General features: G+C 43.8%; 56 protein-coding genes (2 of these 56 cut by a window edge). 32 read left to right on the top strand and 24 right to left on the bottom strand.

The genetic code is table 11. The annotated features are described in order from the left end of the window. The 3 genes from hemJ to ABDW02_RS12650 form a co-directional block, all read left to right on the top strand. Positions 1–205, top strand: the 3' portion of a protein-coding gene (gene hemJ, locus ABDW02_RS12660) for a protoporphyrinogen oxidase HemJ (protein WP_343634932.1). The gene continues 344 nt to the left of window position 1, outside the view; the window shows 205 of its 549 coding nt (coding positions 345–549); its start codon lies off the left edge, out of view; it ends in the stop codon at positions 203–205. Between the two features lie 68 nt (positions 206–273). Further along, positions 274–1,056, top strand: a complete 783-nt coding sequence (locus tag ABDW02_RS12655; RefSeq protein WP_343634930.1) for an enoyl-CoA hydratase-related protein — start codon at positions 274–276, stop codon at positions 1,054–1,056. After that, positions 1,057–2,520 carry an oligosaccharide flippase family protein gene (locus tag ABDW02_RS12650; protein ID WP_343634928.1) on the top strand — a complete coding sequence of 488 codons (1,464 nt, stop codon included), beginning with the start codon at positions 1,057–1,059 and terminating at the stop codon, positions 2,518–2,520. It begins immediately after the preceding gene. Positions 2,521–2,612: 92 nt separating this feature from the next. Here the strand turns inward: ABDW02_RS12650 and ABDW02_RS12645 are convergent, their stop codons facing one another. Then, positions 2,613–4,673, bottom strand: coding sequence for a T9SS type A sorting domain-containing protein (locus tag ABDW02_RS12645; protein ID WP_343634926.1), 2,061 nt, complete (start codon positions 4,671–4,673; stop codon positions 2,613–2,615). A gap of 97 nt (positions 4,674–4,770) precedes the next feature. Between ABDW02_RS12645 and ABDW02_RS12640 the strand changes: the two genes are divergently transcribed. After that, complete coding sequence (locus ABDW02_RS12640; RefSeq protein WP_343634924.1) at positions 4,771–5,982, top strand: SPOR domain-containing protein; 1,212 nt, start codon at positions 4,771–4,773, stop codon at positions 5,980–5,982. Between the two features lie 131 nt (positions 5,983–6,113). Here ABDW02_RS12640 and ABDW02_RS12635 read toward each other — a convergent pair whose 3' ends face one another. Continuing rightward, positions 6,114–6,485, bottom strand: a complete 372-nt coding sequence (locus ABDW02_RS12635) for a DoxX family protein (protein ID WP_343634922.1) — start codon at positions 6,483–6,485, stop codon at positions 6,114–6,116. A 133-nt stretch (positions 6,486–6,618) separates the two neighbouring features. Between ABDW02_RS12635 and ABDW02_RS12630 the strand changes: the two genes are divergently transcribed. Next, the gene (locus ABDW02_RS12630; protein WP_343634920.1) at positions 6,619–6,978 is read left to right on the top strand and encodes a helix-turn-helix domain-containing protein; all 360 of its coding nucleotides are present in this window, start codon (positions 6,619–6,621) and stop codon (positions 6,976–6,978) included. A 1-nt stretch (position 6,979) separates the two neighbouring features. Here the strand turns inward: ABDW02_RS12630 and ABDW02_RS12625 are convergent, their stop codons facing one another. The 3 genes from ABDW02_RS12625 to ABDW02_RS12615 form a co-directional block, all read right to left on the bottom strand. Further along, positions 6,980–7,393, bottom strand: coding sequence for a hypothetical protein (locus tag ABDW02_RS12625; protein ID WP_343634919.1), 414 nt, complete (start codon positions 7,391–7,393; stop codon positions 6,980–6,982). A gap of 124 nt (positions 7,394–7,517) precedes the next feature. Further along, on the bottom strand, positions 7,518–9,239 hold the full coding sequence (locus ABDW02_RS12620) for a hypothetical protein (RefSeq protein WP_343634918.1): 1,722 nt from the start codon (positions 9,237–9,239) through the stop codon (positions 7,518–7,520). Then, the gene (locus ABDW02_RS12615) at positions 9,239–12,325 is read right to left on the bottom strand and encodes a tetratricopeptide repeat protein (protein ID WP_343634917.1); all 3,087 of its coding nucleotides are present in this window, start codon (positions 12,323–12,325) and stop codon (positions 9,239–9,241) included. The genes ABDW02_RS12620 and ABDW02_RS12615 overlap by 1 nt, the downstream gene beginning before the upstream one ends. A 289-nt stretch (positions 12,326–12,614) precedes the next feature. On the opposite strand from ABDW02_RS12615, the gene ABDW02_RS12610 reads away from it, so the two are divergent. Beyond that, entirely contained in the window at positions 12,615–13,325 is a 711-nt protein-coding gene (locus ABDW02_RS12610) for an ATP-binding cassette domain-containing protein (protein WP_343634916.1), read from the top strand. Positions 13,326–13,562: 237 nt separating this feature from the next. On the opposite strand, the gene ABDW02_RS12605 is transcribed toward ABDW02_RS12610, so the two are convergent. Next, entirely contained in the window at positions 13,563–14,102 is a 540-nt protein-coding gene (locus ABDW02_RS12605; RefSeq protein WP_343634915.1) for a VOC family protein, read from the bottom strand. A 221-nt stretch (positions 14,103–14,323) separates the two neighbouring features. Beyond that, complete coding sequence (locus tag ABDW02_RS12600; RefSeq protein WP_343634914.1) at positions 14,324–15,292, bottom strand: LysR substrate-binding domain-containing protein; 969 nt, start codon at positions 15,290–15,292, stop codon at positions 14,324–14,326. Between the two features lie 159 nt (positions 15,293–15,451). Here ABDW02_RS12600 and ABDW02_RS12595 point away from each other — a divergent pair, with 159 nt between their 5' ends. The 11 genes from ABDW02_RS12595 to ABDW02_RS12545 all read left to right on the top strand — a co-directional run bounded on the left by ABDW02_RS12595 (position 15,452) and on the right by ABDW02_RS12545 (position 24,147). Continuing rightward, positions 15,452–15,874, top strand: coding sequence for an OsmC family protein (locus ABDW02_RS12595; RefSeq protein ID WP_343634913.1), 423 nt, complete (start codon positions 15,452–15,454; stop codon positions 15,872–15,874). 29 nt (positions 15,875–15,903) lie between these two features. After that, the gene (locus tag ABDW02_RS12590) at positions 15,904–16,689 is read left to right on the top strand and encodes an alpha/beta hydrolase (RefSeq protein ID WP_343634912.1); all 786 of its coding nucleotides are present in this window, start codon (positions 15,904–15,906) and stop codon (positions 16,687–16,689) included. A gap of 379 nt (positions 16,690–17,068) precedes the next feature. Then, the gene (locus tag ABDW02_RS12585) at positions 17,069–17,461 is read left to right on the top strand and encodes a heme-binding protein (protein WP_343634911.1); all 393 of its coding nucleotides are present in this window, start codon (positions 17,069–17,071) and stop codon (positions 17,459–17,461) included. A gap of 80 nt (positions 17,462–17,541) precedes the next feature. After that, complete coding sequence (locus ABDW02_RS12580) at positions 17,542–18,351, top strand: SDR family oxidoreductase (protein WP_343634910.1); 810 nt, start codon at positions 17,542–17,544, stop codon at positions 18,349–18,351. Between the two features lie 97 nt (positions 18,352–18,448). Further along, the gene (locus ABDW02_RS12575; protein WP_343634909.1) at positions 18,449–19,369 is read left to right on the top strand and encodes an AraC family transcriptional regulator; all 921 of its coding nucleotides are present in this window, start codon (positions 18,449–18,451) and stop codon (positions 19,367–19,369) included. Between the two features lie 397 nt (positions 19,370–19,766). Continuing rightward, complete coding sequence (locus ABDW02_RS12570; RefSeq protein WP_343634908.1) at positions 19,767–20,411, top strand: SDR family NAD(P)-dependent oxidoreductase; 645 nt, start codon at positions 19,767–19,769, stop codon at positions 20,409–20,411. 230 nt (positions 20,412–20,641) lie between these two features. Further along, complete coding sequence (locus tag ABDW02_RS12565; protein WP_343634907.1) at positions 20,642–21,481, top strand: oxidoreductase; 840 nt, start codon at positions 20,642–20,644, stop codon at positions 21,479–21,481. Between the two features lie 12 nt (positions 21,482–21,493). Then, a complete protein-coding gene (locus ABDW02_RS12560) occupies positions 21,494–21,964 on the top strand; it encodes a nuclear transport factor 2 family protein (protein ID WP_343634906.1) in 471 nt (156 codons plus the stop codon). Positions 21,965–22,054: 90 nt separating this feature from the next. Beyond that, positions 22,055–22,876 (top strand): SDR family oxidoreductase, encoded by an 822-nt coding sequence (locus tag ABDW02_RS12555; protein WP_343634905.1) that lies wholly within the window; start codon positions 22,055–22,057, stop codon positions 22,874–22,876. Positions 22,877–22,889: 13 nt separating this feature from the next. Beyond that, positions 22,890–23,807 carry a helix-turn-helix transcriptional regulator gene (locus ABDW02_RS12550; RefSeq protein WP_343634904.1) on the top strand — a complete coding sequence of 306 codons (918 nt, stop codon included), beginning with the start codon at positions 22,890–22,892 and terminating at the stop codon, positions 23,805–23,807. A 4-nt stretch (positions 23,808–23,811) separates the two neighbouring features. Next, positions 23,812–24,147 carry a nuclear transport factor 2 family protein gene (locus tag ABDW02_RS12545; protein ID WP_343634903.1) on the top strand — a complete coding sequence of 112 codons (336 nt, stop codon included), beginning with the start codon at positions 23,812–23,814 and terminating at the stop codon, positions 24,145–24,147. 66 nt (positions 24,148–24,213) lie between these two features. Here ABDW02_RS12545 and ABDW02_RS12540 read toward each other — a convergent pair whose 3' ends face one another. Both ABDW02_RS12540 and ABDW02_RS12535 read right to left on the bottom strand, forming a co-directional pair. Next, positions 24,214–25,017: an enoyl-CoA hydratase/isomerase family protein gene (locus ABDW02_RS12540; RefSeq protein WP_343634902.1), complete on the bottom strand. Its 804-nt coding sequence runs from the start codon at positions 25,015–25,017 to the stop codon at positions 24,214–24,216. A gap of 21 nt (positions 25,018–25,038) precedes the next feature. Further along, positions 25,039–25,875 (bottom strand): alpha/beta hydrolase, encoded by an 837-nt coding sequence (locus ABDW02_RS12535; RefSeq protein WP_343634901.1) that lies wholly within the window; start codon positions 25,873–25,875, stop codon positions 25,039–25,041. Between the two features lie 106 nt (positions 25,876–25,981). Between ABDW02_RS12535 and ABDW02_RS12530 the strand changes: the two genes are divergently transcribed. Further along, entirely contained in the window at positions 25,982–26,395 is a 414-nt protein-coding gene (locus tag ABDW02_RS12530) for a helix-turn-helix domain-containing protein (RefSeq protein WP_343634900.1), read from the top strand. Here ABDW02_RS12530 and ABDW02_RS12525 read toward each other — a convergent pair. From ABDW02_RS12525 to ABDW02_RS12515, 3 genes are read right to left on the bottom strand one after another with little or no spacing between them, the layout of a single operon-like run. Continuing rightward, positions 26,392–27,495, bottom strand: a complete 1,104-nt coding sequence (locus tag ABDW02_RS12525) for a hypothetical protein (RefSeq protein WP_343634899.1) — start codon at positions 27,493–27,495, stop codon at positions 26,392–26,394. The two genes, ABDW02_RS12530 and ABDW02_RS12525, sit on opposite strands and share 4 nt — an antisense overlap. Continuing rightward, positions 27,488–28,612 (bottom strand): glycosyltransferase family 4 protein, encoded by a 1,125-nt coding sequence (locus tag ABDW02_RS12520; protein ID WP_343634898.1) that lies wholly within the window; start codon positions 28,610–28,612, stop codon positions 27,488–27,490. The genes ABDW02_RS12525 and ABDW02_RS12520 overlap by 8 nt, the downstream gene beginning before the upstream one ends. 1 nt (position 28,613) lies before the next feature. Beyond that, positions 28,614–31,070 carry a GEVED domain-containing protein gene (locus ABDW02_RS12515; protein WP_343634897.1) on the bottom strand — a complete coding sequence of 819 codons (2,457 nt, stop codon included), beginning with the start codon at positions 31,068–31,070 and terminating at the stop codon, positions 28,614–28,616. A 109-nt stretch (positions 31,071–31,179) separates the two neighbouring features. On the opposite strand from ABDW02_RS12515, the gene ABDW02_RS12510 reads away from it, so the two are divergent. The 3 genes from ABDW02_RS12510 to ABDW02_RS12500 are packed head-to-tail and all read left to right on the top strand — an operon-like array spanning position 31,180 to position 33,907. Further along, positions 31,180–31,872 carry a response regulator transcription factor gene (locus tag ABDW02_RS12510; protein WP_343634896.1) on the top strand — a complete coding sequence of 231 codons (693 nt, stop codon included), beginning with the start codon at positions 31,180–31,182 and terminating at the stop codon, positions 31,870–31,872. Positions 31,873–31,887: 15 nt separating this feature from the next. Beyond that, positions 31,888–32,343, top strand: coding sequence for a dCMP deaminase family protein (locus ABDW02_RS12505; RefSeq protein ID WP_343634895.1), 456 nt, complete (start codon positions 31,888–31,890; stop codon positions 32,341–32,343). Continuing rightward, positions 32,336–33,907 carry a S41 family peptidase gene (locus ABDW02_RS12500; protein WP_343634894.1) on the top strand — a complete coding sequence of 524 codons (1,572 nt, stop codon included), beginning with the start codon at positions 32,336–32,338 and terminating at the stop codon, positions 33,905–33,907. The genes ABDW02_RS12505 and ABDW02_RS12500 overlap by 8 nt, the downstream gene beginning before the upstream one ends. A gap of 3 nt (positions 33,908–33,910) precedes the next feature. On the opposite strand, the gene ABDW02_RS12495 is transcribed toward ABDW02_RS12500, so the two are convergent. Next, entirely contained in the window at positions 33,911–35,467 is a 1,557-nt protein-coding gene (locus ABDW02_RS12495) for a FlgD immunoglobulin-like domain containing protein (RefSeq protein ID WP_343634893.1), read from the bottom strand. A gap of 28 nt (positions 35,468–35,495) precedes the next feature. On the opposite strand from ABDW02_RS12495, the gene ABDW02_RS12490 reads away from it, so the two are divergent. The 3 genes from ABDW02_RS12490 (at position 35,496) to ABDW02_RS12480 (ending at position 39,251) form a co-directional block, all read left to right on the top strand. Then, a complete protein-coding gene (locus ABDW02_RS12490) occupies positions 35,496–37,106 on the top strand; it encodes a hypothetical protein (protein ID WP_343634892.1) in 1,611 nt (536 codons plus the stop codon). A gap of 646 nt (positions 37,107–37,752) precedes the next feature. Then, positions 37,753–38,703: a methylenetetrahydrofolate reductase [NAD(P)H] gene (metF, locus tag ABDW02_RS12485; protein ID WP_343634891.1), complete on the top strand. Its 951-nt coding sequence runs from the start codon at positions 37,753–37,755 to the stop codon at positions 38,701–38,703. Positions 38,704–38,705: 2 nt separating this feature from the next. Next, positions 38,706–39,251: a hypothetical protein gene (locus ABDW02_RS12480; RefSeq protein ID WP_343634890.1), complete on the top strand. Its 546-nt coding sequence runs from the start codon at positions 38,706–38,708 to the stop codon at positions 39,249–39,251. A 26-nt stretch (positions 39,252–39,277) separates the two neighbouring features. Here ABDW02_RS12480 and ABDW02_RS12475 read toward each other — a convergent pair whose 3' ends face one another. The 3 genes from ABDW02_RS12475 to hemL are packed head-to-tail and all read right to left on the bottom strand — an operon-like array spanning position 39,278 to position 41,834. Beyond that, entirely contained in the window at positions 39,278–39,838 is a 561-nt protein-coding gene (locus ABDW02_RS12475) for a tetratricopeptide repeat protein (protein WP_343634889.1), read from the bottom strand. Between the two features lie 16 nt (positions 39,839–39,854). Further along, entirely contained in the window at positions 39,855–40,475 is a 621-nt protein-coding gene (locus ABDW02_RS12470; protein WP_343634888.1) for a hypothetical protein, read from the bottom strand. Between the two features lie 54 nt (positions 40,476–40,529). After that, entirely contained in the window at positions 40,530–41,834 is a 1,305-nt protein-coding gene (hemL, locus tag ABDW02_RS12465; protein WP_343634887.1) for a glutamate-1-semialdehyde 2,1-aminomutase, read from the bottom strand. 161 nt (positions 41,835–41,995) lie between these two features. On the opposite strand from hemL, the gene kynU reads away from it, so the two are divergent. From kynU to ABDW02_RS12440, 5 genes are all read left to right on the top strand, one after another. Then, positions 41,996–43,279: a kynureninase gene (kynU, locus tag ABDW02_RS12460; RefSeq protein ID WP_343634886.1), complete on the top strand. Its 1,284-nt coding sequence runs from the start codon at positions 41,996–41,998 to the stop codon at positions 43,277–43,279. A 71-nt stretch (positions 43,280–43,350) separates the two neighbouring features. Continuing rightward, positions 43,351–44,697: an NAD(P)/FAD-dependent oxidoreductase gene (locus ABDW02_RS12455; protein WP_343635951.1), complete on the top strand. Its 1,347-nt coding sequence runs from the start codon at positions 43,351–43,353 to the stop codon at positions 44,695–44,697. Between the two features lie 13 nt (positions 44,698–44,710). Further along, positions 44,711–45,289: a hypothetical protein gene (locus ABDW02_RS12450; protein ID WP_343634885.1), complete on the top strand. Its 579-nt coding sequence runs from the start codon at positions 44,711–44,713 to the stop codon at positions 45,287–45,289. Between the two features lie 80 nt (positions 45,290–45,369). Continuing rightward, on the top strand, positions 45,370–46,287 hold the full coding sequence (locus ABDW02_RS12445) for a hypothetical protein (RefSeq protein ID WP_343634884.1): 918 nt from the start codon (positions 45,370–45,372) through the stop codon (positions 46,285–46,287). An 11-nt stretch (positions 46,288–46,298) separates the two neighbouring features. Then, complete coding sequence (locus tag ABDW02_RS12440; protein WP_343634883.1) at positions 46,299–46,658, top strand: ArsC/Spx/MgsR family protein; 360 nt, start codon at positions 46,299–46,301, stop codon at positions 46,656–46,658. Here the strand turns inward: ABDW02_RS12440 and ABDW02_RS12435 are convergent, their stop codons facing one another. The 4 genes from ABDW02_RS12435 to ABDW02_RS12420 form a co-directional block, all read right to left on the bottom strand. After that, positions 46,659–47,273: a suppressor of fused domain protein gene (locus ABDW02_RS12435; protein WP_343634882.1), complete on the bottom strand. Its 615-nt coding sequence runs from the start codon at positions 47,271–47,273 to the stop codon at positions 46,659–46,661. It abuts the gene before it with no gap. A gap of 105 nt (positions 47,274–47,378) precedes the next feature. Beyond that, a complete protein-coding gene (locus tag ABDW02_RS12430; RefSeq protein WP_343634881.1) occupies positions 47,379–47,780 on the bottom strand; it encodes a hypothetical protein in 402 nt (133 codons plus the stop codon). 154 nt (positions 47,781–47,934) lie between these two features. Further along, on the bottom strand, positions 47,935–48,402 hold the full coding sequence (locus tag ABDW02_RS12425) for a DUF6495 family protein (RefSeq protein WP_343634880.1): 468 nt from the start codon (positions 48,400–48,402) through the stop codon (positions 47,935–47,937). A gap of 72 nt (positions 48,403–48,474) precedes the next feature. After that, positions 48,475–49,527 (bottom strand): hypothetical protein, encoded by a 1,053-nt coding sequence (locus ABDW02_RS12420; protein ID WP_343634879.1) that lies wholly within the window; start codon positions 49,525–49,527, stop codon positions 48,475–48,477. An 87-nt stretch (positions 49,528–49,614) separates the two neighbouring features. Between ABDW02_RS12420 and ABDW02_RS12415 the strand changes: the two genes are divergently transcribed. Further along, the gene (locus ABDW02_RS12415; RefSeq protein WP_343634878.1) at positions 49,615–50,766 is read left to right on the top strand and encodes a 1-deoxy-D-xylulose-5-phosphate reductoisomerase; all 1,152 of its coding nucleotides are present in this window, start codon (positions 49,615–49,617) and stop codon (positions 50,764–50,766) included. Here the strand turns inward: ABDW02_RS12415 and ABDW02_RS12410 are convergent. The 4 genes from ABDW02_RS12410 to ABDW02_RS12395 form a co-directional block, all read right to left on the bottom strand. Continuing rightward, complete coding sequence (locus ABDW02_RS12410; protein ID WP_343634877.1) at positions 50,753–51,166, bottom strand: YqaA family protein; 414 nt, start codon at positions 51,164–51,166, stop codon at positions 50,753–50,755. The genes ABDW02_RS12415 and ABDW02_RS12410 overlap by 14 nt on opposite strands. Before the next feature lie 71 nt (positions 51,167–51,237). After that, the gene (locus ABDW02_RS12405) at positions 51,238–53,088 is read right to left on the bottom strand and encodes a T9SS type A sorting domain-containing protein (protein ID WP_343634876.1); all 1,851 of its coding nucleotides are present in this window, start codon (positions 53,086–53,088) and stop codon (positions 51,238–51,240) included. 73 nt (positions 53,089–53,161) lie between these two features. Continuing rightward, complete coding sequence (locus tag ABDW02_RS12400; protein WP_343634875.1) at positions 53,162–53,953, bottom strand: nitrilase-related carbon-nitrogen hydrolase; 792 nt, start codon at positions 53,951–53,953, stop codon at positions 53,162–53,164. Further along, the gene (locus tag ABDW02_RS12395; RefSeq protein ID WP_343634874.1) at positions 53,941–55,071 is read right to left on the bottom strand and encodes a methionine aminotransferase; all 1,131 of its coding nucleotides are present in this window, start codon (positions 55,069–55,071) and stop codon (positions 53,941–53,943) included. The genes ABDW02_RS12400 and ABDW02_RS12395 overlap by 13 nt, the downstream gene beginning before the upstream one ends. A 96-nt stretch (positions 55,072–55,167) precedes the next feature. Between ABDW02_RS12395 and ABDW02_RS12390 the strand changes: the two genes are divergently transcribed. Further along, complete coding sequence (locus tag ABDW02_RS12390; protein WP_343634873.1) at positions 55,168–55,422, top strand: hypothetical protein; 255 nt, start codon at positions 55,168–55,170, stop codon at positions 55,420–55,422. A gap of 194 nt (positions 55,423–55,616) precedes the next feature. Beyond that, positions 55,617–56,930 carry the 5' portion of an aminomethyl-transferring glycine dehydrogenase gene (gcvP, locus tag ABDW02_RS12385; protein ID WP_343634872.1) on the top strand. 1,518 nt of this gene lie beyond the right edge of the window, so only the first 1,314 of its 2,832 coding nucleotides appear in the window; the start codon lies at positions 55,617–55,619; its stop codon lies beyond the right edge, outside the window.

The raw sequence follows: 56,930 nt of genomic DNA, 5'->3' as shown, positions 1-56,930 counted from the left end.
CCGCCTGAAGAATGGTTCTTCCAAATGGACTTCCGGGCATTTGCGTATGTGGAATGAAGTAGCAACCTTGCTTTTGGTGGCGATCGTTTTCCTCGTTATCCTGAAAACAAGCTTAGGCTGGCTCGGCGGAGTCATCGGATTCTTCGGAGTGGGAATTGCCCTGATGATGGGAATCAGGTTGTATAAGAAATTGCGGAAGAATTGAAGCGGTTTTTGAATTGCATACCGAAAATTTAAATCCAAAAAAGAATACCTTTACAAAAAGACTTGAAAATGACTTACGAAAATATCTTAGTGTCACAAAACGGACACGTCCAAACCATTACGATTAATCGTCCAAGCCAATTAAATGCGCTAAACAAACAAACCATTACCGAATTGAATTACGCCCTGAGTGCAGCAAACGAAGATGCAGGAACAGGAGTTGTCATTCTTACAGGATCGGGTGAAAAAGCATTTGTTGCAGGTGCGGATATCAAAGAATTTGCAGATTTTTCCATTGAAAAAGGCCGTGAACTGGCTGCTCAGGGACAACAGTTGTTATTCTCTTTTATTGAGAACATGACTACGCCGGTTATTGCTGCCGTAAACGGGTTTGCATTAGGTGGCGGATTGGAGTTGGCGATGGCTTCTCACATCCGCATTGCTTCGGCAAATGCAAAAATGGGACTACCTGAAGTTTCGTTGGGGGTAATTCCGGGATACGGTGGAACACAGCGTTTGGCACAATTGGTAGGTCGCGGAAAAGCAAACGAATTAATTTTTACTGCCGGAATGATCGGTGCGGATGAAGCAAAATCCTGGGGCCTGGTAAATCACGTTTGCGAGCCGGAAGAGTTGATGGACCTGGCAAATGAATTGGCCGGAAAAATCCTGAAAAACTCCGGAACTGCTATCGCTTCGGCTATCCGTGCGGTAAATGCTTTGTACAGTGAGGGCGGACAAAAAGGCTTTGATAAAGAAGTGGAGGAATTCGGCCTGTGTTTCGGAACAGCTGATTTCAAGGAAGGAACCACAGCATTCATCGAAAAAAGAAAACCAAACTTCAGAGGATAATTGAATCCGCTTAAAAAACTGCTAGGGCAAACGGCTGTTTACGGGTTGTCGAGTATACTCGGCAGAACCCTGAACTACTTATTGGTTCCGCTTTATACATTGGTTTTTAAAGAACCTTCGGATTATGGAGTGGTTTCCCAACTGTATGCCTTTGTAGCTTTTTTAATGGTCCTGCTGACTTTCGGAATGGAGACGACCTATTTCAGGTTCATCCAGGATCACGAAGACCGTCAGCGGATTTTTCGGAACAGCTTTCTCACAGTCATTTTGCTGAACGTCGCGTTTTTTTTCGGGATGTTCTTTTTCAACCGCGGGATTGCGGACCTGCTGCTTTTCAGCGACCATCCGGAATACATCATCCTGATGTGCGCCATTGTAGTGATTGATGCTTCATCCAGCTTGCCCCTGGCGAAATTGCGGGCAGAGGAAAATGCCCGGAAATTTGCCATCATTCAATTTTCGTCAATAGGAGTAAACATCCTGTTGAATGTAGTTTTGCTGCTGTTGTTTTTCGATAAGCAAGACCCTTCAAAAGGAGTGATGTATATCCTGGCCGCCAACCTGGTTTCAAGCCTGGTTAAACCGGTTATGCTTCGCAAGGATTTCACCCAAATTACCTTTAAGATTGATCCTGCGCTGCTAAAGCAAATGCTGGTTTACGCCATCCCGATTGTAATTGCAGGGTTTGCAGGAATTATCAACGAAACGATCGACCGGATCATGCTGAAGCAAATGCTGTACGATCCTGCCAACGGTTTTACGGCGAAAATGGCGGATGCGGAAATCGGTATTTACAGCGCCTGCTACAAACTAGCCATGTTGGTTACGATCCTTTTGCAGGCGTATCGTTATGCTGCCGAACCGTTTTTCTTTAACCAAATGAAGAACCAGGACCGCAATAAATTGTACGTCAAACTGATGAACTACTTTGTTGCAATGGTCTGCATTGTGTTTTTGGTGGTTTCCATGAACCTGGATATTTTCAAATTTTTCATTTCCACCAAAGCCTATTGGAAAGGGCTTTCCATTGTGCCGGTTCTGTTGCTGGCAAACGTTTTCCTCGGAATTTATTTCAACCAAAGCATCTGGTACAAGCTGACGAATCAAACCAAATTCGGGGCGTATATTTCCATCATGGGAGCCATGCTTACAATCACCATTAACTACCTGTTTATTCCCGAATACGGATACAAAGCCAGTGCGTGGGCAACATTGATTGTTTATGCATTCCAAATGGTGGTTTCGTATTTCTGGGGACAAAAACACTTCCCGATCAAGTACAACCTGCGCAAGTTTTTCCTGTACCTGGGATTGAGTATTCTGATCTATTTTATTTCCACCAAAATTCCTTACGGGGATCACGGAATCATCCGGTTTGTATTGAACAATCTGCTGATCATTTTCTTCATTTACATCGTAATGTCGGTAGAAGGAATCAAACTTTCGGCACTGCGCAGGAAATAAAAAAACCCGTCCATCTGCTGACGAACGGGACTTTAATAAGGGTTTCTCCCGTCTACAAACGGCGATCAAATCAATCCGCGGCGGCGGATCTCTTACTTGATTACTTGATACGTTTTAGAACCAGTCGATCCTGAAAGGATCAATAAATAAGTTCCGCTGGAAATTTTTTCCAATTGGTCCATTTCAACCAACCCGGAATTTACCTGCTTCATTTCGGAAAGAATGCGTCCGTTCAAATCCACCAATTTCAGGGATCGGACCACACCTTCTTTGTTATTTATGGAAATTGAATGGTTAAACGGATTCGGGTAAACAGATACCTGCTCCAAAAGATGTTCATCAACGCCAAGTGTCGAGAAGTAAACAGTTGTTCCGTCGAAATAGATTACCTGTTCAATTTTGAAGAAATCGTTTCCGGATTTATTCGGACAGTAAACGGAGATCGTCAGGTTATAATATCCCGGGTTTCCGATCAAAGCAAGTGTATCACTGATGTAAACCGTGTCTGTTGGGGAATAAACCGCCCAGGTTACATACAAACTTTGATTGCTGGAACTGTAAACGGCCTGGTACAAAGCAGCCGAATCGATCGCGTTGTAATCGATCACGCAGTTCGAAACCAAATCGGTATACAACGTATCATTGATAGCACCGTTCGGGTAAGGATTATTAGTGTAAGTGGAAGCAGAATCTGCAATGACAAAGTTTACGGTTGTAGAATCATTTCCCTGGTCCCAAACAGTTACTGAATAAATTCCCGCACACAGGTTTGAAACCGTATTTCCCATTACACCGTTACTCCATGCAATAGCATAAGGGGCAATTCCGCCGCTTGGTGAAACGGAAGCAGAACCGCTGCAGTTATTCGTCAGGTCATCCGTCGATGTGAGGTTTGCAGCAAGATTGATGGTTATCATGGAATCACCGACCGTAACCAGCTGGCTGAATGTACATCCGTTTGCATCCAGCGCAACTACCGTATAAGAACCAGGACAAAGTCCGCTAAAAGTATTAGCTGTACCAAAGGTGAGTCCGCCATCAACAGCATAAATATAAGAAGGAGTTCCTCCGGAAACAGTACCGCTTATTGTTCCGGTGCACGTTCCGTTAATAGCTGTTGAGGAAGTGAAGTTTCCTGTAAAACCGGAACAGGAATTCAATGAAGTATCTGCAACAGTAACGGTTAACGGAGCTGTTGAACAACCAACGGCATCCATGCAAATAATGGAATATGTTCCCGGGCACAAATTGGCTATAAATGATACCGGTGATTGAGGAGCACCTGATACGGAAAAGGTATAGGGAGCAGTTCCGCCGGTCGCATTCGCCTGAATGGCTCCGTCACAGTTTCCGGGAGTGCAGTTGGTAACAGAAGCAGTTAAAGCAATATTATTGCACGGACTATTGATGGTAAAAGACGAAACGGACGAATCTCCGTTCGAATCCCAAATTGCCACTGAATAATTTCCTGCACACAGATTATATACCGAATTTCCTATAGCACCGTTGCTCCAGGTAATAGTATATGGAGCCGTTCCACCGGTTGGCGAAACGGATGCGGATCCCGAACATGTTCCTGTGGAATCATTTGTAACAGTTAAACTGGGAACAATGGGATTCATGGAAGGGTCAACGACCACGGCTGTAGCGGTTGTTGAACAACCATTTACGTCCATCACGCTAAACATGTATGCTCCGGGACATAAACCGGAAAATAAGGCTTGCGGCTGAGTACCTGCTCCCGATGCGGAAAAGACATAAGGCCCGGATCCGCCTGTTACTGTAAGCTGTACTGCTCCGTCGCAATTTCCCGGAGTACAATTTGTTAACGTAGAAGCTGAAAGAACCAGGTTTGAACAAGGATCACCGATCGTAAAGATGGCAGTCATGGATACACCTGCGGAATCAATCACAAAAATGTAGTTTCCTGCACATAGATTTGAAACGGTTTGTACGTTTGTTCCAACAACGGTAGCGGTGTCCTGGTACCAGGTCCAGGTGCATGTGGAATAAGATGCAGCATCCGCGAAAGTTACCGATCCGTCACAAACTCCCGGGGCGGAAGCATTTGTAGGGATTATCGTTTGAGCCATACTTAGGCTTAAACTTGTCCATGTAACAAACACAAAAACAAGTGAGTAAAGGTGTTTCATAAGTTTAGTTTTGCCCAAAACTAATCCTTTACATATAAACGTGCAACTCTTTTTCGATTATTGCGTATAGATGGTGTGATTTTCATAACTTTGTGACATGTTGACAGTTGAACAGCTTATCGGTGATTTATTATTGCAGCACAATTGTGTGATCGTTCCTTCTTTCGGAGGTTTTGTGGCACAGCGTACGTCTGCAAAAATTGATTCGGCGAAAGGAGTGATTATTCCTCCGAAAAAATCCGTGTTATTCAATAAACAGCTGATCAATAATGACGGGTTGCTGATCGCGGCACTTTCCCAGGCTAATTCCATTCCTTATTCAGAAGCTGCAGAAGAAGTTCAGGCACATATCCATGAATGGGAAGCCAGATTGCAAATGGGTGGAAGAATCACCATTGACCGTGTGGGAAACCTGTTTTACGACCAGGAGCGCAATTTGTGTTTTGAACAAGACCGCTTCTACAATTTATTACTGGAGTCTTTCGGATTGAGTTCCGTTCATTTTGTTTCCGTTGCAGATGCCCAGGCACAGGAATCCCACCAGGCTATTTTGCATGTGGTAAAAGCGGTTGAAATAGAGCAAAAACAATTGACACCGACATCTGAGCCGTCTTTCGTTCTGAACGAAGAGCCGATTGTTCCGGTGCTGGAAGTAGTACATGAAGAGCATATTCAGCCAACGGCACTTCCTGTTAAGAAGAAATCAAATACCTGGAGATATGTAGCTGCTGCCTGCTTGCTTCCGGTTGCTTTTTATTCGTTCTGGATTCCTGTGAAAACAGATGTGCTGGAGTCCGGAGTGGTTTCATTTTCCGATTTTAACCCGTTCCATGCAACCAAAAAAGGAACGTACACCCTTCCGGAATCGAACTATAGTTTCCAAAAGAGAACGGTGAAGAAACAATTGGAAAATTTACCACGCAACGTAGAAACGTTTTCCTACGAAATGGATGAAGACACCTACGTTCCGGTTTCTTTGAAAAAGCAAAAAGCAGTTGTGAAAGCAGAAACTCCTGAAGCAGAAGGAAAGCAGCCTGAGGTTGTTGCTGAAATACCCAAAAAAGTGGTTGAACAGCCGAAAACCAATCCGGTACCTGCTGCGCCGAAAGGAGGGCAAATCATTGTCGGAAGTTATTCCGATAAGAAAAATGCCGAAGAACTGATCCAGTTATTGAAAACAAACGGAATGAGCGGGCAGATCATGGAAACGAATGGAAAAATTCGTGTGACTGCTGGAAATGCTTCCCAGTTTTCACAGCTTGAACCGAAGTTGAAAGCTTTGGGAATTGCTCCGTGGATCTTAAAATAATTGAAAAGGCATTTCGACTCCGCTCAATGACCTTTTCAATGAAATACCTAAGATCAATAGGAACTGAGCAAAGTCGAAAAGACAGGTTCATTTATCTGAAATCAATTAGGAGACTGAGCGGAGTCGAAGGATCAATTTACTGCCTGCAAACGCTTTTTCCAAAAAATATGCGAAACGGCTAATACTCCAAGAAAAATAAGCGGGGAAATGATTTTCGCTGCCGGATCACCGATAGAGGCATGAAGAATACTTGCTGAAATCAGGGTAATACCGAAACCTGCATAAGCCCATTCTTTGACAGATCCTTTAAAAAACGGAATCAGCAGAACCAGCGCTCCGATAATCTTCGCAATTCCCAATTCAATGCGGAATGCATCCTGGAAACCCATTTTGATAAAACCTGCCTGGACTTCCGGGGATGCGAAATACATGGATCCGGAGAATAGCATCATAAGTGAAAATAAGCCTGTTGTTGACCAATAAATAATGTTGTTCTTTTTCATGGAATTTATTTTTTTGGCAAAGCTATAGGATACCCGGTTTACTTTTTGCCTGTATTTCCTTTTGGAAACTAGTTTCCACCAAGAAACTAATTGTAAAATCGATCGTATAACGTCGTATTTTTGTGGTATGGTAATGAAAAAGAAAATGATACATGAGCCGGCAGCCTGCGCAGGAAGAATGCTGGCGATCCGTGACACGCTGGAATTGCTTTCCGGAAAGTGGAAAATTCAGATCATTGGAACCCTGATTTTCGAGAATTCCATGAAGTTTATGGAATTGAAACGGAATATTCCGGGAATCGGGGCCAAAATGCTTTCCAAGGAATTGCAGGAACTGGAAGTGAATCAATTGATCACGCGCACGGTTTGCGATACGAAACCCATTACGGTGGAATACAAGATCACCCCTTACGGATTAACGCTGGAACCCATCATTGCAGAATTAGCTGTTTGGGGATCCAATCACCGTAAGCACTTATTCAGTAAGAGCTGATTTACTGTAAATGAATGTTTTTGAAAACAACGCGGCATTCACAAGTACCACCGTTCTTTTTGTTTCGTTCCACTTCGTTGAACACGTAGTTGGTATCACTGTTCAGGTTCAGGCCCACAACCAGTGAAGTATCCGCAGCTCTTCCGGTAATGGAATCTACGTACATCCTGCAGGGTTTGAAGCTGTCCATGTTCTTATGCCCGTTTCTTTCCAGGATAATGGTTTCGCTTTTCTTGGCAACAAAGAAACTGTCTACCGTGAAGAATACCGTTGCAGCAGAATCCGTGCGTTCATACACGCGAATCCAAACATCGTAATCAGAATCGTTTTGAATAACCTGGTTGTATTTAACGCTGGGGTCCTTACAGGAAGCAAGAATGAGCAAAAGAGCAATAAAAGGCAGAAAGTTCTTCATGCGCCAAAGGTATGAAAATCAAATCGTAGAATGCAAAAAAATTGAAATAACGTAGGGACGCAAAGCATTGCGTGCCCACATATTTTCAATTTTTTAAAAAAAGTAAACTGAGCGGAGTCGAAGTTTAAAAACGGATCGTTACCCCGATCATCGCCTGGAATCCCTGAACCGGATAGTTGTACCATCTTTTATAACGCTGCGCAGCCACGTTATTCAAATTAATGAACCCGGAAACGCGCTTGTTATACCGGTATTCCAACCCAATATTTGCATCTGCCAGGAAACCTAATTTTAAAGCGTATTGCTGGTTTTCTTCCAGTACATCTTTCCCCGGAGCAAATACCTGTGCTCTTCTTCCGCCTTCCAGGTTCGCGTCAACCGTTAAGATAAACTTGTCATACAGGTTGTAAGTTCCTCTCAAAACAATCTGGAATTGAGGAAGGTTCCATGCAAAAATGTTGTTCCGTGCATTGTAGGAATAGTATCTTCCGATCACGTCGATCTTCACTTTTTCCTTCAGCTGATAATAGATCGATGCTTCCAGTTTGGTAATGTTTATCGTATCGTAGATGACGTTGAAGCGGTTTCTGCCCGAATAAACCGTGTCGGTTACGAAGAGCGCTTTGCCCTTTACATGCGAAAAACTTGCAAAGGCATTAAACCCGATACGTTTGGACAATGTTCCTTTGATCCCGATGTAGCCGTCTGCTGCTTTGTGCTCATTCTGCAGCGTAACATTCGATAAAGCGAATTCATTTTCATCCGTGATGCGCTTGAAGGACTGTTGTGTCAAACCTCCGGTTACACCCACGTAAGGAATCAGGATGTCATTGAACAATGAATATTTGACTTCGGCGATCGGGTAGAGGTAAACCTTGTCTTTTGTTCCCAAACTTGCAGTCAGGTCCACTCCGACCTTCGCTTTCAGTTTCCGGTTTTTGGAATAAGTACTGATGCTTGGTTTTAAACTGATAATCGTGTTCTTATTTTCCAGTCCGGTATTGAGGAATCCGGGCATGGTATCGTTCATGACCCCGTATTTGTAGGAATTGTGAAGGATATCCAGGTCGGCAGCAAAAATCTCTGTTCCCCATTTGTATTCGGCACCGGTGCGGATGGCGAAGAAATTCTCGCGGGCATTCCAGTCGTTCAAAGAATCTGCCTTTGGTTTTTTATCGTTGAAATGACGGTATTCCAGTCCGAGTTTCCAATTCAGGCCCAAGCTGTCTTTGGCATGGGAATGGAAGCCTCCTTTCAGTCCGAAGGTATTGAAACGCTGGGCAATGCTGTCTTTATCCGCATCTTCATTCGGGAAACCGTAGAAATGAAGTCCCTGGTTGCGGTAATAAGATTCGGCATCCCAGCTGTATTTCTTTTCGTTTACGCCTACAAATGCGCGTACATTCGTGCGGTCGAAATTGGCCGGTGCAACATTGCGCATCTTCCCGAAAGAACTCAAATGCTGAATGTTTCCGCCATAGTTCATTTTACGGCTGCGACCGTTGTTGTAGTAAACTTCAGCAAGCGGCATCAATAAAGAACCGATCCCGATTCGTGCATATCCATTGTACAATTGCGGCAATTTTTGCTGCAGGTTTACTTTCGCCGGTTCGATTTTCGGAATCTCAAAAGTGGGTTCGTAATTGATGGAAAGCAGCGGAAAAGAAGTCGTTGGAATAGGGAAAACCGTATCCAAAACCTTGGGCTGTGAATTCAGGCGGTGAGCTTCCTCAACCGTACGGTTTCCCGTAACATTGATCGTAATGTCATTTTGCCCGGACACATTCGAAAAAGATCCAATGAACAGCGCACTTAAAAGTGATAATATGTGTGTACTTCTCTTCATTATTTCCCTGTTTTTTCATCCACTTCAATCACCGTAGGCTCGCTTGGGTTCGTCAAAGTTTTTGGTTGTGTTTTCAATTGCATGATCTCGTTGTACAGTTCACCTGCTTCCTGCAGAATTCCGTCGTCTTTCACCGGGTAATGGTCAATAACGGACTTGATCGTGTTTTCTGCCTGGAACAAATCTTTTTTCTGAAGCAATACCTTCGTTTGAAGGATCAATCCTTTCGCGATCCAGTAATCGTAACCAGGTTTCATTTTCAGCAATTCCCGGATAATAGTTTCTGTTTTGGTATAATCTGCCTGCTCAAATGCATTCTGAGCCAGGGTAAACTTGGATTCTGCCGCCCACGCAGTTGTTGCGTTTTTGATGACGTAATCCAAAGACAGTTGCGCTTCGGCATAGCGTTTTTCCTTCGAAAGTGAAATTCCTTTGATGTATTCCGCTTCCAGTTTCACTTGCGTGGTTTGCTGAACACCCAGTACTTTTTGAGCGTATTCAACCGCATTGGCGTAGTTCTCCAACAAGAAGTGACAGCGCATCAATCCGATCCGGGCATTGTTCAGGTATTCGGGGTTGGAACTGATTTCTTCCGTGCGTTTATAGTATGGAAGTGCAGCTTCTTTCTGGTTTCCGTTAAACAAGAACTTGGCGGTTCGTACCGAAGCCAGTTCCGTGTAATCGTCATTTGGACCGGCAAGTGTAATCTGATAGATCGCAATAGCATCTGCTTCACGCTTCAGGCGATACAAAGCGTCCGCTTTCTGGTTCATGGCATCGCGGTAGAATTTACCGTTCGGGTATTTATTCAGGTATTTATCGAATTCCTTGATGGATGCTTCCCATTCCGACTTTTCGTACTGATCGAATGCCAACCGGTAATATTCATCTTCCACCTGGTTGGTCAGTGAATCCACACAACTGTATTTCCCCGCCAGCGTTTCAATTTTGTTCAATAAGCGCTGTGCACGGTATACGGAAACCAAGGAACTTACTTCGCGTTCACAGATCGTATCGTTGATCGTGAATTCATTCAGGACTTTCGTGTAATACGTTTCCGCCTGGTTGAAATTATTGCGCTTGAAAGCAATATCTCCGAGGTAGTGATAAGCATCTTTCACCGTGTTGCTGGACGGATAATCAGAAATGATCTGTTTGTAATAACGTTCCGATTTGTCCAGGTTTTCTTCCTCAAAATAGGCCCGGGCAATATCCAGAATAGCGCGTTGCATGTAACGGGATTTCGGATAATTGTTGATGAGGTCCGTTAAGCTTTGAATGCGCTCGTTCTGTTTGTCCATGAAATTATAGGTACGGGCCATGTAGTACAAAGCCTGATCGTCGTATCCCTGTTTCAGGTTGTAAGCAGCTTTGTAATTGTCTACCGCCAGTTTGTTGATGGTCTGGTCGGCCTGTGAATTCCGGTAGTACTCGTCAGCCAAACGCATGTGTGCATCCGCTTTCTTGTTGAGTTCCGTCAGATTCGGCTGGCTCAGGTATTCTCTGAAAGTTTGTTCGACCTGTTTGTATTCGCCCGTGGCCAGGTAAGCATATCCTTTGTTGTAAATAGCATCGTTTCGCAAGCCGCTCATCTGAGAACCGGCCATTCCCATGAATTGCGTGTATTTCTTGATTGCTTCCGGGTATTTTTTCAGATAGAATAGCGCGTCTGCAGTCCAGTAAACGGCTTTTGCACTGATTTCCGGGCTGATCGGGTATTTGTCTACCAATTCAAAAGCCTGGATGGCATTAGTGTATTCCGATTTCTGGAACAATTCCACACCCCGGTTGAAAGCGATCAACTGGTAAGCGGATTTCAGTTTGATGTCCTTGTTGGTCAACTGATCCAAAGACTCCAGTGCTTTCTGGTAATTCTTGGTAGAAGTATACACGTTCACCAAATATTGGTAAATCACCGGTTTGCGTTTGGAATCCGGGTATTTCTCCAGGTACAATTTGAAAGCTTCCACTGCTTCGTCATAAGCATTCATGTCCAGTTTGTAGGAAAGCAATGCGTAATTGTACAAAGCATCTTCCTGGATCATTTTGTCCATATCGAGTTGACTGGCTGCTTCGAAGGCTGTGCGGGCATAAACCAGTTCTCCCAGGTTGGTATAACACTCTCCGGCATGGTACAGGGCAATCTGGCCCAGAACGTCTTTTTCACGGGCAACGCGGTCAAAATACTTCACGGCTTTCGTACAGTTCGAAGTACGTGAATAAGCCAAAGCAAGTGCATAATCGTCGTCGCGGGTGGTATTCGATTTCGAATTGTATAATTCCAGGTAAGGAAGCGCTTCGTCGTACTTTTCCAGGTGGAAATAACTGTCCCCGATAATGTGACTGATCTCGACCTGCTCAGCCGGTTTCAAACTGTCGACTTTACCCGGCGCAAAATCTACTACCTCCTGGTATTTGTGCTGAATGTAATAAATCTGAGTGATGTAATAAGGAACAACGCGGTTGAAACGGTTGTCGGTCAATAATTTCTCAAATCCTTCCAAAGCCGTCTGGTAGGAACTGTCCAGGTAGCAGATGTGCGAGTAGTAATACAAACTCGGTGCTCCGTACTGACTGGTAGAATCTTTTACTTCATAGAAAGCCAGTTTGGATTCCGGGTATTGTTTTTCGTCAAAGTAGGCATATCCCAATTTGAAGTAATATTCTTCCTGGTTCTCTTTGTCTACCGATGACCGGCTTAGTTGCTTGAAGTATTCAATGGACTTTTTGTAATCCTTTTTCTGATAATAGTAACGGCCGATCTGGAAAAGGATATTGCTCCGGTAAATGCTTTCAGGATATTCCCGGTTGAAAGTTTCCAGCAGATCAATAGCGTCGTTGTTGAAGAGTTCCAATGCGGAAAGACCTTCATAATACAAGGCTTTGATGTAGTATGAATCGTTTTTGGAACCTTTGTAATCAGTAATAAACAGGCGGAATTCTTTGCGTGCGGCACTGTATTGTTCTTTCTCAAACAAATCTTCTGCTTTGTAGAACCCACTCAGCGGAGAATGATATTTCTCACTTGCCTGGGACCATGCCGAAGAGCTTGCAACAAGTAGAAAAAGGATAAAAAGAAAACGCATTACAACTATTTTAAGATCCTAAAATTAAGTAGTCCCTTAGGGAGAAAGGGCGCGCGCGTTCAAAAGTTTTAAACGTATAACTGTTAAGAGATAATCTCGTTACACGGGAATTTTACGAATTGGAATTCTGAATTTTACAAGTGAAAATGTTCAAATGTTCAAATGTTCAAATGTTCAAATGTTCAAATGTTCAAATGTTCAAATTGAACTGTTTAAACTCTTTTGAACCTTCGGAGCTCTAAGAGCGAAGAAGATTGAACCTGTTTGAACATTATTAAACTCAAAAGTGGTGGAGAAAGTTATTCGCATTCAAAACGGAAGAATTGACCAGTTGGGTCAAACAGTTCTTGACAACATCAATTTCGAGGTGGAATCGGATGAGTTGGTTTTCCTGATCGGGAAAACAGGTTCGGGGAAAAGCAGCTTGCTGAAAGTGCTTTACGGAGAATTGGAATTGAGTGACGGTTCGGGTTCGATGGTGGAATTCGACCTGAAACGGCTTTCGAAACGCCAAATCCCAAATTTGCGCCGTAAATTAGGAGTGGTATTCCAGGATTTCCAGTTACTTTCCGATCGGTCAATCACTGACAACCTGCGCTTTGTGATGAAGGCAACAGGCTGGAAAGACAAACGTGAAATGGACAACCGTATCCGCACCGTTTTGTCGATGGTCGGACTGGAAGGAAAAGAACACATTCAGCCGCATCGTCTTTCGGGAGGAGAACAGCAGCGTGTAGCCATTGCACGTGCGTTGATCAATCACCCGAAAGTAATCATTGCCGATGAGCCGACAGGGAATTTAGACCCGGAAACATCCACCGAAATTATGCACCTGATCGTTGCCGTGGCGAAAGAAGAAAAAGCGGCGGTAATCATGGCAACACACGACATGTCTTTGATCGAGAAATTCCCGGGAAGAGTTTACAAAGTGGAAAACCGCGAAATGAAGGCCCTGGACACGATGCATCGCTTTGATCCGTTCCAGCCGCTGTTTGATTGAAAACCACATAGATTAGTTCGATACACTGATTGGCAGCTTCGCTGCTTTTTCACCACAAAGGACACGAAGAGCACAAGGAATTTTACGTTGGTTGTTATCTAAAGACTGATTTGATGAGGTTAATGATATTTCAAGTTGATGATTTGTTGTTTCACTCCGCTCTCGTTTTTTAATACTTCGTTTAATGAAAAAAGGGAAACAAACTGTCTCCCTTGTGAATTTGTTGGTGAAAATAAATTACTTCTTTACCACTTCGGATAGTTCGATCATATTTCCCCATGGGTCCTGGAAAAATGCCAGCTTGCGGCCGATTGCTTCCAGGTAGAATGTTTCACCAACAATCGTTACTCCGCGCTTTTTCAATTCTGCAACGATTTGGTCTACGTTGGAAACATCCATACAAATGTGGTGGAAACCTGCTTCTTCCAGACTTTTACCCAAATCGGAATAAATAACCGGCTTGGATAATTTACCTCCGGCAAGAATTTCTACCCAAAAATCATTGGTATTCGGCGGAGCCAGGTAAGCCAGTTTTTCATCGGCATAAGGCCATTCGTGAATCACACGGAAATCCAGTTTTTCGGTATACCATTTAATAGCTGCGTCATAATCAGGAACGCGAATTCCAACATGGTTTCCTACCAATTCTGCCAAGGGGCTTTTCGGGTTCAAAGCAGGCATATCAAATCCTGTTTCGTGATTGTGTGTTTGTGCGTTTACTGCAGTTGCTGCGAATAAACCGATGACCATCAAGGTGTTTTTAATTGCTCTTTTCATGATTTCTAAATTTTTGTGTTGAATAATTTGATACCACAAAGTTGCGGGCAAACACCCCGGTTTCTTATAGTCATTGCACAGCGATCATTATGAAAATCAAAGATTGATCAACTATGCATTTTCGCACAATTTGCTCCGATCAAGCGAAGAGCAGAGGTTATACCTCAACCATATCTGCGTAAATCCGCGCGATCTGCGTGCAAATAAATCCTGAGAGTGACTCACAATTTACTCACGGCATCTATAAAGTATGGCGAATCGTTCCACCGGATCTTTTTATAACTGAAATCTGCCTTTAATTCTTCCGGCAAACACTGGTAGATGGCCTCGTTCATCTTCTCCAGCAATAATTTTTTGGAGAAGGTATCGGCTACTACAAAGCTTATTTCACGAACCGGCTTCGGATCTGCAAATGGCTTAAACAACGTCCGGTCTTTTTCATTGTTTACCGAAAGCATCGGAATGATTGCAAATCCCAACTGGGCACGTACCAAATTTTTAAGGGTCTCAATGGAAGTAATATCGTACTGAAACTGATCTTTGATTTTACCCGGTTCTTTCAGTTCGCAAATGTCCAGCAACTGTGCATTGTAACAATATTCGTGATGAAGCAGCAAGAGTTCGGGCCTGTCTTTCGGCTGTAGTTTATAAAACGGATCGCCGGCCATGGGATGATCCGGTGGCAGATATGCAATGAACGGTTCCATAAAAATCGGGTGTTCCACCAAATTCGGTCTGCCGGTCGGCGTGGCCATAATGGCGATATCCAGCGTACCGTTTTCCACCTCTGCCATTAATTGCCCGGTATATCCTTCCCGGATGATAAAGTTTACTTTCGGCGCAGCTTCGCGCATGGCTTTGATAAATTTCGGAATCAGATACGGAGACAAAGTTGAAATCACACCCACTCTTACTTCCCCTTCCAGCAGGTTCTTCTCGTTAATGACAAAATCGCGGATCTCATTCGTTTCACGCAGGATCTTTTTAGCACGGTGAATGATTTCCACACCCAATTTAGTCGGAGTAAGCGGCACTTTATTCCGGTCAAAAATTTTTATTCCGATTTCTTCTTCTAAATTTTTTAATTGGATGGTGAGCCCCGGCTGGGAGATCATGCATACTTCCGCAGCCCTTGCAAAATGGCGTTCTTCGTCCAAAGCCACGATATATTTTAATTGCTGAATCGTCATGATTATAATTTTTATTTATAAAGGTAAAAAATTATTGATTTGATTTATGAAAACACCCGCCCTAAATTTGTCTCATCAAACATCGGATAAGCCGGTTGAAGAAAACAAGTATTAACCCCGACGATGAATGTCGGGATGTAACAATTAAAAAAACAGATTATGAAATTCTCAAGAACAGCAAACGCAAATTGGAAAGGTACCGGAATGGAAGGAACAGGTACAATCAGTACTCAAAGCACGACTTTGAACAATGCACAATTATCGTTTAAGACCCGCTTCGCAGAAGGAGTAGGAACAAACCCGGAAGAATTATTGGCAGCAGCACATTCCGGATGTTTTACCATGCAGTTGAGCTTCTTATTAAATGAAGCAGGATTCACAGCCGAAGATTTGAACACATCCGCAAAAGTGACTTTTGAAGATGGGACCATTACAACGATTCACTTAAATACAACAGGAAACGTTCCGAACATTTCAGAAGCACAATTTATCGAACTGGCACAAAAAGCAAAAGAAGTTTGTCCGGTTTCCAAATTACTGAAAGCTGAAATCACGCTTTCTGTTGAACTGACTAATAACTAAAATTCATTCACCGAAAAACTAAAAAGAACATGAAAACTTTAAAGACACAATTAAATCGTTATTTCCTGTTGGCAATAGCATTCCTTTTCATCGGATTTACAAGCGCTAATGCACAAACAACACCCGCAGGTATCAAAAATGTGGTACTGGTTCACGGAGCTTTTGCTGACGGTTCAGGCTGGAAGAATCTCTACGAAGTATTAACCGCAAAAGGGTATCATGTCACAGTCGTTCAAAATCCCTTAACATCGCTTGAAGACGATGTGACTGCAACCCTGAATGCTTTGGATATGCAGGATGGCCCCGCGATTCTGGTTGGCCATTCCTGGGGAGGCGTGGTGATTACCGAAGCCGGAAATCATCCGAAAGCAGCCGGCCTGGTATATGTTGCCGCACTTCAGCCCGACAAAGGAGAAACCGCCCTTCAATGGTTGCAAACTGCTCCGCCGGCTCCTGAAAACGGTGTATTGCCTCCGAACGACAAAGGAATCGTTTATTACGACCAGGCAAAATACCACGCTGGGTTTTGTGCGGACCTGAGTAAGAAAGACGCCGATTTTATGTACGCATCCCAGGGTGCACTTCATGTAAGTACGCTCACTGCAACGGTAAGCAATGCTGCCTGGAAAACAAAACCTGCTTACGGGATTGTGGCTACAGAGGATAAATCGATCGCACCTGAAATTGAGCGAAACATGTACAAAAGATCCAATACAAAGATCACCGAAATAAAAGGAAGCCATGTCGTTTTCATTTCACAGCCAAAGGCGGTTGCCGATGTGATCATCAAAGCCGCTACAGAGATCAAGTTATAAGGATCTTATATAAAAACGAGTTACAGAAGGAACTCCGGCATCTGATGCCGGAGTTTTTTTGTGGAATAAACTTATATAAGTATGAAAAGCGCCTGCTAGCAGGCATCTTTTTGTCTTTCCCAAGATGCACAGATTTTAGCTCGGCTACCGCACTCACTCGAGTGGCGTCTGGTAAGCGCCACAAATAATCTGTGCATCTGTGGTAAATTGATCACCTGATTTTTGTACAAACTCATGAAATAAGCCTGAAAAGAGGGCAAAATCGAACTTTTCTGCCGGCATCTTTGATTTTCATAATAAAGCCTGTGTTATCCGTATAATGCCCCGCCTGCAAACGCTGCACCTTTGTGTCATAGAAATTCACAAAAAGAAAATGAACATGGAAACAACACAAAAACAAGCTTTTGCATCACTCGAGAAAGCGGTGAATAAAGCAAACGAATTGGGGGTCAATGCAAACATCGCCATTTTGGACACAACAGGTTACCTGAAAGCATTCGTAAGAATGGATGATGCCTACCTCGGATCAATCGATATCGCGATGGGAAAAGCAAAAACAGCGATGCTTTTTAGAATGAATTCCGAATCTGTAGGCGAATTCTTAAACCCGGCAAACGGCACTTATGGAATGGTGAACACGAATGGCGGACTCGTAGGATTTAAAGGCGGGGTTCCGGTCACGGAAGGAAATCAAATCGTAGCCTACATCGGAGTTTCAGGTGGAAGTCCGGACCAGGATTTTGAAATCGCAACGGCTGGAAGCCAGCTATAAAAAACAAGTAAACAATCAAAAAATGTCTGCTTCGGCAGATGACTAATAACAAATAAATAAACAATCAAAAATTAAGTATCATGAAAACAAAAACAATTTTAATCACCGGAGCAGCTTCCGGATTTGGAGAAGGAACAGCAATCGGTTTGGCTAAATTGGGCCACAAAGTAATCGCAGGAGTGCAAATCGCGCCGCAATTGACAAGTATGCGTCAAAAAGTAGCAGAACTCGGACTTCAGGACAACATCGAAGTGATCAAACTGGATATCCTGGATAAGTACGATGTAAGAAATGCCTTGAAACTGGATATCGATGTGTTCTTCAGCAACGCAGGAATCGGTGAAAGCGGACCGGCATTCGAAATTCCATTGGATTTGGTGCGCGGAAATTACGAAACCAATGTGTTTGCACCGCTTGAACTGGCTCAGGGCTTCAGTTCCAAATGGATCAAAGAAGGTAAAAAAGGAAAAATCGTTTTCACTTCTTCCATGGGTGGTTTGTTCACACCTTCCGGTTACGGGATTTACGTTTCAACCAAACACGCGCTGGAAGCAATCGCAGAAGCATTGGCAGATGAGTTGAAAGTATACGGAATCCAGATCCAGACAATCAATCCGGGAGCATACCTGACAGGTTTCAACGAAACAATGGCTGAGAACGCTTTCCGTTGGTTGGACGATGAGAAAAACTTCACCAAACGTGCCGATATGAAAGCCAATTTCGACTCCTTGTTAGGAACACCTGAAGGAAGATTGGATCCGCAGGAAATGATCGATGCCATGATCGAGATTGTACCTTCCGATACCGGTAAATTCAGAAACGTGGTTCCGCAATTCGTGGAAGACATGTTGAAAGAACACCAATTGAAAGCCTGGGAAAACCAAATCTAATTGGCAGGCAGTCAACTTTCTAAACGGACGGCAAATGGGTCGTCCGTTTGAATTTAATTCCGAAAAGTTTAATTTTATAATGCCAATCAGTATGCAGATGATCAGAGAAACTCTTGACAGCAAGGAAATCAACACCCTCCGGGATTTGCCGGATATGATCCCGGTTTTTCGCGAATTCTTTGAAGACTGGGCCATCCGGGTGTTTAACCGCGAGCAGCACGAATGCCGGAATTATTTGTCGCCAAACAGAAGGGAATTTTACAAAGCTTTGTTGATCACAAAAGGAACCGGTGTTTTCACTATGGGCCTGAACACCTATTACATCGATGAGCCGACACTGTTGTTCATTCATCCGAACGATATTATTTCCTGGAAAAACCTCTCGGAAGAGTCCGGAGGCTTTTACGTGCTCTTCAAAAAGTCTTTTATCAGCAAGCATTTACAGCTGAAAGCTATTATTGACAAGTATGGGTTATTTTCGGACAAAAGCAAAAGCGTGATCCGTTTGACGGAAAGCGAAGTCCCGCGCATCAGCCAGTACTTTGAAAAAATGCAGGAAGAAGAGCAGGACGAGACCAGCGAATTCCGGGAAGATTCCATGCAGGCTTTCTTGCAGCTGCTGATGGTGGAAAGCATGAAAGTGGCGCGTTTCCCGAAACCCGATGAGGTAACGGAAGACTACTCGAACATTCACCAATTCTTCGATCTGCTGGAGAGAGAAACTTCCGGGATCAATTATGCCAATCCGATCCGGATCAAAACCGCTAAAGAATTTGCAAACGACCTGCAAATGCACCCGAATTACTTGAATGCAGTTCTAAAGAAACATACCGGCCAAAATGCCAGCACACATATCCGTAACCGGATTTTGGACGAAGCCAAAGCTTTGCTGGTTCAAACCGACTGGAGTTTACAGGACATCAGCTACAGCGTTGGTTTTGCCGAGCAGCCCAACTTTAGCCAGTTCTTTAAAAAGAATACCGGTTTCACACCGGCTGAATTCAGACGAAGTTTTTAACGCAGAGATCTCTGTCAATACACCACTTTTTATTTTTCACCGCAAAGAAAAGAAGGACGCAGAGAATAATTGATCACCGGGTTCTTGTAGAAAGAATAATGAGATATATTGAAGTCTTCCTGTTAATTGGGGAGACTTTTCTTTGGTAATAAAGTTCTTCCATTACATCTACTTTCTCAATCCTTCATTAAGGAAAAACTCTTTGCGCTCTTCTTCTCTTAGCGGTTCATAAAAATAACCACTCTCACCGTTAAGTTGGTTTCTACTTCCCAATCTTTGATATTCATAATCCGTGCTTTGCAATCGCTATGAAGCAGGCACCGCTTTATCCGGAACTTTGTTGTATCAAATTACCCCGACGATGAATGTCGGGATTTAAAATTAAAAAATGAGTGAAATGAAAAAATCAGTATTAATTATCGGAGCAGGTCAAGGGCTAAGCCGGGGAGTTGCGGAGAAGTTCGCAGCCGAAGGATTCGCCATTAACCTGATCAGCCGCAACAGGGGAAACCTGGAACGATTGAAAGAACACCTTAACTCGAAAGGAATCCAGGTGGATTACGCCCTGGCAGATGCCGGGAACACGGAAGAACTGGGAAAAGCCATCCGCGAATTATGCAACTGGAACGATGGGTTCGATGTAGTGCTTTACAACGCAGCAGTTCTGAAAGAAAAAGACATCCTGGAAGAAACATCGGAAAGTCTTACGCAAGAATTCACAATCAACGTGGCCAATGCCTTACACGCTTTGCAGGCAACTCACGACGGATTGAAACAAAAGCAGGGCGCATTTCTTATAACCGGTGGTGGTTTGGCCATCAATCCGCATCCTTCCTACGGCTCATTATCTATTGGAAAAGCAGGAATCAGAAGCCTCGCTTACCAGTTGCATGAACGTTTGAAAGACGACGGAATTTACGTTGGCTTGCTAACCGTTGCAGGTTTCATTACTCCCGACAGCGCCACGCATTCGCCGGATGTTTTAGCAGACTTGTTTTGGAAAATCTACAGCGAAAGAACCGCAGTTGAGTACAAACAATAAGTATAAAAAGCAAAACCTTGACAAAAGAGGAAGAAGTTACTTAATACTGGTAATCTCTAAATCTTTGCGCTCTTTCACTCTTTGCGGTTAAAATAAGATCCTATTTATAAACCGCAGAGAAACAAAGAACGCAAAGGGCCGGATACACTTTAAAAACCTGTCTTTGGTGTAACCAGATAAAAGTTCACAGATCTTCAATGCTGTCAGAATTCAAATCAAAAATAACAATCATGGAAAATAGAAAAACATGGCTCATCACAGGAGCCTCACAAGGAATTGGCCTGGCAACGGTAAAATACCTGTTGTCGAAAGACCAGCAAGTCATTGCAACTACACGCGACGCGAAAAAGTTTGATGCAACATTGAAAAATCATCCGCAACTGGAAGTCATAGATTTGGATTTGACCAACGAAGACGCCGTTCGAAACGCAGTAGCTTATGTAGCGGAGAAATACGGAAAAATTGATCTGTTGATCAACAATGCCGGGTTCGGATTTGCCGGAGCCATCGAAGAAGCAAGCGAAGCAGAGATCCAAAAAGTGCTTGCGATCAATGTAGAAGCTGCTTTGCGTATGACGCGCTGCGTATTGCCTTTTATGCGCCAGGCACGAAACGGGCACATCATCAATTTCTCTTCCGTTGCAGGATTAGCGAGCACACCGGGATTCGGGATTTACAATGCTTCCAAATATGCGGTTGAGGGATTTTCAGAAGCTTTGTATTACGAAGTGAAAGATTTGGGAATCAAAGTCACGCTGATTGAACCCGGAGCATTCCGCACCAATTTTTTAGATAACTCGCTGGCTGTAGCGCAAACTACCATTGCAGATTACGACGCCACGGCGGGCAACTTCAAAAACATGCTTCACGCAAACAATGGTAAACAAATCGGTAACCCGGAAAAGGCGGCCGAGTACATTTTCGAGATCTCCGAAATGGAAAATCCGCCGCTGCGCTTAATGTTGGGCGAAGATGCTTACAACCGCGTGGTTGCAAAATTGCTGGATATGCAAGCCGAAATCGAGCGCATGAAATATATGACGCTTGCATCCGGTTTTTCAAACAACTAAATCGGGGAAATCATGAAAACGTTTAAACTCACAGCATTTACTCTTTTTAGTTTGTTTGGAATGAATGCATTTAGTCAAACCGAAGCAGCAAACAAACAACTCATCCGCGACGGTTTCGATCGCTGGGCTGCAGGAACAGGTAGCTTTTTCGACCTGCTTGCCGAAGATGCCAGCTGGACCATTTCAGGAAGTGCGGCCTTGTCTAAAACTTATACTTCCAAACAGCAATTGCTGGACGAGGTCATTGTTCCACTGAACGAATTGCTTACTCAGAAAATTGTGCCAACAGTGCGCGAAATCTACGCAGACGGAAATACCGTCATCGTCATTTGGGACGGAAAAGCAACAGCTTTCAACGGTGATCCTTACAACGTGAGTTACGCCTGGTTCATGCAGCTGGACAAAGGAAAAATCGTGAAAGTGACCGCGTTTTTAGATACGAAGGACTTTGACGCGATCTTTGAAAAAGCGGCCAAGCGGTGAGGTCATTTTGGCTACAATCCAACTCATTTTGGCAACATGCGCCCGGCTGTTACGATTGATCTTTGCATCAGATAATCAAACACATTTCAAATGCAGAAAACAATTTTAATTACGGGTGCATCTGCCGGATTGGGAAAGGCAACGGCCAAATTATTCCAGTCGAAAGGCTGGAACGTCATTGCGACGATGCGCAATCCTGAAAAGGAAACCGAACTTTCAACCCTCGAAAACGTGACTTTGCTTGCGCTGGATGTTACCAACCCGGAACAGATTACCAAAGCCGTTGCAGAAATCACTTCGAAACAAGAAATAGATGTCGTTTTCAATAATGCGGGTTATGGTTTGGCAGGACCGTTGGAACACGCTTCCGACGCACAGATCGTGCAGCAAATCGAAACCAATCTCACAGGAGTAATCCGGATGACGAAAGCCTTCATTCCTTATTTCAAAAAGCAAAGAAGCGGATTGTTTATCACAACAACTTCCATTTTCGGCTATTCTTCCTGTCCGATGTCGAGTGTGTACAATGCTACCAAATGGGCGCTGGAAGGTTTCAGCGAAAGCATTTCGTACGATTTGGCTTTGTTCAATATCGGGATCAAAACCGTTGCTCCGGGCGGAATCAAGAGCAATTTTGTGAACGCGGCGCAGTTTGTCACACATGAGGAATACCGGATTTTGAATGATTCGATGGGTGCATTGATTCAAAATGAATCCCTTTTCCGATTCAATGAAGTGGACGAAATTGCAGCAGTTGTTTTTGAAGCAGCAACGGATGGGAAAGATCAATTGCGCTATTTGGCTGGGATTGATGCCGTAAGAACCGCACAACAACGACAAGAAAAAGGAAGCGAAAACTTTAGAAAGGATTTGCGGGAAGCACTTCATCTCGAAAATCCTTTTCACATTTAATACCTTTGTGGCGATGAAAAAAGCGGATAAAACCCCGGAAAAATTCCATTCCATTTCGGAATTGCACAAAGCACTGGGCTTTCCGAAACCGCTGCATCCCTTGGTGAGCCTGGTCGATTATGCAGATATCCAAACTCCGGCCGATGAGTTACCTCAATCGCTGTTGCTTGGTTTTTACAAAATCTCGTACAAGAAAAACCTGACAGGAAAAATCAAATACGGCCAGAATTATTATGATTTTGATGAAGGCGGCTTGTCATTTTTCTCTCCCAATCAAGTCATTTCAGGTTCGGAGGAGGAAAAAGATTATTCGGGGTATACGCTATTGGTTCATCCGGATTTGCTCCGCAATTACCCGCTTGCAGCCAAAATGAAAACCTATGGTTTTTTCTCTTACGCGGCTAATGAAGCGTTGCATTTATCGGAAAAAGAAAGGCAGACAATCTCAGCGGTATTTGAAGGAATCAAAGAAGAACTCAACCATTCGATCGATCATTTCAGCCAGGATCTGTTGGTTTCCCAAATTGAAGTGTTGCTCAATTACAGCAACCGGTTTTACAGCCGGCAATTCATTACACGAAAGGCAATGAACGAGGATATTCTCGTGCGCATGGAACAGTTGTTGGATACGTATTTCGACAGCCAGGAACCGTTGAAAAGCGGACTTCCTACGGTAGAATACCTTGCCGGAGAATTGGCGGTTTCGCCTCGTTATCTGAGCGATCTGCTCCGGTCGCTAACCGGTCAAAATGCGCAGCAGCACATTCATGAAAAATTGATCGAAAAAGCGAAGGAATACTTAACGACCACTAACCTATCCGTTTCCGAAATCGCATATCAATTGGGTTTTGAACACCCGCAATCGTTCAATAAGATCTTCAAGAAGAAAACGAATCTCACCCCGATTGCATTCAAACAATCATTTAATTAAGCACATGAATAGCGAACAATTTATAGCGGATTGGCTGAAAGCGGCCAACGCATTTGACACATCTGCATTTTTAGACTTCTGGCACACGGATGCCGTACTGGATGATCCGTCGGTCGGGCATGTTTTCAAAGGACATTCCGGAATCCGGAACTATTTTGAGGAGTACTTCATCGGTTACAAAACCCAAACCCGGCTGGTGAAGCTGGAAACGATATCCTCAGATGAAGTTCACCTGGAAGTGGAATTTACCGGCGAATTTCCGGGCGGAAGAATCGGAGGCATGTTTGATCTAACCTTCCGGGGCGGAAAAATTGCTGCCACCAAAGCAGATTTGCTCTAATATTTCAACTAAAAAATCCCGATCCGTAAGCACAGGACCGGGATTTTTTATGAGGTGGAATCGCTATTAAATTCTGCTTCCCAGGTTTAATTCCAGATCGCCGTGTTGCTGCAATCCTTTTTCAAACAGGTTTTTTAATCTTGCACCGGCTTCCGGTTGAGCCAGTGTTTCAAAAAAGCGGGTTTGGGTTTCCATGATGTGTTCGTTCTTCGGATTTACCGCCCGTTCGTTGATAATGGATTTAATGGTAGCGATCACTTTCTTGTCAAAGGAAGCAATTTTCCGCGCCAGGTTATCTACGAATGTGTCTAAGTCGGCATCTGCAATGGCGCGGTTTACCCAACCGTAAGCAGCAGCAGTTTCCGCATCGTAATCATTTCCGCTCAATAAAATTTCCAAAGCTCTTGCTTTGCCGGTAAGCAGGTGTAAACGTTCCATTCCGCCGCCGCCCGGAAATGCCCCGATCCCGATTTCTACCTGCGCAAACAGGGCTTTTTCCTTGCTTGCAAAACGCATGTCCATAGCTTGTGCGAATTCGCTTCCCAATCCTCTTGCTCTTCCTCTGATGGAGGCGATGCTTGCAAAAGGTGCTTGTTCAAACCGTTTGGCAATATCCGGCCAGGATTTGGAAAGCCCGGTTTTTCCTTCGCCTTTCGGGAAATTGGAAGCGCCCAAAACATCCAGGTGTGCAATGAAAAAATCCGGATTGGCACTTTCGAAAACGACTACTTTCAATTCTTCGTTGGCTTCCAGTTCATCCATCAGGTCCATGAGTTCCAAAGAAAACTCGGGTCCGAACAGGTTGATAGGCGGATTATTGATAATCACTTTCCAATAATGAGCGCTGATTTTTTGTGTTGTTAAAATCATGTTGTTGTGTTTTTAGTGAAACTATTTTGAAAGAAAAAGGTGCATGTAACCGGCAACCAGTTCCGGGTGCTGATGCTGCAATCCGTGTCCCGTGTCGTTGATAATAATATGCTGCATGGTCGGTGCATTTCTTAAAAGCGGGAACCAATTCTCAACGGCAAAGCTGTTGTCATGATCGGAAGAAATAACCAAAACAGGATTTTCAATGGTTTTATACTGCTCTCTGAACTGTTGCGCATCGGCTTTCATGTAAGCAGAGCCGCCGAAGTATTTTTGAAACTGCTCTTGCGTCGCAGGAATTTTAGCACGGTCCAGCCGTTTGGAGATGCGTTCGTGGGAAGCTTTGGCTGCAGCACGACTAGCTGCTGACTTGGGTTCAAAGAAAATGACCGTTTCATCTTCCAAATCATTGGTTGGTTTCAGGGCATGCTCAAAAAAGCTGGGCTCAAACGGAACTTCGTTGTTTCCGGGAGGATTCGTTCCGATGAATACGCCTTTTTTCACCCGGTCTTTGTTTAAGAACAACGCTGCCTGGGCAACCAATCCTCCGTAAGACCAGCCGGCAACGTGAAAGGATTCATAACTCAATTCATCCATCAATTGAATTCCGATTGAGGCAACTTCTTCCAGGTTTGCAGAAAGTTCTCCTTCCGAATCGCCGATTCCCGGATAGTCAAATAATACGATGCTGTAATTGACAGCCAAAGAATCTAAGAACAAAGGGTCCCAGGTATCGAGAATCCCGCGAAAACGGTTGAAGAATAGGATGGGTGTTCCCTGCCCGAATTGTCTGTATGCAATTTTCCAGTTGTTGATTGTCGTGTAATTTGTTTCAGACGAAGAAAAATTAGTTTTCATTACCAGTTGTTTTAGTATTAATAATTTGGATGTTGTAACTTTGCTTGCATTTTGCAAGTGCAAATGTATAAAATATTACTTGCAAAATGCAAGTGAATTAAATTTTATGAAAGAAATCAAAAAAAGATCGGGCTGCCCGGTTAGCAGTTCGTTGGATTTATGGGGCGATAAGTGGTCGTTATTGATTATCCGTGATTTGATGTATGCCAAAAGCTGTACGTATGGTGATTTCCTGAAATCGGAGGAAAAAATAGCCACGAATATCCTGGCTTCGAGATTGGAAACGTTGGAAGAAACAGGAATTATCAGTAAATCCGGACACCCTGAAAGCAAATCGAAAGTGCTTTACAAACTCACACAAAAAGGAATAGACCTTTTACCGGTTTTAATGGAAATTTACCTTTGGGGAGAAAAGTATTTTGAACTTTCCGGGCAACATCAAGCCTTCTTGAAAGAAGTAAAAAAGGACAAAGCAGGATTTTTGGCAGCTACAACGCTTAAACTGCAACAAAGTATTTAAAATCCGATTTCCTGGAGAGCAACTTTCAACTTTTCAATTCCGAACTCGTCTTCCAGTTCCTCTAAGCGGTTTTCAGAGGTATGATTGATCGATAATACCTGCTTGATTTTTCCAGCTAAAGGCAAAACGGGATCCCAGATCTCACAGTGTTTTTCCAGGCCACTTGTTCCGGTCATTTCTTTGGTGGAAATGCACGTCAGGCCGGTGAGCAGTGCACGGATTACTTTCAATTTGATCCCGCTGGATTTGAAGCCGATCAACAAGTGCAGCGAACAGCTTCTCATCAGGTCATTTAGTTCCTGATCGCCTGGATTGGCAATGCAGAGCCAGCCCTGTGCCTCGATTTTCTTTACAAGTGCTACGCCTGGGTTTTTCCCGGCAATAACAATAGGAAGTTCTATTTTCTCCCGTTGGTTTTCCTGTATCAGTTTGTTGACTGCTTCTATGTTTTCCGGTACGGACAGATTCCCGTGGTATAATCCAAAAGGTTCTGATTCCAATGGTTCTAAAACCAAATCGGAGTTGATGGTTACCGGTAAATACGATGCGTGAAAACCAAGTCCCCGGTAATAATCCCGGTCGCTTTCCGAGATACACAAAAGCGAAATATCCTTCAGCTTCCGTTCCTGTTTTTTCAGTTTACGCGATTCCAGGCTGAAGAACAAACGCTCGGAAGTAGTTTTTGCATCCTGTGCCAGGTCGCGGTAATACTGCCACTCGATGTTGTGCATGCGAATAGCCACTTTCCGGTTGTTTTTAGCCAATTCCTGAGCCCAAAACGTGCAGTGCTGTCCTTCCAGTAAAACAGGAGCATCGTTTGCAAGCAAGCGTTTGAGCAACTCTTCCGAATTCCTGCTTTTTACAATGTAAGGGAGATTTGAAAAAACCGATTTTATCCCGTTTATACGGTCGTAATAGTAAATCTCATCTGCAATCTCCGAAAAATCATGATTTCTCCCACGCCCGTATTCGTAGCAATGAAGGATCACGTAATATCCCAGTTCCTTTAATCCCTTAGCTCTGAGGAATACATCCAGCACACCGCCGTAATCGGGCGGAAGCGGAACGTCAAAAGAAACAACATGGATTTTTTTATGCATGGACTTTCGGATAGAATTCGTTGAGCTGCTGTACTTCTACTTCCCAATTTTCTTTCAATGCAGCAATTTTACAGTTGTTTTTCCACTGCTCCATCAATCCGGGATTATTCAAAACCGCCTGGATTTGCCGGGCAAGGTGTTCAGGAGCAAAATCCGTGACGATTTCCCCAACAGCATAACCCTTTACGAGCTTTGAAACTTCCACCAGGTCGGAGCAGATGATCGGAGTGGAAGTATGGATGTAATCGAAAATCTTATTGGGCAGTGAAAACAAATAATTCGGATTGGTGGGCTGATCAAAGCTCAAACCCAGGTCGGCCTGCTGCGTGAACTGAAGCAATTCCGCATAAGGACGTTTTCCGAAAAACAAAACTTTTTCCTGCCAGTTTTCCCGCTCTACCAGCTGTTTCATTTCCGGGATAATGTCGCCGTGACCCACAATAATTAATACTGCATTATCTAAGAAAGGCATCATCCGGATGGCTTCTTCAACGCCCCTGTCGACATTCAATCCTGCTCCCTGCATGATCAAAATATGCTTCCCTTCCGGAATTCCCAATTCTTTTTTAGAGCGAATATGCGACGGATTCCAAAGAGGTGAAACATTGCGGACTACTTTCAGTGAAACGCCGTATTTCTCCCGGTATTTTTCAGCGATGGATTGATTGACCGTGCTCACATAGTTAAGCTTCGGGAAAATGAAACGTTCAATCCGCTCCCAAACCGCTTTTACTTTGGGCCGGCTGATCAACTCGGGAACTTCCGTGAAATATTCGTGGGAATCGTATACCAGTTTCTTGCCTTTCAATTTTGAAACGAGGTAATTCGGAAGTAAGGTGTCGAGATCGTTCGAAACCAATATGTCTGAAGAACGAAAAAGCAAAAACCAAAACAAGCGAAAGTTGAACCAGGCGTAAAATAAAGCGCCTTTTTCGTAGTACATGCTAAACCGTTTGGTGCGGTAATTGCGGCATTCCATTTCCTGACTGGACTTGAGTTTCCGGCCAACCAGCAGTACATCGTATCCTTGATTTTCGATGAATGAACAAACCTTGTGAACACGCTGATCGGTATTCAAATCATTGATCACACTGACGATAACTTTTGGTTTCTTCAAACTACAATTTTACGATGCGGGCAATGCGCTGAATAGTTCCGTCGGAAATACGGATTTGATAACTTCCTTTTGCAATGCTGCTCAAATCAAAAACGGCAACGCTTCCTGAAATAGTGTGCTGCGCGCGGATTATTTTTCCGGTCATGTCCAGCAATTCGAGAGAAAGGTTTTCACCAACGATACCCGAAAAATCGATCTTCACTTCATCCAGTGCCGGATTCGGGTAAATGGAAACCGCATCCAGGTGATTTTGTTCCAGCCCCAGCGGGTTGGAAAGCATGATGTTGTAGTCTTCCACCTCCCCGTAATTCGTATTCCCGCATGGCTGAATCGGGCCTTCGCCTCCCTGTGACGGGTTGAAGACAATGCGCGTACGCATTTTAACCACACCGGTAACTGCATTGGAAGGAACGGTAAAATTGAAAACCAGGGAAGATCCTGCAACGATGGATACGAAAGCGATCCGTTCATTGACATCATCGAAATCAAAATCGCCGTTAAAATCGATCCATGCAGCAATTTCGTCACCGGTATAAGCACTTCCCGGAGGGCCTCCCGTGATTTGAGGAATGATCGTGATGTCGTAAGCCTCACCTTTGATTAATGAAGCTCCTAAATTATAATCGGTGTAATTGGTGCATTCGCTTTCATTGTCGATGGTTTCCAGGATTACGCGTTGAATAAATTCGTCGCAGTAAGAAGATGTGGCTGTACACGGAGATGTTGCTGTGGTTACATAGATGTAATCCGTTTTAAGTTCTGAGTCCGATCCTGCTGAATTGGAAACAGTCAGTTCCACCGTATAGGATCCTGCAGTGATAAAAGTCACTTGCGGATTTTGGGAATTGGCAGTTGTTCCTCCGGTAAAAGCCCAACCTGTTGCAGGAGTGATTACCCACGACCAGCTTGTTGGAATTCCGGTTGACTGATCTGTTAATTGGGAAGTTCCGCCCACACTTACGGTTGTAGGATTGGCAACAAATTCCGCAACAGGCAAACTGGTAACGACACACGGTGCGGATGTTCCGTTCAGGGACGTGGCGCCGGTACTGATTGGGTCCAGCCATGGTTTTAACTGTGCATTCGCCGTAGAGCCGTTTTGGTCCCAGTCGTAAGAAAATTTACCGTATAAATCGGGCATATCCGGACCGGTTTGTCCGCTGTTTGAACAAGCAGAACGGCCGCCTGAAAGTTGTCCGACAATTTTTCCTGCCGAATTAAAAATGGGGGAACCGGAAGATCCGCCTTCTGTAACACCGTGACCATTAGTGGTCGCGGCCCAGTAAACTTTCCAATGCGCATTGGAAGCCCCGCCATTATATGTTTCGGAATCCAAATCTTCCGTGTAAGTAGAGATTTTCTTCGCACTTCCCGCCGGATGATGGATTCCCACACCGCTCGTTGATGCATAATTGGTTCTGTCCCAACCGGCATAATAAACGTCGTAGGAAGAAGGAGGCTGGGAACTCAGTTCGACCAGGTAAAAATCAGATCCGGCGACTTCGTAAGATCCCGGAGGATTATTCAGCGTTCCGTTTCCTGCGGATGCTCTTACAGTTCCGCCGGTCATTGTTTTGGAACCTTTGGAAGGGTCTGTGTAGTTTCCGGAGCCTGCGGAACAGGTTGTTTTCTGGTATTTCCAGTACCAAACCCATGTCGCAATGGATTGTCCGGCTACCCGCTCACCGCAATGCCAGGCTGTCAGAATATAAGGTTTACAGTCGTTTGCCGTATTGTTGATTGTAGAAGCAGAGCACACGTAAGTTCCTGTTCCGTCGTTAAAGGTGTAATGAACAACCGATTTGATCTGGTTCGTCCAGGTATTTCCTTCCGAACAAGCCACGTCTACTTCACAATTTCCGGCTTTTTCATGAGATTGTTCCGGGGAAACAAAGGCATCCACGTGTTCTTCCACGCCGCGGTAGAAATAAACTACTTCATTGATAGAAAAAACAGGAGGTTCCTGCACCCATGACGGAGAGCTGTATTCCAGGTACATGTTTTCGCCCTGAACCATTTCCATTGCCTGGAAATCATCCGTTGCGGAAGTGTAAGCGCCCAGTATTTGTCTTCCGTTTTCGTTATATGCAAATAATTTTCCGCCTGCCGGGATTTGAACTGCTTCCGAGAAATACAACCCGAGGGCAAGCGCCCCTTTTCCGGAAATAACCAGTCTCCAGACCTTTGTTCCGTCGGGTAATAAAGTCCAGCTTCCGGAATTCGTCATGGAAATGGAAACGGGAACATTCAGTCCCACACGATAAGCACCTTTCGAATCGTTTGCCGCATCTTCGTTTTTGGCAGCGATCACATTCGGCTTGCCAAGTACATAAACAGCAGGAGCGTATTGGAACGGAGCAACACCGCTAGTAGCCACTTTCTGTAACCCTACCGGAATTCCGCCCTCACTGACCTGTGCATTTAATGCCGTACCTAGCGACAGGAATATGCCGAGCATTAAAAGATATTTTAGCATTGTGCTTATATTTATGTGTAGTTTTCTCAAAATTACACTCTTTTAACACAAGATACCAACTTGAAAACGCTTTTTTATAGAAGTTTGTCGAATGAATAAAGTTCTAGTCATCGAAGATGAGCAGAGTTTGCTCGAAATTATTCAATTTAACCTGGAATTGGAGGGCTATTCCGTGACGACTGTGAACAACGGAAGAGATGCGCTTTCGATGAAAAATCAATTGGATAATTACGACCTGGTGATTTTAGACGTGATGCTTCCGGAAGTAAGCGGGTTGGATATTTGCCGTGCTTTCCGGGAGGTATCTTCTGTTCCGATTATTTTTATTTCTGCCAAAGGAAATACCATCGACCGGATTGCCGGATTGAAATTGGGAGCGAATGATTATTTGCCCAAACCTTTTGACCTGGAAGAATTCATTTTGCGCTGTTCGGTTTTGGTTCAGCCGAATAAAAAACAGGTTCACATTCCTTCCGAGATAAAAATCGGGAATTACCGCGTTCTGCCTGCTTCATTCGAAGTGGAAAGCCTGGTTTCGGGAGAGAAGCAGGAATTAAGCAAGCGCGAAATGGAGCTTATTCAGCTGTTCTTTTCCCGAAAGGATGAAGTAGTTTCCCGCGACGAAATCCTGAATACCTTGTGGACAAACGATCAGTTCCCGACGGGAAGAACCATTGATAATTACATCCTTAGCTTCCGGAAATTGTTTGAGGAAGATCCCAGGAATCCGCAATTTTTTCATTCGATCCGCGGAGTCGGATATAAATTTACCTTACCTGATTAATCCTATCTTTGCAACATGGTTGTAGAACTTGACAGAGAAATAACAGAAGAAAAAAGACTGCGTTACGATAAAGCCTATTTGAGAATGGCTCAAACCTGGGCGGAACTGTCGCATTGTGAACGAAAAAAAGTAGGTGCGCTGATCGTGCGCGACGGGCGAATTATTTCTGACGGCTATAACGGAACACCGGCCGGTTTTCCCAATTGCTGCGAAAATCAGCAGGGCGAAACCGAATGGTATGTATTGCATGCAGAAGCAAATGCGATCTTAAAAGTGGCGCGTTCTACAAACGATTGCAGCGGTGCAACTTTATTCATCACCTTATCACCGTGCAAGGATTGCAGCAAACTGGTGCTCCAGGCCGGAATCAAAAGAGTTGTTTACATGACGGAATATAAAGACACTATGGGCGTTGATTTCTTAAAAAGCGCCGGTGTTGAAGTGGTCCATATCCCAGATCCAAATGAATAGAAAATATGCCTTTGTTTATCCGATCCTGCTGATGGTTTTTCTGGCCATCGGTTTGTTGCTCGGATCCAAATTAAATCAACCTGCCCAGCAGCCCGTTTCCGGGAATTATTCCAAAATGCAGGAAATTATCACCCTGCTCGACCGTGAATACGTAGATTCGATCGAAAGTAAGAAGTTGTTTGAAAAAACGATCACGGATATGCTTCACGAACTGGACCCGCATTCGAATTACATTCCGTATGAAGATTTGCAGGCAATGAATGAGCAAATCGACGGGAAATTCGGTGGGATCGGAATCCGCTTTGCAATTATCCGCGATACCTTGTGTGTCACGAATGTCATTCCGAATTCACCTTCTTTTGGTTCCGGAGTTTTGGCCGGAGATAAGATTTTGATGATCGACGGAAAGAACGTTGCACGCAAAAAGATCAAAAACGATGATGTAATGGGCAAGCTGAAAGGCGAACCGAATACAAAAGTGAAAATCCAGCTTTACCGCGATAAAAAGAAAATCGAGAAAACGATCGTTCGCGGAGTGATTCCGATTCCATCTATCGTATGTGCACAGATGCTGGACAAAAACACCGGCTATATCCGCCTGGACAATTTCTCGGTAACAAGCGCGCAGGAATTCTTTTTGGCTGCCCGCAAATTGAAAGCCGAAGGAATGAAAAAACTGATCTTCGATTTGCGTGACAACGGAGGAGGAGTGTTGGACGGGGCGGTTAAAATTGCCGACGAATTTTTACCGGAAGGTCAGAAAATTGTGATGATCAAAGGGAAGAAGTTCCTGAATACGACCCGCTATGCAAGAGCCGGCGGATTGCTCGAAAAAACGGAATTGGTGGTGCTGATCAACGAAAATTCTGCATCCGCTTCCGAGATTGTAGCCGGTGCTATCCAGGACAACGACCGCGGAATGATCATCGGAAGAAGATCTTTCGGAAAAGGATTGGTGCAGCAGGATTTCTCCCTGTCTGACAAAAGTGACCTGAGATTGACGATCGCACGTTATTATACTCCTTCCGGGCGTTGTATCCAGAAACCTTTCGGAGAGAGCTACGAGGATTATTACCACAGCAATGAAAAACGAAGAGACAACGGAGAATATTTCACACCGGATTCCACCGTTTTCAAGAATGCGAATAAATTCAAGACCCTGAAAGGAAGAACTGTTTACGACGGCGGGGGAATCAGCCCGGATATTTTTGTTCCGCTGGATACATCCAATTCCACGATTTATTATTTGACATTGCGTTATTCCGGGGCATTCCAGCAGGTTGCTTTTGATTTTGTGGCGAATAAACGAACCGAATGGGCATCCGTGCAGGAATTTACCCAAACATTCGAGACGCCGAAACCACTTTTGCAAAAGTTGATCGCGGAAGGGGAAAAATTGAAGATCCCTTACGACGCAAGAGATTATAAACGTAGCGAAGGATTGATCAAACAGGTGATGAAAGCAGAAATTGCCCGTCAGCTGTTTATTGAAGAAGGTTATTTCTTCATAGTTGCGTCTTACGATAAAGAAGTGCAAAAAGCGCTTGAAATACTCAAGCGCTGATCACTACCGTTTAATAATCGGATGGGAACTTGTTAATCCGTTGCAATTCATTGAAATAAAATAAGTTCCGGACACGACATCAGTTCCGTTATCAGACTTCCCATCCCATTCAAACCCGCTAAACAACGGTTGGATGGTTTGTTTATCGCATAATGTCCGGACAAGTCTTCCCTGGTAATCATAAATAGCTACGGAAACGAGATCTCCTGTTTTCAATTGGTTGGGTTTGATGGAAATACTTTCCGTGAAGGGAACCGGGTAAATTTTCCAGTCGTCGTCTGAGATCAATTCTTGTGTACCCAAAGAAAGCAAACTTTCAAGATCGATCAGCTCATCGCCGGGTTGGTATTGCAAAAAGTGGAAGTAAACCAGGAACATTTCATCCGTGGTGCTTTCTCCAGCAAAAACCCAAACAGGCGGATTGCTCGGATTGTGCTCATTATTGATGGTGTTATCATAGATTGCCTCTCCTTTCATGACTGATCCTGTTGGGACCTTCTGCAGGAATTTGAAGAAATAAAAATCCTGCCAATGGAAATCCCAGTGCGGAATATCTGCAAATTTAACGGTATCGTTGGTGGGAGTTACTGCGTAAGCACGAATGCTTTTTCCCAGCAGGTGCATGTGTGGGAAGACACTTAAAACACTATAATTAGTCGGAACCCCGCCTGAGGAAGGGTAGTGTGCCGTAAAGGATGTTATTTGATTGGGCGGAATGGAAAGTGACCAGTTTTGCAAGACCGGAGCAGCATACACCTCCCGGATACCGGTTTCCCCTGGTGGGTAAAAGTGCAGAATTACTTTGGTGCTGTCGAACTGCCCGTAACTACCTTCCGGGTAATGCATCGCAAATACAAGATTGCTGTTTGCCGGAATTGACATTCCGAGTTTGAATCCGCTGGCAGAAGGGAAAATCAGCGGGGAAGATCCCGGAGTATAGCCTCCGATCATGGTGGAGCTTTGAGGAGGGCCGCCGCAATTACCACCGACAGTATCGCCCTGGTAAGATCCGGTTGGGTCTATGTAGATCAGTGCATGGTGCACGATTTCCCGGTTTCCCGGAACGATTTCCATGGCACGGACATAGCGGTTCTGTGTTAACCCGGTAGGCAAGCTGAAACAAACATAATCATCTTGTCCGCCCTGAGCTTTACTTTGATATACAGGAATTTGCAGCATCAGGTCACCGTTTCCTAAAATACTTCCCGAATTAAATACCGGAGGGGCAGGTGCATTAGCCGGATTTCCTTCCGGAGCGCCATTTGCAAGCCAGCTAAGCATGGTGCTTTTATCGGTTGCACTCAGGGCGCGGGAATGACTGTATTGCTGATAATTCTCATTAGGCGGCCAGGGTGGCATTTCGTCATTCGAAATTGCATCCTGAATAGCAACAGCCATCGGGCTTACTTCTGCATAACTCATCAGCGAAAAAGGAGCAATTCCTCCGGGATGATGACAGGATGCACATTTATTATAGACAATCGCTGCGGTGTTGTCACTCCAGGTTTGTCCCCATGCGGTGGAACTTACCAAAAGAATCAAAAGGAACAGTTGTTTCATAGTACAGTAGTTTTCAAAATTAAATCTAATGGAAAATAAATTGATTTCCAATATCTTGAATAAGATTAGCTTCCAGGAGGAAGGTTTAATTCCTGAAAAAGTAGTACTTTCAATCCATCAATCAGACAACATGAAGTATCTCCCATTAGGTGCTGTAAAAAAGGAAAATCCGAACTTGCAATTCCCGGTTTCTGAAGATCAGAAGGAAGAGTTCCTGCAAACATTTAAAAGACTTTTTCCGGACGCATCCGAATTGGATGAAGTACAGTTTTTGAGCATTTGTTCGAATCCGAAAGGAGTCATTTTTGCGTCTTGGACCGAAGAAAACAGCAGCCTGTTCCATACGCTGCAAAAAGGAACTTTTTCAGAGTTGTTCGTGGATTCCTCTAAACTGCAGGAACATGCGCTTTTCGGAGAATACAAAGTCTTTCTCGAATTGTACTTATTCCCGATTTTCACTGCACAGTTTTCTTCCGTTTCTGTAAAGAATGTCCATTTCTTCATGAGTTATTCCGTGCTGCTGCCGGATTATCAGCAGAATCTGGTGCAGGATTCCTTATCGGACTGGATCTTCAAACAAAAGGAAGAACTGAGCCTGGCAATCAATAAAGCGCGAAAGGACACGGATTTGCACCGTTTGATCGATTCATTCCTGAATCAGAACATGATCACGGCTCTGGACTTGTTGAATGTAAACCATTACCGCGTAAAGACTCAATTACTGGAATTCTTCATGAGTTTGGCCTATCACCCGAAAAGTTCCACCCGTTTCCTGATGTATCTCACTAATAAATTACTGGAGATCAAATTCACGGACGAACACAGAAAGCAGCTGAGCAATTTCGGAACAGATGTAAAACGAGGGAAAATCGTGGTGGAATCTACGCGTGTTTCGTGGCTGCGTCTGAGCCTGATTATCGCGATTCTATTGCTGTGTGTTGCGGGAATTATAGCGCTGTTCTTTGTGGAAGCCGATCCGGAAACAGATCTATTGCAGGAAAAAACGGCTTACATGGAATTCAGTAAGGAAGAACGTCTCAAGCTCGATTCACTGATCACGGAAATTAAAAGCGAAGAGCGCATGGTCAATGATGCGCAATTGGATTCCAATCTGCCTTTCGTTGGAATTGACCTCGTTCAGAAACGCGAGTGGAGCAATGAATTGTTCAACAAGCTGTACCAAAACTGGGGGAATAACGATTCCGTTCCGTTTACCAAATTCTTCACGCAGGGGAAACCCTACGGGAAACCCTACATCAAAACGAAGGACCTGGACAAAAAAACCGGGGAGATTGCCGTGGAACTACACAATGAAACGGACCGGATGGTGTTGATCGTGGTTTTTCAGAACAATAAAAAAGAACCGGTCTACACATCCTATGTAGCTGCAGAAACCCTTTCGGAGTGGAAGATCAACATCGGGGAATACCTGTTTGTTTTGCCGGGAAATAAGGTTCCTGCCAACGCTCAGTTCGGCGAACTTCCGTTTAAGGAACTGGATGCACATTTCTTTGAAAACCTGGGAATTGCTTACCGGGTGGATTATATCAACACAAAGCGAATCAAACTCGTTTGGGAAAACCTGGGAAATAATGAATCGTATTTGGTGGATTTGTCCGGTGCTTTGGTGAAGGAATAGACTTTCCCGAATCTTGAGGATTCAGTATCCTTTAATCTAGAAAGCGAAAGTTGGCTGAGCGGAGTCGAAACCAACTTTCATAAAAAGAAGAAGAGAGACCGGAAATAAGATCTCTCTTCACACGCTACCTAACTAAACCTAACTACTACTACTTATACTTCTACTAACGCATGTTTTTGCCGTTTGGTACATGAAGATGGTGGAATTAACGTCTTTTAACTAATCTTATAGGAGATAAAAGACGTAATTTTCCCGGTTGAAAAACAATAAAACATTGATATGCTTATTGTTACCCGACTATTTATAGATATTGTATTGAATTGCAAAAAATAAATGAAAAAAGAAAGAGGATTTTCACGAAGTTCCTAAAAACAACAAGAGAGAAGCAGGCGCTCCTCTCTTGTTCCAACCTAAACTACTACTACTTATGAAAACTAACCTCTAAAATCAGTGCAAATAATGTACCAAAGTATTTATTTGCTTCTGATATTAGCGTATACAAAGATAACGGACACATTTCGATTTTGTTTCATAACTAAGTTCTTTTTAACATTATTTGCAAATCGGGAAATTTAGTGAAATAGGCACTTAAGATAAGATTTCATGTATCTTTGGCGACGAATTATAATATATCCTCTCTGAAGGCATGAAAGTTATCGATCATTTAAACGCAGCGAAAGACACGCTATTTTCATTTGAAATTCTCCCTCCGCTAAAAGGAGCGAATATTCAATCCATTTACGACGGAATTGACCCCCTAATGGAATTCAAACCGAAGTACATCAATGTAACCTATCACCGCGAAGAATTCATCTACAAAGAACGCGAAAAAGGATTGCTTGAAAAAATCGCTATCCGCAAAAGACCGGGAACGGTTGGTATTTGTGCGGCAATTATGAACAAATACTACGTAGATGCCGTTCCGCATTTGATTTGCGGCGGATTTTCCCGCGAGGAAACCGAAAATGCTTTAATCGACTTGCAGTTCCTTGGAATTGACAACGTATTGGCATTGCGCGGCGATTCTATCAAAACAGAATCTACGTTCAAACCGGATCCGGAAGGGCATAAATACGCGGTGGAACTGATCAACCAGATTTCCGAAATGAACAAGGGAAATTACCTGGTGGATGACATTCAGCTTGCCCCGACTGATTTCTGTATCGGTGCGGCCGGTTACCCGGAAAAGCATTTCGAAGCCATGAACCTGAGCACCGACCTGCAATACCTGAAAGCAAAAGTGGATGCAGGTGCTGAGTACATCGTAACCCAGATGTTCTTCAACAATCAAAAATACTTCGATTTTGTGGACGCTTGCCGTGCCATCGGGATTACTGTTCCGATTATCCCGGGAATCAAGCCGATCACCACGCTGAACCATATTTCCTTCCTTCCGAAAGTATTCCACATTGACCTTCCGGAGGAATTGAGCAAAGACCTGATCAAATGCAAAAGCAACAAAGACGTTTTTGAAGTAGGTGTTGCCTGGGGAATCCACCAGTCGCAGGAACTGAAAAAAGCGAAAGTGCCCGGAATCCATTATTATACGATGTCAACCTCTGAAAGCGTTAAGACGATTGCAGAACAAATATTCTAATTATGAAAAAATCACTTTTAAGTTTCCTTTTTTTAAGTGCTTGTTTGCTTGGATTTTCACAGGCAAAATTTCCGCCTTTGAAACTGAATAATGCGTTAGTTGTTAGTCACCTGGATAAGGAATCGGATCAGTTTTCATTGGAAATTGCCGTGTCGGATGTGCTTTCAAGAGCAAAGATCAAGAACACCGTTTCGTTAAACGTTTTGAAAGCCGGAGGAGATCCGCAGGTGTTAATGACCGATTCTTTGACGCAACTTTTGAAGGCAAAGGGAATCAATACCCTGATGCTGGTTTCGGTTCGTGGTTTTGACAATCGCTTCAGACCTTCTACCGGAAATATGACTTTGGCAGAAGACCTCGCAGCAGATAACCTGTTCCCAATCTACAAAGAAGACATTGTTTCGGTAACCTTCGAATTCCATTTTTACAGAGATGGAAAATTGGTTTATACGGATTTGCTGAAAATCGGCGGAATCAACTCACGCGATAAAGTATTGCGAAAATTTCGCAAGAAACTGGCGAAGAAGGTAACGAAAGACTGGATGTAAAAGTAGGGCCGAAAAATTTTTCGGCCCTACTTATTTTTTGCAAATGCCTTTTGGTATGCAGCCCGAACAATTTCGTTCTCCGGATCGTGGATGAGGTAGTAATCGAAATCAGCCAGGGCGTCTGAATACTGTCCGAGTTGCAGGTATGATAGTCCGCGTTTTTCGTAGAGTTCGATATCGTACTTGGAATAAGGTGCTGCCAACGAGAACAGGCGTACGGCTTCCCGGTATTCTCCTTTTTCAAAAGCTTCCAATGCTTCTCTTTTAAGCGTCAGAAATCCGGCTTCACGGGCAATTTTGCTGGCTTTAATTTTCAGGAACTGAGCAATTTCTTTCTGTTGCTCCGTGGTAATTTCTGCTCTTCCGATCTCAATCAGTTCATCGAATTGCTCATCAAATTCCGAGCAGGCACTTTTCACATCGAATTGGTAAAACCTGTCCATGGAAGGAACATTGGTCGTGGACCAGAACGTTTGCACCAGAATTTGGTTCGGGGAAATTTCCAATAGCTGGAACAAATAATAAAGCGAGTCCTTACGAAAGTAAAAGTACGTTCCTATGGGCAATATCTCCAGGGCAGATTTCATAGCGGAAAGATACAGATTAGTTAGAAAAACGCAGCCCTTTTCCGAAACGTAATCCAAAACTAAATCCTACATAATAGCCTTGCGAATAGTTAGATGCGGAGTGTTTAAATTTTTTGGTAGATAGCTCAATACCGAAGGCGAATTTTCTGAAATTGAATTTTACTTCTCCGGAAAAATAGGGGTAAAATTCTAAGTCGTAATTTATAATATCAGCCACTGCCGCAATAACTCCCGCATGGAGCATGGGTTCAATGGAATTAGCTTTCTTAACCTTGTTGTTAAAGTGTTTTCCAAGGCCGACGGAAGGAAAAACATTATAAAAACCAAAAGGATCAGCGAACAAGATACCTGATCGAAAGTAGGTCAATCTTAAAATAACAGGTTTGAGGCCTTTTCCGAAATAGAAATTGTTTCCGATCCTAAAATTGATTGTAGCTCCCCCTATTATTTCATTGGTTTTTCCGGATACCTGATTACTTACGACCACTGCAAAGGATCCATCCAGAAAGAAGCGGTTCAGGCCTCGCTCTCCGATTAATAATTTTTCATCTTGCTCCGTTCCTTGAGGTTGTTCATCTGCTTGAGCAAAAGCATTCAGACTAAAAATAAGGGCAATAACAAAAAAAGATACCTTCATATAAGTTAAGGTTGGTTGATGATATTTCAACCAAAAATAGCAAAATGTTGCATTTTATTGCATAATGCGATCCAATGCCGCGGTAAACAATTGCGCCGCTTTTGCCAAAATCTCATCTGTATGCGCCTGCGAAATGAAACCTACTTCATATCCGCTTGGTCCCATGTAGAATCCTTCTTCCAATAATGCACGGTGCAAATGCTTGAAGTTTGTCATATCCGGATTGATCTCTTCTGCTGCACGGATGTGTTTGGAATTATCGAACGAAATCCAGAAAATCGAACCGATGGTTACTAATTCAAAAGCATATCCTTTTGATTTTGCATGTGCATTGATCTGGTCCGTGAACAATTTGGTTCTGCGCTCCTGGTCTTCGTAAAACCCGGGTTTACTCAATTCGGTCAATTGTGCCAGACCGGCAGCCATCGCAACAGGGTTTCCGGATAATGTTCCTGCCTGGTAAACCGGTCCGTCGGGAGCAACGCTTGCCATGATTTCTTTTTTCGCTCCGTAAGCTCCCACAGGCAAACCACCACCGATGATTTTTCCATAGGTAACCAAATCGGGAGCAATTCCATAATACTCGGCCGCACCTGAAAATGCTACGCGGAATCCTGAAATGACCTCGTCGAAGAACAATAAAGCTCCATGTTTCGTACACGTTTCGCGCAATTCTTTCAGAAAGCTTAGCTCCTGTAGCAATAAGCCGTTATTCGCAGGGATCGGTTCGATGATCACACAGGCAATCTCTTTTCCGAACTGTTCGAAACAGCTTTGTAAAGCTTCGGAATCATTTAAAGGAAGCACGAGAGTTTCATTAGCAAAAGCCTCGGGTACTCCGGCACTGGAAGTATTTCCGAAAGTGACCAGACCGGAACCGGCTTTCACCAACAAGGAATCGCTGTGGCCGTGGTAACACCCTTCAAATTTGACAATCTTATTTCGTCCGGTATATCCTCTTGCCAAACGGATGGCCGACATCACGGCTTCCGTTCCGGAACTCGTAAAACGGATTTTATCAATAAACGGATTTTTGGAAAGGATCAATTCTGCCAATTCGTTTTCCAGGCGTGTCGGTGCTCCGAAACTTGCTCCATTTCCCAACGCGGCAACAATTCCGGCATATACGTTCGGGTGATTATGGCCCAGGATCAATGGCCCCCAGCTTCCGCAAAAATCAATGAATTGATTGTCATCTTCGTCCCAGATGTAAGCTCCGTCTCCTTTTTTGATGAACAAAGGAGAACCTTCAACAGATTTAAATGCTCTAACGGGTGAATTAACTCCTCCCGGGAAGTAGTTTTTCGCTTTTTCATAAAGTGCTTCCGAGTTTGATCTGTTGAGTTTATTTGCTGCCATTGTGACGTCGATTTTAATTTGGTGCAAAATTACGAATTACGAATTGAAAAACGTGTAGGCGCGCGATTAATCGCATGCCTGCACGTCATGGAAAATCACGAAGATTGGTTATATTTGACGCAGTTTTTTACCCGTTCTCAACAGAACAATCGATTTATCAGATGAAATACGAATTTACTCCCGAATTTGCAACTCAGATGGATGCAGCAGATCCATTGAAATCCTATAGAGACCGTTTCCATTTTCCAACTTTCACAAGCAATCCTGTGAGATATTTCACCGGGAACTCGCTGGGTTTACAGCCGAAAACAACGCGTGAAAAAGTAAACCTGGAATTGGATGATTGGGCAAAATGGGGAGTAGAAGGACATTTCCTGGGAACAAATCCCTGGTATAAGTACCACGAATTCCTGACGGATGCTTCTGCCAGAGTAGTTGGTGCTTTGCCGAAAGAAGTGGTGGTAACTCATTCCCTGACTACAAACCTGCACCTGTTGATGGTTTCGTTCTATCAGCCTAAAGGTACAAGAACCAAGATCTTGTGTGAAGCGAAAGCATTCCCGAGCGATTTATACGCGTTGGAATCGCAGGTGCGTTTTCACGGTTTGGATCCGGAAACGGATTTGGTAGGAATGAGTCCTCGGGAAGGAGAACATACGTTGAGAGACGAAGATATCCTGGCGAAAATCCTGGAATTGGGAGATTCCCTGGCCCTGGTTATGTTTGGCGGAGTGAATTACTACACCGGCCAATTGCTGGATATGGAAGCAATTACCAAAGCAGGAAAAGGAGTGGGAGCAATGGTGGGGTTTGACCTGGCACATGCTGCTGGAAATATTCCGGTGAAACTGCACGATTGGGGAGTTGATTTCGCTGCCTGGTGCTCGTACAAATATTTGAACTCAAGTCCGGGTGGAGTTTCCGGGATGTTTGTTCATGAAAAACACGCAAAAAATGCTTCACTTCCCCGTTTTGCGGGATGGTGGGGATACGATAAAGGCACACGCTTTCAAATGGAGCCCGGATTTGTTCCGATGGAAGGAGCAGAAGGGTGGCAGTTGAGTAACGCACCTGTGCTGGGAATGGCTGCTCACTGGGCGTCTTTGGAAATTTTCGATGAGGTGGGAATGGACAAGCTCAAAGCGAAAAGCGAAGTTCTCACAGGGTACCTGGAATTCATCCTGGACGGACTATCGGAGAAATATGCGGATAAATGCCGTTTTGAGATCATCACCCCGAAAGAACCGAAACGCAGAGGAGCTCAGTTGTCGATCCTGGTACATGGAAAAGGAAAACAAATCTTCGATGCAATTTCTGAAAAAGGAGTGGTCGCAGACTGGAGAGAACCCAATGTGATCCGGGTGGCACCTGTTCCGTTATACAATTCCTTTGAGGACGTTTATTTCCTTGGGAGATATTTGGAAGAAGCGATATTAGAACAATAATTGAAAATGGAGAATGGTTCAATTGAAAAGCATTTGAATCTCTCTTTTCAATTTTCAATTATAAATTTTCAATTAAGATTATGAAGAAAATAGCAGTAGTAGGAGCAGGACTTGTAGGAAGTTTACAAGCTATTTTACTGGCGAAGAAAGGTTACCAGGTTTCCGTATTTGAGCGCAGGCCGGATTTAAGAAAAGCGAGCCTGATAGGTGGGAAATCGATCAACCTGGCACTTTCCGATCGCGGGTGGAAAGCCCTTGAAATTGCCGGCATTGCCGAAGATATCCGCAACATTGCCATTCCGATGTACAACCGCTGTATGCATGCATTGGATGGTACATTAACTTATCAGCCTTACGGGGTAAACAACGAAGCAATCTATTCCGTTTCGCGCGGTGGATTGAACCAGAAATTGATGAACCTGGCGGATAATTACCCGAATATCGAATACTTCTTCGACCGCAAATGCCTGGATGTAAACCTGAAAACAAATACGCTTTCGTTCCAGAATGAGCAAACCAAAGAGGTAGAGCAGTTTGAAGCAGATAAAATCTTTGCTACGGACGGAGCTTATTCGGCGGTTCGTATGCGCATGCAGAAATCCATGACTTTCGATTATTCCCAAAAGTACCTGGATCATGGTTACAAAGAACTGGTCATTCCTGCAAATGCAGACGGAAGCCATAAATTGGATAAAAATTGCCTGCATATCTGGCCAAGAGGTGAATTCATGATGATTGCCCTGGCAAACCTGGACGGAAGCTTTACCTGCACGTTGTTCTTTCCGATGGAAGGAGAAACGTCGTTTGCAACGCTTCAGACACGGGAGCAGGTAGCAGCCTTTTTTGATAAAACGTTCCCGGATGCCGTTGAAATGATGCCTACTTTACTGGATGATTATTTCAGGAACCCGACCAGCTCATTGATTATGGTTCGCTGTGAACCGTGGAATTACCAGGACAACATCGTTCTGTTGGGTGACGCCGCACACGCTATCGTTCCGTTCTACGGACAAGGAATGAACTGTGGATTTGAAGATTGTACCGTTTTCAATGAAATGTACGACGAAAGTAAGGGAGATTGGAGCGGTTTACTGGGCCGTTTTTCCGATCAGCGTGTTCCGGATGCGAATGCAATTTTAGACCTGGCTTTGGACAATTATGTGGAAATGCGCGATAAAACCGCAGATCCTGAATTCCTGCTTCAGAAAAAGATTGAAGGGAAATTCTCCCGCTTACATCCGGACAAATGGACTCCGCTTTATTCGCAGGTTACTTTCAGCAATACACGTTACAGTGATGCATTGAGAAATGGAAGAAAACAGGATGCTTTGATGCAGCAAATCCTGAAGATCGAAAATATCCACGAAAGATGGGACGAGCCGTTCGTGATGGAAAAAATGCTGGAATTGATTTCGTGATACTGACCGGGCAATGAGGGGAGACACCAAATTGATTCTAAAGAGTACTTTGCTATTCGGAGGAGTCTTTGCGCTCTTGAATATTGTCGCGTCAGTGATTTTGCAGAAATTGAATGCCGGAAAAAGTCAGGAAGAATTAATTGCTGCTGCCACTGCACATTCATTAGTATGGGATTTCATTCGAATAAGCGTTTCGGTTTGGGCATTGATATATGTTGCACGAAGACTGAATGTATTTCGTTATTGGAAACTTGCGATTACTGCTATTGGATTAGTATTGGTGAGTTATCATCTGGTTTATGCGTATGAAGCCGTCGATTACTATTTTATCTATCAGCCTCCGGTGAAAACACAAACTTCAAGAATAGAGGAGGTTCTAGGTTTGATTGGAGAGAGTACCACCAGAATTGCACCTGTGTATGCCCCGGTTGAACACCTTACAGGCTGGCAAATGATTTACGGCGGTCCATTCGGAGAAATAGCTTTCGGAAGAGTCGTTTTTGTATTGTTCTATGGGGCGCTTACCTTGCCATTGTGGTTAAGCGCAATAGTATATTTCCTCTTTCTGAAAAGGCAACAAAAAGCGCAATAAACAACACGTAATGGAAAAAATAGTGAAGCTGATTTCGTAACGAATCGCGAAACTTAGCATATTTATAAAAAAATTCGATCATGAAATTTGTCCTTGGAATTGTTTGTTTGATGCTGGCCGGAACTTCTTTCGCCCAATCGCGGAATTTTCGCGGTAAAAGCCGGAAGGATTTTTTCGGTGGAGCAAGGGATTACCGGCAACTGACCAAAGACGGGATCCAGATTTCCATCGGTCCGAATTACACCTTCACCAATCCGAAGATTACAGAGTATTCCGCAACAGACGTGAACGGCCGTCCGGTTACGGCGCAGGTCGATCCGATTGGGAAACCCGGTGCATTTATTGAAATCGGGGCAGCACATTACCGCTTGAAAAAATCGCGCATTTTGGATGCCTGGTACAAGAAACGCGGAGATAAAGGAGAAATCAAATGGATCGGGGCGAACTTGTTTCACCGCCTGGATTGGGGGCTTGGCTTTAATTATATCGGTGGAAGCGAACGCACACGTTTTGAATTATACAATCCGGGATCGGGAGCTTCTTCTTTTGACGAAAGCACCGGTTCGTTCTACAACGGGTATTTGACGGCACGGGTAACTATCGACCGTTTTACGAAGATTGCAGATGGCTGGCATTTGGAAACAGGTTTGGGATTCAACTTCCTGTTCAATGCGCTTCCTGCACCGAAAGCTCCGTATGTTCCTACCATTGCACCGGTGAAATTCCAGCAGGATTTTATGGCACAGTTCCACCTGCATCTGGGCTTCACCAGAACCGTTCGACGCGGCGATTACATTACATTCGGGTTCCTGGTTCCGGCTATCGGGATTTATGAACCGAACCACGCAAGACCAACCATCCAATGGTTCTCCAGCAATTACTGGCCGGTACAGTTCCAGATCCGCTGGATACATCACTTCACTAAAAAATCGAACGGTTGTAACACCGGAACACCGGAAGACCGAAAAAGAAACGACGAATACATGCAAAACCGTTAATAGCTAATTTCATGAGAAGATTTTACTACTTAAGCTCCTGCGACACGTGCCAGAAGATCCTGAAAGCTTTGGACCTGCCGGAAGATGTGGAACTGATTGATATCAAACAAACCAATATTGACGCAAAAACGCTCGACTGGCTGAAGGAGAAAGTGGGTTCTTACGAAGGAATGTTCTCTAAAAGAGCGATGAAATTCCGTTCGCAGGGATTGCATGAAATGAACCTGACAGAAGCAGATTACCGCAAATACATGTTGGAGGAATACACCTTCCTGAAGCGTCCGTTCGTGATCTACGATGATCATACCTGGATCGGTAATGCGAAGAAAGAAGTGGAAGGAGCCCAGGCGTTTTTTGCAAACCTGAAGTAATCAGAAGAACCGCAAACGACTGTTCAGTACCGAACTGCGGTAATCATCCAATTTTTCATCCAGGTTACGCTGTATCAAACGGCGTACGAACTTTTGCGTGCCTTTACCCATTTTGAAATCCAGTTCATCCCCGAAAATAGGGACAACACTCAGGAAATGAATGGTTTTACCCGCCGAATTTACCGGACTAAGCTCTTTTTGAAGCAGGATCGGATCTAAAAAGATAAAATATTCCTGTTTCATCAGGTTGGAGATCGGAACTTCCGGATTTCCGGTTGGAATGGTATGGCCCGGCCCGAACCACGTATTTTTGTCCCTTACAAAACGCTCCAGTTTATAAAGCCAGGTATAAATCCAGGAAAAATTCGGATTGGAATAATCTTCGAAATTCCAGTAGGCAGGCAGGCAAAAATAAATCTCGTTGAATTCCCTGCCGACCCATTTCTCCAATACCGGCATTTGGTATTCCGAAAGAGAAGCCGTCATAACAACCGTTACAGGAACATCCAGTTCAAGAAACAGGAGTATCAATTCCTGCTCATTGTGCAAAGGGTTTTGGATAGATTTCACCCGGTGAGCTCCAAAACGGTTTTCAAATGCCTTTATCAGTTCCATGGGAACAAATATAGTGCTTCCATCTTGCTTTCTGCATATACCTTCGGGAAGTATCTGCAATAAAAAAGGGGCCGAAGCCCCTCATTGGTTATTGGTTTATATTGTTTATTTCGCCTTAAAGAAATGATCAATTTCTGAAATGCGCATAGTCATATCATCTCCTTCCACTTTCGTGATGTTGAAAATGATTGACTTCTTTTGGTTGGGACCGTAGAATAAAAATAAATCGATCTTATCGTCGTATTGGGTACTGAGCCATTTTCCCTCCATTTCAATAAAATCCGTCATGTTGTTCTGATCGTACCAACGTCCTTTAAAGGTTTCGTCGTCTTTCAGATCAAAATAAATGTTGTTGATCCCTAAGATCTTGTCTTTGTCGGGACCGAAACCGTCTACTTTAACAAGCGTCCACTTTTTTACCAGTCGATCGTCTATGTTAGAGTTTGAGCAAGCAGAAAGGACTAAAAAAAGCAGTCCGAATAGTAAGTAAGTAAAGCGATTCTTCATAATAATTAAGCCGGGGTGCTTGGGTAAAACTAAGCTTTCTGAGTAGAGTATCAACTACTTTTTATGTAGATTGTATTTAAGTAAATTTTGAGTGAGTAATTGTGCGATTTCACTGTGCAATTTACTTATGCTTTCCTAGTATTTCGTGAACATTCTAAAGAATTTCCTTCAGCGAATTCCAAAAACCGGCATCTGAAAGAACGGCTCCCTGTTCAATCAACCGGTGAATTTCCAGTTCGCGGGAATCGTTGTAATGCTTTTTGCTGGTAAAAAAGGAAAGATCACCGGGTGTTTTGGTCAGTGCTTCGTGAATTCCTTCCACGCTCGAAAGATCCACGACAGATCCGGGATTCTTCTGAATAGCGATCAATTCCTGCTCGTTTTCCCCGAAATGAAATACAATGCAGGAATCCGGGGCGCGGTGTTCGAGGAATTTTACCTTTTCATAAACGGTCTGCATGACCTGGTCGGAAAATAATTCAACCAGTTCCAGCGCTTTCTGTGGTTCTTCCTGGTTCAGTTTTGCCCATTCTTCCCCGTGAACGCCATTGATAATCAAAAAAGCTTTCAGGTCACCTTCCAGGTGCTGCAATTCTTCGTCGGATAAAACGCGGTATTTCATAATGCAAAAGTAGCATCTTTTTCAGTGTGAATAGGCAGAAAACGGGTGTTTCGTTTCACATTCAAACGCTTGCTACCAATAAGTGTACTCAAATTTTGTTTTACTTTTATCCTGGTAAGTAACTTCCCGGATCAGGTTCTTTTCCGAATAAACGGAAAGGGTAGTAATGGGAGATTTGTCTGTTTTCTTATAATAGTCAACGCGTTTCACAATATTTCCGTTAACATCCTTTTCTTCGATCAATTTATAGCTTCGTTTTCCTTTTTTGGAATACCCTTCGAACACGTCTTTTTCCTTTGAATAGGTATTGTGATTCACCAAAATGGTATCGTGGAGGAAGCGTTTGTATTCGGTGAGCACGGAATCCTTGCTAAAGGAAGTTTCCTGCAAATAGTCTTTTCCGTCTTCAATTGTCCGCATATAACTGCTGTAGGAGCCATCGTTATTCGAATCGAAGTATTGGCATTGAGTGATTTCTTCGACTTTTGTTTCCTGGATCTTTCCTTTCTCGTCGCAGCTGTAAGTCCAGCGCTTTTTTAATTCACCGTTGATCACATACCGGGATTCCACAGTCTTTTTCGACAACTGATCGTAGTCGGTTTCCAGCCGGTAAGTCTTCTCTTTCTTCCCGTATAGTTTCTTTTCCACCAGGGAAGTCTGTTGGCCGTTGAAATACCCGTAGTTGGTTTCGGAGGTTAATTTTCCATCCTCAAAAGACTGCGTTTTTGTAATCCGCGATTGTGAATCATAGGAAATTTTGGTTTTGTATGCGTGCTTCTTCGTGGTACGGTTTACTTCACGTAATAATGTATCTGCGAATGTGTAATCGACTACATCGCCTGTTGTTTTCATTTGGATGAGTCTCCCGGAGGTATCGTATCTGCGTTCGTACCACTCTTTTTGCTTGCCTTTTTGATTCACCCGGTATGCTTTTACCGTACTTACATGATGTTGCTTCAGAATTTCCGGTTTTGCGCCGTAGTAAATGTTCTGCTGGAAAGCATTTCCAAATTCATACCTGGCTCCCCAACGGAGATAATTCAACATATAATCGTCTGAATGCGGGCGAAACGCGGCAAACGAAATTCCGGGTAATAAGAACAATAAGAGCAGTAATTTATTCATGAGGCATTATTTTAGGTTTGTGTTTAATAAGTTGAAATGCAGCTTTGGTTACAGCACAAATCTGACTAAAATAGGTATTTTTGTTACATGCAGAAAAAAGGTGTTGCTATTCTCGGTTCTACAGGTTCGATCGGAACGCAGACTTTGGAAGTCATCCGGGCTTATCCGGATAAGTTTGACCTGCAAGTTATTACTGCCCAATCCAATGCACCCTTATTGATCGAACAGGCAAAGCTTTTTCAGCCCAATGCGGTTGTGATCAGCGATGAAAGCAAATACCAGGAAGTAAAGGACGCCCTTTTTTCGGAAGATATTCATGTGTATGCCGGAAACCAGGCGCTTTGCCAGGTGGTTGAATTCAATGAAATACAGATCGTATTGACTGCTTTGGTAGGTTATGCCGGCCTTCGTCCTACACTTGCTGCTATCGAAGCAGGCAAGGACATTGCTTTGGCAAACAAGGAAACGCTGGTAGTTGCCGGAGAATTGGTTACTGCCCGTGCCCGTGCGAAGGGAGTTAACATTTACCCGGTTGACTCGGAACATTCAGCTATTTTTCAATGTTTGGTCGGGGAATTCCACAATCCGGTGGAGAAAGTATACCTGACAGCATCGGGCGGACCATTCCGTGGCTGGAAAGCAGATGCTTTGAAATCGGTGACACCTGCACAGGCATTGAAACACCCGAATTGGTCGATGGGAGCGAAGATTACTATTGATTCCGCTTCGATGATGAATAAAGGGCTGGAAGTGATTGAAGCAAAATGGTTGTTTGGTTTGAAGAACGAACAAATCGACGTGATCGTTCATCCGCAATCGGTAGTGCATTCCCTGGTGCAGTTCCAGGATGGCAGCCTGAAAGCACAAATGGGCCTTCCGGATATGAAATTGCCTATCCAGTTTGCTCTAACTTACCCGGAACGTTTCAAAACCGATTTTCCGCGTTTCAATTTCCTGGATTATCCGCAGCTTACATTTGAAAAGGCTGATCCGGAAACGTTCAGGAACCTGCAATTGGCTTATGATGTTTTGGAAAAAGGCGGAACAGCAGCTTGTGCACTGAATGCTGCCAACGAAATTTCGGTCCAACTTTTCCTGGAAGAAAAAATCGGCTTCCTGGATATTGCACGGATCAATGAGCAAGTGATGTTGCAAACTCCATTCATTGCTGCACCGGGTTATGAAGATTACGTGGAAACGGACCGCATTGCGCGGGAAATTGTCCTTAAGCAAGTGTAAGGTAGGTCCAGAAGATGACCAGGTAACGCGCAATTTTCCCTGCACTCATCAAGGCCATGGTTTTCCAAAACGACACCCGGTAAATTCCCAGTAGAACGAGTAAAGGATCCCCGATAACGGGAAGCCAGGAAAGAAGTGCGGTCCAGAAGCCATAACGCTGTACCAGGTATTCACTTCGCATCAGATGTTTTTTACCGAGCATTTTTCTGCCGTAATAACCGAGCAGGTAGTTGGTGCTTCCTCCCAGGCAATTTCCCAAACTGGCAACCAGTAAAACGGAAACGGGAGAATAATTCCCGGAATTCAGGAAGAATAATAACGTAGCCTCTGAAGGGAACGGAAGGATGGTTGATGCCAGAAAGCACATCCCGAACAAACCTATCAAACCCCATTCGACCATGCTGCAAATTTACTGAAACAAAAAATGGGGATCCACCGCAGTGAACCCCCATTTTCATTCTTTATCAAGAATTATTTCTTAACGATACGTTTTGTTGTTGTTTCGTTACCAACTTTCAATGTTACGTTGTAGATTCCAGCCTGGAAGCTAGTACCATCGATAGCGATAGTTTGAGAACCAGCAGCCATTTGAGATGCAGGAACTGTAGCAACTGTACGTCCGGAAAGATCTGTAACAACAGCAGAAACGCTAGCGTCAGCTTTCAAGTCGAACTTCACTTCAGTTGTTCCAACGAATGGGTTAGGGTAAACCGATACGTTACTTGCAGAAGTGAATTCTTTGATTCCTGTGTAATCGTTGAAATCCAAACGAACAACCGGAGCTTCAACTTTATCTCCGTCAGAAGCTAAACCGATAGCACTAATTCCACCGTCGTTGTAACCCATTGTGTTACCAGCGATAATTTTACCAGCGAATGCGATTGGAACTTCAGCGCCGTTGTATGAACCAGCTGTTACAAGGTAAAGACCTCCGGAAGTTAATTGCGGAAGATCAGGGAAGTAACACATAATCAATTTTCCGAAGTCTGCAGCAACGATCTCATGATCTTCTTCAGATCTGGAGATATAATCAAATGATTCAGAAGTTGCATTCCACTTATAGATAGAAGCATATACAGATAAACCGATGTAATCATCTTGTTGAGAAGGACTTACGTTTCCGATTCCGATTTGAACCGCACCTACATTGTCGTTAGCGAAAATTTCGAACAAAGTTCCGATTTGAGGATCTCCCGTTTGAGTAGCCCATCCGTTGAAGCTTCCTGTAATTGAGTTAGGACCTGTGTATGTATCAACTGCATAGATATTGTTTGAAACTGCAAATGGTGTAGTGATTGTATCATCGATACCGAAATCAAGGATACTATCGGACAATACAGTGTATTTGAAGTTGTATGTTCCAACAGTTGAAGGAATTGTGAATCCGTTTGCGAAAGAAATATCAAGGGAATCATCTGCGAAAGGAGCGATGTCTGCCTGAGTACTTGTTGCAGTGAATGCTCCTGAAGTTACATTGAAGCTGATTGGTTGTGTTGCAGAACCAACGTTTTCGATTTCAGCACCAAATGAAGTTTTTCCAGCAGTTGCTGCTTGAGTAGCCGGCATAATTGTAGCTGTCAGGTTTTGAGTCCCGTAAGCATAATATGCATCTGTCAATTTGATATTGTTTTCGTACCCTTCAATAACCTCGAAGTTGTCGATTGCCCAACCATATCCACTACCGAAGTTGTCATCAGCAGTCAAAGACTCCCAACGAACACGGATTTTTCCTTGAGTTACCCCAGGACCGATTAAGAAATCTGTCGTTAAAACATTTCTTAAAGTTGGACCGTTTCCAACAGCATCTGTATTTACTTGTTTGGAAAGCGTCCAGGTAGCACCGTTATCCGTACTTACTTCAACGTATAGTGCATCGTGGTTGAAACGACGGTAAATCTGGTTGAAGCTTACAGAGATAACTTCTGATGCAGACAAATCAATAGTTGGTGTTTGCATCCAGGCATTTTGGATTCCAACCGGCCCTGAAAGAAGGTATTGAATACCGTCAAAAAACGCCATCGGTGCAGTTAAACCTGTTGTTGTACCTGTAATATATTGTGTAAAGTTTGCAGGATATGCTCCGATTTGGAAAGCACCTTGTACACCTGTACCGGCATTACCCATAGTCCAATCTGAGGCAGTGGAAAAATCACTTGACCAGATCACATCTCCTCCATTTTTTTCATCAGAACCATTAGCCAACACTGATTTTGACGTTGTAATTTTTAATGGTTTCTTTTGAACGAAGCTTTTGCTTACCTGTGCCGAGGAAATACCAGCAACAAATAAAGCCGAAGCTAAAAGTGTAATTTGTTTTTTCATGTTTTCTTTAATTTACGAAGTTCTAAATTTAATTATTTGACCCATAAAAGGCCTGTTTATTTATTAAACGGTACTAATTACGAAATGAACGGTAATTACTGTCCCTCAAAAAGGGTAATTTCTCCCGCAATTGGACCATTTCATGGTAACTAATACTCTGTGTAATGACGCCTTCAGAGTGCAAAAGGTTGGAAATTTCTTCACCGAGAAGGTTAAATAATTTACTTTGCCCATTGTAAGACAAGCCGGAATGATCGTCGCCGACGCGATTCAAACCGGCAACATAGCATTGATTTTCAATAGCCCTTGCCGGAAGCAATGTCGACCAGTGATGAATTCTTCTCTCCGGCCAGTTTGCTACGTAAAGTAAGAGGTCGTAAACCGGTTGGCCGTCGATTTCCCCGTTCCGGATGTTTTCCGGGAAACGCAGGTCGTAACAAATCTGTAAATTGATCTTCCAGCCCAGATAATTCACGATCACTTCTTTTGAACCCGCGGTAAAATGAACGGATTCTTCGGCCATTCCGAAAAGTTTCCGTTTGTCATAACAGGTAATTGTTCCGTTCGGTTCTGCGAATACACCGCGGTTGTAATACTTTCCTTCCTCTTCTATAATAAGCGAAGTGTAGAATGCGGCATTCTTTTCACGGGCTTGCTGCTTCAACCAGGAAATACTAAGACTGTTTTCCATTTTTTCGGCCAGCTTTTCCGCATTCATGGAGAATCCTGTCTGGAACATTTCGGGCAGAAGTACCAGGTCTGTGTCCGAAACGGATTTCAACAAATCTTCGTAATGGCTTAAATTGGCCGCTTTGTCTTCCCAAAGTTGATTGGCCTGTACAAACGTTATTCTCAGATCTTGCATAATCTTTCTGCTGCTTGAATAAGGGTTTCATCCGTTTTTGCAAAACAGAACCGGATGGTATGATAATCGTTTAATTCTTCGTAGAACACGGAAAGCGGGATTGCCGCCACTCCGATTTCTTTCACCAGCCATTCACAAAACGAAACATCCGGAAGATCGGAAATCGCGTTGTATCTCACCGTTTGAAAATAAGTTCCCTCACTTGGAAGGAATTCAAACTTGCTTTTGGCCATCAACGCTTTAAAACGGTCACGCTTGTCCTGGTAAAAGCTTCCCAGTGTGGTTACATCCGTGGAAGAGATATAATCTGCCAGTGTTTTTTGTGCCACGCTATTCACGGAGAACACCAAATATTGATGCACTTTTTTGATTTCCTTCAGAATGTATTCCGGGGCTATTATGTATCCGACTTTCCAACCGGTCAGGTGAAATGTTTTCCCGAAAGAAGAAACAATAACGCTTCTGTTTCGCAAAATTTCATGATGATGTGCGGAAAAGTGCTTTTTTTCAAAAGTGATGAATTCATACACCTCATCCGAACACAAAATCAGGTTCGGATGATCCGTCATTAACTGTACCAGCGCATCAAAATCTTGCTGGTCCATCATTTTCCCCGATGGATTGTGCGGGTTATTAATTATCAGGATGCGCGTTTTCTGATTCACCGTTTGACGGAGTTCGCGCCAGTTGATGGTGAAATCTTCCCGCATAGGAATGTGAATTGCTTTTCCGCCGGCCAAATGCACCGCCGGGCTATAACAATCGTAAGCCGGGTCCAGGATTACTACTTCGTCTCCGGGATGAACCAATGCCTGGATCGTGGTAAAAATTCCCTGGGTGGCCCCGGATGTTACCAAAATCTCGGTCGACGGATTTACTTCCCGGTTATAAACACGGTGTATCATTTGAGCAATTCCTTCCAGTAAAACAGGAAGACCGGCCATCGGAGCATATTGATGTACATTCTCTTTACTGTTCTTCGCCAATAACTCCTCGATCATCGGATCAATCGGGAAATTCGGAAAACCCTGAGACAGGTTAATGGCCTGGTACTGATTGGCCATTTGGCTCATAGTCGTAAAGATGGTGGTTCCTACTTTTGGAAGTTTTGTCTGCATGGATTACATTTGTTTGCAATAGCAAAGTAAATCATTCCTGCATTATATGGTATGCAAACACGCATATTTAACGGGAATTCACTTAAAATGAACTTGATGAAACTCCGTTTTTTAGCTTTCCCGGTATTTTTTAGCCTTTTAATTACTTCCTGCAGCGAAGATTCCATTTGTGACTGTATTCGGGCAAGTGATGAGCTGACTGCAAAATACGATCAGTTGCGCACCAAAAAGCTCAGTGAAAAAGGACAAAAAGAAGTAAAAGAACTCATTCAAACCAAGAAGGCTAAATGCAAGGAATTTGAGCAAATGAGCGGCCCTGAAATGCTGGAAAGAAAGGCAAGCTGTAAGTAGGAAGCCACAATCACTTTCGACTGTATTTCAGCCGGGTTGCGGAATTGAATTCCATTCTTGAATGGCTACCGGAAGCTTCATTTTCGGCTTAACAAATATTCCCAAACTAAATCGAAATAACACAACGCGAAAATCGCTATCTTTGCAACCTGTTTACCAGTAAAGGTAGGCATCAAAAAAGAAGTGAAATTTTTATGAGTGCATTTTCATCCCGCCACATTGGCCCTGATTCAGCTGAGAAATCTGAGATGTTAGCTGCTATTGGTGTTAAATCAATCCAAGAATTAATCGATAAGACCATTCCTTCACACATCCGTTTATCGGGAGAATTGAAGATCGACAATGCGTTGAGCGAGCAAGAATATTTGCAGCACATCACCGCACTTGGAGCTCAAAATAAAGTATATAAATCCTTCATCGGTTTAGGATACAACGAAACAATCGTTCCTTCCGTGATTTTGCGTAACGTATTGGAGAATCCGGGATGGTACACGGCATATACTCCTTACCAGGCTGAAATTTCCCAGGGTCGTTTGGAGGCGCTGTTGAATTTCCAGACAATGGTGATGGAATTGTCGGGAATGGAAATCGCTAACGCATCTTTGTTGGACGAAGGAACAGCAGCATCCGAAGCAATGATCCTGTTCTGGAATTCACGTTCCCGCCAGGAAGCAAAAGACGGAGTGAATAAATTCTTCATTTCTCAAAATGCTTTCCCTCAGACAAAAGAAGTGGTATTGGGCCGCGCATTGAATCTGGGAATCGAATTGGTAGAAGGTGATGAAACGACTTTCACGAACGACGGAACGTATTTCGGTGCGATTCTTCAGTACCCGGATGTTCACGGAACTATTACGGATCTGGAAGGATTTATAGGAAGAAACCAGGGATTGCGCGTAGCAGTAGCTGCAGATATCCTGTCCCTTGTTTTGTTGAAATCTCCGGGTTCTCTGGGAGCTGATGTCGTATTCGGTTCTTCCCAGCGTTTTGGAGTTCCAATGGGTTACGGAGGACCTCACGCAGCATTTTTCGCAGCAAAAGACGAATACAAACGCGCCATGCCGGGCCGTATCATCGGTGTTTCGAAAGATGCGGATAACAACATGGCTTTGCGTATGGCTTTGCAAACGCGTGAGCAGCACATTAAAAGAGATAAAGCAACATCCAATATTTGTACGGCACAAGCCTTGTTGGCAGTAATGGCTTCCATGTATGCAGTATACCACGGTCCTGCGGGAATGAAAGAAATTGCAGAGCATGTGAATGCATTGGCAACTTCTACCGCTTTGGGATTGAAAGCAGCAGGAATCCAGGTTGGATCCGATTCTTTCTTTGATACTGTGTGGGTAAAAGGAGTAGACACGGCAAAAATCAAAGCTGCTGCTGAAGCAAAAGGAATGAACTTCCGCATCATCAATGAATCTGAATTGACGATCAGCTTCGGTGAGCCACATACAAAAGAAGATGTAGCAACCATTTTGAGCATTTTCGGAACGAGTGCAGTAACG

This window comes from Fluviicola sp., assembly GCF_039596395.1.
GTDB lineage: Bacteria > Bacteroidota > Bacteroidia > Flavobacteriales_D > Crocinitomicaceae > Fluviicola.
This window is presented reverse-complemented; position numbering and strand designations above follow the sequence as displayed.

Excerpts from the sequence above, each read along its gene's own strand:
- ABDW02_RS12400 (WP_343634875.1), bottom strand. The coding sequence starts at position 53,953 with ATGCAAGATCTGAGAATAACGTTTGTACAGGCCAATCAACTTTGGGAA.
- ABDW02_RS12550 (WP_343634904.1), top strand. The coding sequence starts at position 22,890 with ATGAAAAAAGCGGATAAAACCCCGGAAAAATTCCATTCCATTTCGGAA.
- ABDW02_RS12390 (WP_343634873.1), top strand. The coding sequence starts at position 55,168 with ATGAAACTCCGTTTTTTAGCTTTCCCGGTATTTTTTAGCCTTTTAATT.
- ABDW02_RS12600 (WP_343634914.1), bottom strand. The coding sequence starts at position 15,292 with ATGACGATTCAGCAATTAAAATATATCGTGGCTTTGGACGAAGAACGC.
- ABDW02_RS12445 (WP_343634884.1), top strand. The coding sequence starts at position 45,370 with ATGAAATTTGTCCTTGGAATTGTTTGTTTGATGCTGGCCGGAACTTCT.
- ABDW02_RS12590 (WP_343634912.1), top strand. The coding sequence starts at position 15,904 with ATGAAAACTTTAAAGACACAATTAAATCGTTATTTCCTGTTGGCAATA.
- ABDW02_RS12510 (WP_343634896.1), top strand. The coding sequence starts at position 31,180 with ATGAATAAAGTTCTAGTCATCGAAGATGAGCAGAGTTTGCTCGAAATT.
- ABDW02_RS12595 (WP_343634913.1), top strand. The coding sequence starts at position 15,452 with ATGAAATTCTCAAGAACAGCAAACGCAAATTGGAAAGGTACCGGAATG.
- ABDW02_RS12495 (WP_343634893.1), bottom strand. The coding sequence starts at position 35,467 with ATGAAACAACTGTTCCTTTTGATTCTTTTGGTAAGTTCCACCGCATGG.
- ABDW02_RS12605 (WP_343634915.1), bottom strand. The coding sequence starts at position 14,102 with ATGAAAAGAGCAATTAAAAACACCTTGATGGTCATCGGTTTATTCGCA.
- ABDW02_RS12450 (WP_343634885.1), top strand. The coding sequence starts at position 44,711 with ATGAGGGGAGACACCAAATTGATTCTAAAGAGTACTTTGCTATTCGGA.
- ABDW02_RS12625 (WP_343634919.1), bottom strand. The coding sequence starts at position 7,393 with ATGAAGAACTTTCTGCCTTTTATTGCTCTTTTGCTCATTCTTGCTTCC.
- ABDW02_RS12415 (WP_343634878.1), top strand. The coding sequence starts at position 49,615 with ATGCAGAAAAAAGGTGTTGCTATTCTCGGTTCTACAGGTTCGATCGGA.
- ABDW02_RS12545 (WP_343634903.1), top strand. The coding sequence starts at position 23,812 with ATGAATAGCGAACAATTTATAGCGGATTGGCTGAAAGCGGCCAACGCA.
- ABDW02_RS12480 (WP_343634890.1), top strand. The coding sequence starts at position 38,706 with ATGAAAAAATCACTTTTAAGTTTCCTTTTTTTAAGTGCTTGTTTGCTT.
- kynU (WP_343634886.1), top strand. The coding sequence starts at position 41,996 with ATGAAATACGAATTTACTCCCGAATTTGCAACTCAGATGGATGCAGCA.
- ABDW02_RS12440 (WP_343634883.1), top strand. The coding sequence starts at position 46,299 with ATGAGAAGATTTTACTACTTAAGCTCCTGCGACACGTGCCAGAAGATC.
- ABDW02_RS12395 (WP_343634874.1), bottom strand. The coding sequence starts at position 55,071 with ATGCAGACAAAACTTCCAAAAGTAGGAACCACCATCTTTACGACTATG.
- ABDW02_RS12535 (WP_343634901.1), bottom strand. The coding sequence starts at position 25,875 with ATGAAAACTAATTTTTCTTCGTCTGAAACAAATTACACGACAATCAAC.
- ABDW02_RS12560 (WP_343634906.1), top strand. The coding sequence starts at position 21,494 with ATGAAAACGTTTAAACTCACAGCATTTACTCTTTTTAGTTTGTTTGGA.
- ABDW02_RS12570 (WP_343634908.1), top strand. The coding sequence starts at position 19,767 with ATGAAAAAATCAGTATTAATTATCGGAGCAGGTCAAGGGCTAAGCCGG.
- metF (WP_343634891.1), top strand. The coding sequence starts at position 37,753 with ATGAAAGTTATCGATCATTTAAACGCAGCGAAAGACACGCTATTTTCA.
- ABDW02_RS12405 (WP_343634876.1), bottom strand. The coding sequence starts at position 53,088 with ATGAAAAAACAAATTACACTTTTAGCTTCGGCTTTATTTGTTGCTGGT.
- ABDW02_RS12615 (WP_343634917.1), bottom strand. The coding sequence starts at position 12,325 with ATGCGTTTTCTTTTTATCCTTTTTCTACTTGTTGCAAGCTCTTCGGCA.
- ABDW02_RS12575 (WP_343634909.1), top strand. The coding sequence starts at position 18,449 with ATGATCAGAGAAACTCTTGACAGCAAGGAAATCAACACCCTCCGGGAT.
- ABDW02_RS12470 (WP_343634888.1), bottom strand. The coding sequence starts at position 40,475 with ATGAAGGTATCTTTTTTTGTTATTGCCCTTATTTTTAGTCTGAATGCT.
- ABDW02_RS12490 (WP_343634892.1), top strand. The coding sequence starts at position 35,496 with ATGGAAAATAAATTGATTTCCAATATCTTGAATAAGATTAGCTTCCAG.
- ABDW02_RS12640 (WP_343634924.1), top strand. The coding sequence starts at position 4,771 with ATGTTGACAGTTGAACAGCTTATCGGTGATTTATTATTGCAGCACAAT.
- ABDW02_RS12635 (WP_343634922.1), bottom strand. The coding sequence starts at position 6,485 with ATGAAAAAGAACAACATTATTTATTGGTCAACAACAGGCTTATTTTCA.
- ABDW02_RS12565 (WP_343634907.1), top strand. The coding sequence starts at position 20,642 with ATGGAAAATAGAAAAACATGGCTCATCACAGGAGCCTCACAAGGAATT.
- ABDW02_RS12515 (WP_343634897.1), bottom strand. The coding sequence starts at position 31,070 with ATGCTCGGCATATTCCTGTCGCTAGGTACGGCATTAAATGCACAGGTC.
- ABDW02_RS12430 (WP_343634881.1), bottom strand. The coding sequence starts at position 47,780 with ATGAAGAATCGCTTTACTTACTTACTATTCGGACTGCTTTTTTTAGTC.
- ABDW02_RS12620 (WP_343634918.1), bottom strand. The coding sequence starts at position 9,239 with ATGAAGAGAAGTACACACATATTATCACTTTTAAGTGCGCTGTTCATT.
- ABDW02_RS12420 (WP_343634879.1), bottom strand. The coding sequence starts at position 49,527 with ATGAATAAATTACTGCTCTTATTGTTCTTATTACCCGGAATTTCGTTT.
- ABDW02_RS12585 (WP_343634911.1), top strand. The coding sequence starts at position 17,069 with ATGGAAACAACACAAAAACAAGCTTTTGCATCACTCGAGAAAGCGGTG.
- ABDW02_RS12435 (WP_343634882.1), bottom strand. The coding sequence starts at position 47,273 with ATGGAACTGATAAAGGCATTTGAAAACCGTTTTGGAGCTCACCGGGTG.
- ABDW02_RS12475 (WP_343634889.1), bottom strand. The coding sequence starts at position 39,838 with ATGAAATCTGCCCTGGAGATATTGCCCATAGGAACGTACTTTTACTTT.
- ABDW02_RS12540 (WP_343634902.1), bottom strand. The coding sequence starts at position 25,017 with ATGATTTTAACAACACAAAAAATCAGCGCTCATTATTGGAAAGTGATT.
- ABDW02_RS12505 (WP_343634895.1), top strand. The coding sequence starts at position 31,888 with ATGGTTGTAGAACTTGACAGAGAAATAACAGAAGAAAAAAGACTGCGT.
- ABDW02_RS12410 (WP_343634877.1), bottom strand. The coding sequence starts at position 51,166 with ATGGTCGAATGGGGTTTGATAGGTTTGTTCGGGATGTGCTTTCTGGCA.
- ABDW02_RS12530 (WP_343634900.1), top strand. The coding sequence starts at position 25,982 with ATGAAAGAAATCAAAAAAAGATCGGGCTGCCCGGTTAGCAGTTCGTTG.
- hemL (WP_343634887.1), bottom strand. The coding sequence starts at position 41,834 with ATGGCAGCAAATAAACTCAACAGATCAAACTCGGAAGCACTTTATGAA.
- ABDW02_RS12630 (WP_343634920.1), top strand. The coding sequence starts at position 6,619 with ATGAAAAAGAAAATGATACATGAGCCGGCAGCCTGCGCAGGAAGAATG.
- ABDW02_RS12425 (WP_343634880.1), bottom strand. The coding sequence starts at position 48,402 with ATGAAATACCGCGTTTTATCCGACGAAGAATTGCAGCACCTGGAAGGT.
- ABDW02_RS12645 (WP_343634926.1), bottom strand. The coding sequence starts at position 4,673 with ATGAAACACCTTTACTCACTTGTTTTTGTGTTTGTTACATGGACAAGT.
- ABDW02_RS12555 (WP_343634905.1), top strand. The coding sequence starts at position 22,055 with ATGCAGAAAACAATTTTAATTACGGGTGCATCTGCCGGATTGGGAAAG.
- ABDW02_RS12655 (WP_343634930.1), top strand. The coding sequence starts at position 274 with ATGACTTACGAAAATATCTTAGTGTCACAAAACGGACACGTCCAAACC.
- ABDW02_RS12580 (WP_343634910.1), top strand. The coding sequence starts at position 17,542 with ATGAAAACAAAAACAATTTTAATCACCGGAGCAGCTTCCGGATTTGGA.
- ABDW02_RS12500 (WP_343634894.1), top strand. The coding sequence starts at position 32,336 with ATGAATAGAAAATATGCCTTTGTTTATCCGATCCTGCTGATGGTTTTT.
- ABDW02_RS12525 (WP_343634899.1), bottom strand. The coding sequence starts at position 27,495 with ATGCATAAAAAAATCCATGTTGTTTCTTTTGACGTTCCGCTTCCGCCC.